Genomic DNA, 42,420 nt, shown 5'->3' on the forward strand with positions numbered 1-42,420 from the left:
CCGGCCCCGGCTGTCCGCCGTTGCTGTTGCCCGCCTCGTCGATCACTTCCACTTCCAGACGATAGTCGCCGTCTTCCAGCGGCGTGGTTGGCGTCACGCGCCAGTTGCCGTCTTCATCGGCAATGGTTGAGCCGATAAGGTTGCCATCCTGGTCACGCACGATAACCGTCGCGCCCTCTTCCGCCCGGCCTTCCAGCGTTGGCGTCGGGTCATCGGTGGTGCCGCCCGGCGCAATGACGATTGGTGCGTTGTTCTCGTCGTCCCACAGCACCAAATCAGTGGCGTCCGCTGGCGGATCGATGTCGATGGTCACCGGCCAGTCGCCGGTCGCTGCGCCAAAGCCGCCACCCGGCAATGCCGGACGCGCGATGAACACATAGTCGCCGGACGCCAGCGGAGCCGGTGTGATGCTCCAGCGGCCGTTGGTGTCCACGGTGGCGCTGCCCAGCTCACGGGTGCCGTCAAACAGATGCACGATGGTGCCCGGCAGGCCGGTACCGTTCACGGTTGGCGTCGGGTCGTTGGTCAGACCGCCTTTCTCCACCGGACCGATGTTGGCCACCACGTCGTCATGGACGCCGGTGATCGCCACGTCAGGCGTGATGCCGCCGCCGACCAGATTAAGGTCAGCCGGCAGCGAAGGCACGCTGGTGTTGCCCGCCGGATCCTGCGCGGTTGCCGTCAGCTCGTGCGGGCCTGGCGTCAGCGGCAGCGCCGGACGGAAGCTCCAGTTACCGCTGGCGTCGGCCTGGGTTGAACCCAGCACCGTGCCGTCGGTGTCGTGAATGGTGATGATCGCGTTACGCTCTGAGGTACCGGTCAGCGTCGGGCGCGGGTCCTGGGTGTCGCCCGTCACCGGCGTGCCGTTGGCGTCGGTGATCGCGATGATCACCGGTGCCGGCGGTGGCGCGGTGTCGATCTCGAACTCCAGCGGATCGCTTTCTGGGCTTCTCAGACCGGAACGGCCTTCTTCAATGATGGTAATCACATGATCACCATCAGCCATTTCCTCACCCACTTCCGGCGTAAAGTTCCAGTTACCGTCCGCGTCAACAATCGCGGTGCCAATCAGCTCTTTGCTGCCACCGAAGTCGTCCCAGATCTCAACGGTATTGCCCGGCGTCAGGCCGCCACCGGCGAAAGTTGGACGGTTATCATTGGTCAGGTCTTCGATAATACCGATGTGCGACGGTACGTCATCCCACGCGCCTTCAAGGCCTCCACCCGGTCCGGTAATTGGACGCGGCGGTGGACTCTGAATGATCTCAATCTGCCAGGATTCCGCACGCCCAGCTGACGGGTTACCCGCCAGGTCAACAAAGTGTGCGGTAAAGTTATAAATGCCATCCGCCAGCGGGTTCAGTTCTACTTCCCATGTGCCATCGGCACGAACCTGCGTCGAGCCCAGCACCGTGGTGCCGGTCAGACCGTCGTAGATGTACACCCAGCTCAGCGCTTCGCCGCTGCCGCGCACCGTCGGCGTGTTATCGTCCGTCACCTCGCCACGGCCCACCGCGCCGGTGGTGCCGACGTTGTCCCAGATTTCGGTAATGGTGCCGACCGCTGGGGCAACCGTGTCAATGTTCACTACCCACGGGTTGCTCTGCGTCTGGTGCACGCCGTCGTCAAAGGTCGCGGTCAGGGTCTGTTCGCCCTGCGCCAGCGCCGGGGATACCGTAATACTCCAGCTGCGGTCTGCCGCCACCGTGGCGGTGCCCAGCAGGTTGCCCGCCTGGTCATACAGCCGTACTTCCGTGCCCGGCTCGCCTTCACCCCGCACCACCGGCGTGGTGTCGTTGGTCCAGCCGCCGTTGGTGACTGGCAGCAGGTTGGCCGGATCGATATCGTTGTCCACGCCGGTAATGCTGCCTACCGGCGGAACCGTATCAATCGTCAGCTCCCACACCTCGGAGCGCGGGCCTTCGTTGCCCACGTCGTCGGTCAGGCTCACTTCGATGTCGTACGTGCCGTCCGCCTGCGGTGGCAGCGTGTAGCTCCAGCTGCCGTCGCCGCGTACCTGAACGGTCGCAATCAGCACGTTGTCAACGTAGACGTTCACCGTTTCACCGGCGTTGCCGCGGCCTTCCAGCGTCGGCGTCGCATCGTCGGTTTTATCCGGGTTGTTCAGGTTGCCCTGGTCTGCGCCCACGTCGTCAATCACGCGGTCAATCACCGCCTGCGCCGGGCCGGTGGTGTCCACCGTCAGCTCGAACGGGCTGGTGGTCACCACCACGCCCGCTGGCGTCGTCACGCTCGCCGTCATCGCATACGTGCCTTCGCTCAGCGCCAGCGCCAGCTCCCAGTAGCCAAACGCGTTGGTCTGTGCCGAGCCGGCCGCCACGCCGTCAACGTAAATCGTCACGATGCTGTTGGCCGTGGCGCGACCGTGCAGCGTTGGCGTGGTGTCGTCGGTTCTGCCACCGCTCGCCACGTTACCGGTGATGCTGCCTTCGTCGTCCGCGACGTGCGTGATGGAGACCACGCGACCGCTGGTGTCCAGCGTAAACTCCGGCCCCGGCTGTCCGCCGTTGCTGTTGCCCGCCTCGTCGATCACTTCCACTTCCAGACGATAGTCGCCGTCTTCCAGCGGCGTGGTTGGCGTCACGCGCCAGTTGCCGTCTTCATCGGCAATGGTCGAGCCGATAAGGTTGCCATCCTGGTCACGCACGATAACCGTCGCGCCCTCTTCCGCCCGGCCTTCCAGCGTTGGCGTCGGGTCATCGGTGGTGCCGCCCGGCGCAACGATGATCGGTGCGTTGTTCTCGTCGTCCCACAACACCAAATCAGTAGCGTCTGACGGTGGATCGATGTCGATGGTCACCGGCCAGTCGCCGGTCGCCGCGCCAAAGCCGCCACCCGGCAATGCCGGACGCGCGATGAACACATAGTCGCCGGACGCCAGCGGAGCCGGTGTGATGCTCCAGCGGCCGTTGGTATCCACGGTGGCGCTGCCCAGCTCACGGGTGCCGTCAAACAGGTGCACGATGGTGCCCGGCAGGCCGGTACCGTTCACGGTTGGCGTCGGGTCATTGGTCAGACCGCCTTTCTCCACCGGACCGATGTTGGCCACCACGTCGTCATGGACGCCGGTGATCGCCACGTCTGGCGTGATGCCGCCGCCGACCAGATTGAGGTCAGCCGGCAGCGAAGGCACGCTGGTGTTGCCCGCCGGATCCTGCGCGGTTGCCGTCAGCTCGTGAGGGCCTGGCGTCAGCGGCAGCGCCGGACGGAAGCTCCAGTTACCGCTGGCGTCGGCCTGGGTTGACCCCAGCACCGTGCCGTCGGTGTCGTGAATGGTGATGATCGCGTTACGCTCTGAGGTACCGGTCAGCGTCGGACGCGCGTCTTCGGTATCGCCCGTCACCGGCGTGCCGTCGGCTTCGGTGATCGCGGTGATCACCGGAGCTGGCGGTGGCGCGGTGTCGATCTCGAACTCCAGCGGATCGCTTTCCGGGCTACGTTGGCCCGTTGGTTCTACAATGACGATCGTGACAATGTGGTCACCATCGGCCATCTCATTTCCTGCTTCCGGCGTAAAGTTCCAGTTACCGTCCGCATCAACGATAGCGGTGCCAATAACTTCTTTGGTGCTACCGGTTTCGTCCCAGATCTCAACGGTATCGCCTGGCGTCAGGCCGCCACCGGCGAAGGTTGGACGGTTATCGTTGGTCAGATCGTCGATCAGGCCAATGTGCGAAGGCACGTCATCCCATGCGCCTTCCAGCGCGCCGCCCGGTCCCGTTACAGGACGGGTCGGTGCCACGGTATCAATATCAATCACCCACGGTTCAGAACGATCGGATACCCAGCCCGCTTTATCTTGTACGGCAACGCTGAACTGCCAGCAGCCATCGTTTAGGCCCGGATTCGGTGTCCAGCGCCAGTTGCCATCGGCATCTGCCTGCACGCTGCCAATACGGTTGTTGCCTTCATAGATGATGACCAGTGCGTGAGCTTCTACTCCGCTACCGACCAGAGTTGGCGTGCTGTCATCGGTAATACCTGGATTGTTCAGTGGGCCTTGTATTGCGCCCACGTCATCGAGGATGGCATCAATCACCGGTCGTGCTGGCGGCGTCAGGTCAACGATAAGAACAAATTCACCTGTCGGCACACTTTCCCCGCCCGCCGCCGTGGTGACAGTGGCAGTCAGACGATGCTCGCCTTCTGGCAGGTTAACCGTCAGACTCCACTCGCCACGGCCATTGGCCATTACCGAGCCGATAGCGCCGCCGTCACGATAGATAGTGACCAGTGAATTCGCCGTAGCTTGACCATGTAAAGTTGGCGTGGCGTCATCGGTTACTGAGCCATTGCTCAACGGTCCCTGGATGGCACCCACATTGTCCACCGCGCCATCAATCGAAATAAGAACAGCACTGGTATCTACCGTGAAATCAATCGCTGGAGATGGTGCGCTCTGATTACCGGCTTCGTCTTCCACGATCACGTCAAAGCTGTAATCACCGTCCGCCAGTGGCGGCGCGGTCCAGCTCCAGCTGCCATCGCTGCTTTCAACGCGCACACTACCAATTGGCGTGCCGTTGTCGCGGATAATGACCGTGCTGCCCACTTCAGCAGTGCCGTTGAAAGTTGGCGTGCGATCGTCGGTGGTATCACCGGAAACAATTTCACCGACAATCAGCGGAACATCATCAATCAGTTCAAGGTCTTCGGCCGCGTTCGGCGCATCAACGTCAACGATAATGGCGTATTCGCCGGATGGTGGGGTTGAGCCGTCAGTGGCTTCAGCCACAATGACATGGCGGCCGCTGGCGAGGTCGCGGTCGGAGACAATGCTCCAGCGGCCATTCGCGTCTGCTGTTACAGTGCCAATTGAAATACCGTCAATTTTAACGTCAACAACCGTGCCCGCAGGCGCGGTTCCCTGAACTTCCGGGCGCGGATCGTTAGTCAGCCCTTCAGGAGCAATATTACCCACGATGCCACCGGCAACGTTATCAATCACACCAGTGATGGCGGGTGAATCCGCTGCGCCACCGGCGATGATGGTGAAATCAAACGGCAGCGAAACGGCGCCACGGTTGCCCGCCGCGTCGCTCGCTTGCGCAGTAACACGGTGTGAACCATTGCTCAGTTGACGGTCTGGCGTAAAGGTCCAGTTGCCTGAATCATCTGCGGTGGTGGTGCCTTCCAGCACGCCATCAATGTAAACCCATACCTTACTGTTGGCTTCTGCGGTACCGCGGATTTCTGGCTGTGCATCATCGGTTGGCACTGCGCCATTAATCGGGCCGACAACGGCGCCTTGGTCATCCCACAGTTCGGTGATCACCACCTGGCCCGGAGGGGTAAGATCGACGGTAAAATCAAGACGATCGCTTGGCTCACTGACGCGGCCAACTTCATCTTCGATAACAATCTCAAAGCTGTAATCGCCGTTACTTAACGGACGATCAACTGCCGGTGTCCAGCTCCAGTTGCCATCAGCATCAACGACGGTTGAACCCATTTCGCCAAAGAATTCTTCACGAATATGGACAATATGTCCCGGCGTGAGCCCGGTACCTTTGAATTCTGGGCGGCTGTCATCGGTGGTGGTTTCATGACCAATCTGGCCAGTGATTTCACCCACGTCATCCCAGGCACCTTCAAACTGGTCGCCAGTAGGTTTAGGCGGCGGAGTGGTGTCTACGGTGAAGTCAAAAGAGGGGCTTGGCGCGCTGGCATTGCCGGCGGCGTCAACAACGATAATTGAAATGCTGTGGTCGCCTTCGCTCAGATCAACATCCGGGGTAAAGCTCCAGCTGCCGTCAGGACGAACGGTGGTGCTGCCGACCAGTTCTCCTGTCGCCGCATCATGAAGTTCCACCGTATCACCCGGCTCCAGTCCGCCACCGTTAAAGGTTGGACGGGCATCATCAGTGATATCGCCGCTGTCAATCTTGCCGGTTTTCATGCCGACATCATCAATGACATTTTCCAGATCAAACGCACCCGGCACCATTACTGGTGGGGTGGTATCCACTTCAAAATTAAACGGTGGCGTTGGCAGACTCGGATTACCTGCCGGATCGACGACAATCAGCTCTACGCTGTGATTGCCTTCTGGCAGAGGCGCGCCCGGTGTCCAGGACCAGTTGCCGTCGGCATCCACTGGCACTTCAGCTACTTTCTCGCCGTTGAGAATAATTTCAACGGTGGCGCCCGCTTCCGCGGAACCCCGGAATTCTGGCTGCTGATCGTTAGTACTGCCGTTGTTTTCAATGGCGCCCGTGCGTGGTGCCACATCATCCCAAACTTCTCTCAACTGCGCGCGATTTGGCGCTTCCAGATCCACATTCAGTTCAAAGCCCGGCGAAGGTTCACCTGTTTTACCCGATGGGTCGCGTTCAACCACCACAATAGTGTGTTGGCCATGTTCAAGCTCAGGCGTCAAACTCCAGTTGCCATCCGCATCGACCTGGGTTTCACCCACTTTCTTGCCGTTATCCCACATTTCAATGGTGCTGCCCGGTTTGCCGGTGCCGTGGAACGTTGGCGTGCTGTCATCAGTGACATCACCACTGACCAGCGGGCCAGTGCGAGAACCAAAATCATCGGTTGCACCGTTGATCGCAGGCAGGTCTAAACCACCGCCTTCACCACTGCCACTTTTTGAATTGTTGCCGTCATTGTCGTTTTTATTGCGGCCAATCAGATAACCAAGTCCGGTTGCCGCAGCCAAGGCGGCCAGCGCGCCGAGAGCCAACAACGCAGGAGAAAGTGCGAAACCTGCCACTGTCAGGCCATCCAGACCAGTAATGCTCGCGGCACCCAACGCCACGCCACTGGTGTCGCCATCCATCAGGAAAGCGGCATCATCGCGCTCTTCGCCACTGGTGGCGATGTACTCATGCCATTGCCCGTCTTCACCTTTGCCGACCAACTGGCCTGGATGGGTGTAGAAATCAGTAATGATTAATTCTGGATGTTCGAGGTCAGAGCCTTCGAGAATAACGTGCAGGTTTTTACCCACGCGCTTAAGCGTAATATTTTCTGGCGCAACGCCATGCTCGCCTTCAGACAGAATGTATTTCCCGCCCGGGATGGCTTTAATTTTTACCGCTTTGCCGGTAGTCAGGACTTCAGCTTTAACAATCGTATTTTTATCGACGACTGCCGCATTAACTGGAACTGCACTCATGGAGAATTCCCTTAAGTGAACGTTGTTGATTACGCCAACCTTCCAGGTGACGCAGAATGAGCCTGAGAGATATTTCGATTTTTAAAGAATCCCCAGATATGGAAAGCTTACCAACAACAAGAATTGTCTGAATCAAGCCCGGTCTTGGAATGGTCACGAAAATTTTCATACTATTTCAAAATTAAATATTATTTAAATTCATAGTGATATTGATAATATCACCCCAAAACTCAGCTCCACTGATAATAGGATCATATGAAAATAGCTGAGTCTGCTTTTGAAGCGAGAGGGTACGTAACTGCTTTTAAAACAGGCGTATTACCAATAATGCATCTGAAATTATGGATTCTCTGGTGGGATATTCATTGCTGGTTGCACTTAGGATTCGACAATCTGATGGCGGTACTCACACTGCGCTAAATTCCATGCAGGAGGTCTTTTCATTTCACGCCTGAATAAATCCCTTTTCCTCATCATCTTTTTTTGTCAGTTATTTAATGATTGAGTCAAATCTGACACTTAAGAAATTTCGCCCATGTTTTGCTTTTTTCTCCTCCCGAACGGCCACTTTCCTACAAAAACTAAATTCCCTTTCCTGCCAACTGCTTTGCCATTACTGGCGTGTTGTGGCTTGATCGATCGGGTCGATCGCTATTACTGTATATAAATACAGTATCATTTTGAGGCGATAGCCATGCAGTTTTATCAGCCCGCGGAAATCCGCGCCATTTTAGAATTACCTTTATTTATCAGCCGCGTGCCGTGCGGTTTCCCGTCGCCGGCGCAGGATTACGTTGAGCAACGGCTCGATCTCAACGAGTTGTTGGTGGATCACCCCAGTTCAACCTACTTCATTAAAGTCAGCGGCGATTCGATGATCGAAGGCGGTATCACCGAAGGCGACATGCTGATCGTCGACAGCTCGCCGAAACCGCAACATGGCGACATGGTCGTGGCCTCGCTTGAGGGGGAATTCACCGTGAAATTGCTGATGCTGCGCCCTTATTTGCATCTCAAACCGATGAATGCCGCACACGCAATTATCCCGGTTGAAGATGTCGATCAGTTTGAGATCTTCGGCGTGGTGAAACATGTAATCAAAACCATCGGCTGATCATGTATGCCTTAGTGGATGTGAACTCGTTCTACGCCAGTTGCGAAACCGTGTTTCGCCCGGACCTGCGCAACAAGCCGATTGTGGTGCTGTCGAACAACGACGGCTGCATTATTTCACTGAATAAGGCCGCCAAAAAACTCGGCATCAAGATGGGCGCGCCCTACTTCAAGCAGCGCGAAGAGATGCTGCGCCACAAGGTGGTGGTGTTCTCCTCCAACTATGCGCTGTATGGCGATATGTCGCGGCGCGTGATGGAGACGCTGGAGCAGATCTCCACGCGCGTGGATATCTATTCGATTGATGAAGCATTTGTTGATGTCACCGGCATCAGCGCCTGCATGTCGCTGGACCAGTTGGGGCGCGATATTCGCGATCGCATTTATCAGGACACCCATTTGCGCGTCGGCGTGGGCATCGCCCCGACCAAAACCCTGGCGAAACTGGCGAACTGGGCGGCGAAGCGCTGGACCAAAGCCGAGAATGTGATGGACCTGTCCGCGCCGCTGCGCCAGCGGGAACTGATGAAATTGGTGCCGGTCGCTGAGGTGTGGGGCGTGGGCCGACGCTTAACCGCCAAGCTCAATTTGATGGGGATTAACACCGCCTTTGAGTTATCGGAAACGCCCATCCCGCTGATGCGTAAACATTTTGGTGTGGTACTGGAGCGCACGATTCGGGAGCTGCGCGGCGAAGCCTGCCTGGCGTTTGACGAGGTGATTCCCAATCGACAAAACATTTTGTGTTCGCGTTCCTTTGGCGATCGTATTACCGACTACAAAGACATGCGCGAAGCGATAGCCAATTACGCAGCGCGTGCGGGCGAGAAGTTACGCAGTGAACGGCAATATTGTCGCCACATCAGCACTTTTATTCGCACCAGTCCGCACGATCCGCATCATCCTTATTATGCCAATGCGGCCAGTCAAACTTTGATAACACCGACGGCTGATAGCCGCGATATTATCCAGGCGACGCTGAATTGTTTGGATCGTATCTGGATCCCCGGCAAACGTTATATGAAAGGCGGCGTCATGTTGGGCGATTTCTTTAGCGATGGTGTGGCTCAGTTTGATCTGTTTGCCGAATATCAACCGCGCCGCAATAGTGATCAGCTAATGGCGCTGATGGATCAGATCAATGCCCACCAGCGCGGGGCGTTATGGTTTGCCGGGCAAGGCATTCAAAAACCGTGGTCGATGAAGCGTGAAATGCTTTCGCCCGCCTACACCACGCGTTTTTCCGATTTACCCGTTGCGAAATAATGTTCTTTTACAACTGTGATTTCCTTGCGATATTCTGCTTATATTACACTTCTCAAAACCGCAAAAACTGATTAACACCCGGAGGTTATATGTCGAGTGAAGACCGCGTAAAAGAGCTGGAAGAGGATGTTAGCAACCTGAAGATTGAGGTCGCCGCTTTGCGTGAATTGATGATTAAACAAGTTGCGGTAAATAACATCACCTTTAAAGGGAAATACGACGAGGTGATTATTCAGCTGGCGAAAGAATATGAAGAACGCGGTTTAGAGGATGAGGAGAACAGCCGGATGCATGAAGCGCTGCGTCAATATATTAAGTATCAGCTTCCGGCGGTGGAATAAGTCGATTCAAGGCAATACCGATTGTCCAAAAGCGCACGTATCGTAGCGGCGCAATTCATTGCGTTGTGTTGACCTTTTAACATCAACGGAACGCGATAAATCGCGCCGCTACGGAATGTGCGGAAATTGAATGCCGGCATTACGCCATCAATGGCGACCTGACGATCACACTTCAACGCCCTTCACACCGTCACGCCCGGCACGTTTTGCCTGATATAACGCATGATCGGCGAGCTCCAGCAGGTTTACCACCGAGGTGGTCGCTGGCGAGGTGACCGTGGCACAACCCGCGCTTAACGTTAGATGGCCTTGCGCCGACGCAATATGCGGCAGATTCATCGCTCTCACCGCCTCCACCACGCGATTGGCGATCGCCATGCCAGCGGTGAATGACGTATCCGGCAAAATCAGCGCAAACTCCTCGCCACCATAACGCGCCGCCATATCTACGCGGCGCATCGCCAATGACGCCAGCGCCTTGCCCACCACTTGCAGGCAATTATCGCCGGCAATGTGCCCGTAGTTGTCGTTGTAATGCTTGAAATAATCAACATCAATCATGATAAGCGTGAGCGGTTTACCGCTGGCTGCGGCGCTGTCGAGCGTATCTTGCAAATAGCGATCAAACTCGCGTCGATTGGCTAATCCGGTCAACCCATCAAGGTGCGCCAGTTTATTTAAGGCAAGGTTGGCATGATGTAGTTCGTCGCGGAGCTCGGTGAGTTCCTGTTGATAGCGCAATACGCGCCGCGCCTGCCGCAGCTGAAACGTCCCCAGCAATAAGATGATGAGCAGCAACAGCAGCGTGAGAATAATGTCCTGCGCGCGGCCATTGACCCACACATGGAACAGATCGCTGCTGTTGTAGCCCGCCGCGACAATCAGCGGATAACGGTCGGATCGTGCAAAACCAAAGATGCGTGTTTGACCATCCAGCAGCGATTGCCACTCGCCGCCACCGCGATCCATTTTCGCCAACATCTCCTGAAACAGCGGGCTGGCGGAGAGATTTTTACCAATAAAACTGTCGGGCATCGGCCGCGCGTAAAGCACCGTGCTGTCGGCGAGCATTAGCACCAATACATCGCGCGCGCCGAGTTCGTAATAACTGTAGAAGCGGCGGAAATAATCCACTTTGATGGTCGCCAGCAGCACACCTTTAAAATTGCCAACCGCATCGCTGACGCGCAATGAAACCGGAATCACCAAATCACCGGTGCTGCGGCTTTCGATCACCGGGCTGATGTGCACGCTGTTGCGTCGGTTGCTGCGCTGAAAGGTGAAATACTCGCGGTCCGAGTTATTAATGTTGGTGGGGACGCGATCGGCAGAGGTCGCAATCCACTTGCCGTCGGCATCGTAATAAAACAAACCGTGCAGCTGCGGCAGGCGATGCTGCAATTCGCGCATGGTGTTGCTCAAATCAGCGCCTTGAATGTGGGTCGCCAGTTGTATTTGTAAATCGCGCTGCACCTGGCGAAGTGACAGCTCGGTTTGCAGGAAGGTGTCTTCCGCCTGGCGCGATTGCGACAACGCCAGGTTCATCGCGCTTTCCTGCGTTTGATGTACCGTCGCCAGCCAATCTTCACGAAGCGTCCAGGCGCTCATGCCCACCACCACGACAATCAAAAACACGCCCGACAGCACGATGCTTCTCAGCAAACCTGAATCGGATGTCGCCAGCGAATCCATTTTCCTTTTTAGCTGCATTCTGTCCTCTGTTTTCGGCCCAGCACAGAGTTAAGCATGTAAATGTGGCGATGACGGACGATTGCGGTTAAGTCAGCCATTTAGGGTTAATTATCAGAGTAGTCTGTTCTAAGAAAGGCGGTGAATCGAGTTTGGGTATTAAGCACAGCGGTCACCATAAATGGCGACCCTACGAAGGTATGGCGCGAAAGATTCTATGATTGACCATCGCGAACTCCTATGACCAGTAACCAAATATTACTGTAGAATAAATCGGCCACGACCTGTGGCAGCAAACACAGCACGCGTTCACTACGAGATCATTCGGTAGCTTCTCTACCAAGCCCGCTTCACGCGGGCTTCTTTTCGTCTAACGCTATGCTGCAACGGTTAACGCTTTCTGACTGCGCGACCACACGCGATGAGCGGCCATCACCGCCAGGAAGTCGGGCATAAAGTCCCCCTCGGCGTTGTCACCTTCAATCAATCCAGCTTCAGATTGATCATCCTGCACGCTGAACTGCGCTTTGAAGCGGCGCGCATCGCCACTCAAGCCAATCGCTTTCAGATGCTTGTACGCCTCCAGCAAGAAATAGCGCGCATCGCCGCTCAGTAGTAATGCATCAATGTTGCCATCCGGCACAATCACCGCATCAAAGGTCAGGGAAGGCAAGCCGCTAAAAGTGGCGTCAATCGGCAGCACGGAGCCATCATCGGCCAGTATTTGCCCCATATGCGCCGCGAGAATTTTGGCGTGCACGCCCTGCGCTTGCAGCGCCTGCAAAATGGCCAAAACATCAGCGGATTTCGCGCCATCGCTGAGTAATAGCGCCACCTGGCGGCCTTTGATATCACCGCTCGGTTGCGCATAAAGACTCAAACTCTGATCCTTCTTCAAGCCATTGACATCCTGCGGCGGTGCAGTTTTAAGCTGTGCCGCGCTGAGTTTGAGACCCAGATTTTCCGCCACGCCTTGTGCCAGCGTGACATCAATGTGCAGCAGATGATCAACCACCCGCTCACGAATGTACGGACGCGCCACCTTGCTCAGTTCGAATGAGTAAGCGCCGATAATATGCTGCTGCTCTTCCGGCGTCTGGCTGAGCCAAAATAACCGCGGCTGGGAATAGTATTCGCCAAACGACGCGCTGCGCTCGCGCACTTTACTGCCTTCAATGCGCTCCTGATAACTTTCAAATCCGCCCTGTTTCGCCGCAGGCGGTACTTCACGCGGCCAGTTATTGTTGATCGAGTTCGGTTGATAATTGGCGGGATTGGTATCGATTTCCGTACGATGCATGCCTTGACGCTGGAAATTATGGTAAGGGCAAACCGGACGATTAATCGGAATTTCGTGGAAATTAGGACCACCCAATCGGCTGATTTGCGTATCGGTGTAAGAGAATAAGCGCCCTTGTAGCAGCGGATCGTTGCTGAAATCCAGGCCCGGCACGATATGGCCCGGATGGAATGCCACCTGCTCGGTTTCGGCAAAGAAGTTATCTGGGTTGCGGTTGAGCACCATTTTGCCGACCAACTCAACCGGCACCAGCTCTTCAGGGATCAGTTTGGTCGCATCAAGAATATCGAAATCAAATTTGAACTCATCTTCTTCCGGGATCAGCTGCAGACCCAGCTCATATTCCGGGTAATCGCCCGCTTCAATCGCTTCCCACAAATCGCGACGATGGAAATCTGGATCGCGACCGGTAAGTTTTTGCGCTTCGTCCCATAGCAGCGATGCTTTGCCCGCAACGGGTTTCCAGTGGAAACGCACAAAAGTGGCTTTGCCGTCTGCATTGATCAGGCGGAACGTGTGGATGCCAAAGCCTTCCATGGTGCGATAGCTGCGCGGAATGCCGCGATCGGACATCGCCCAGATCACGTTGTGCAGCGTTTCGGGTTGCAACGACACATAATCCCAGAAGGTGTCATGCGCGCTTTGTCCTTGCGGAATTTCATTATGCGGTTCGGGTTTCACCGCATGCACAAAGTCCGGGAATTTATGCGCATCCTGAATAAAAAATACTGGCGTGTTATTGCCGACTAAATCAAAAACGCCCTCATCGGTGTAAAACTTGGTGGCAAAACCTCGGATATCGCGCACGGTATCCGCCGATCCTGCGCCTCCTTGCACCGTGGAAAAACGCACAAAGACGGGTGTGATTTGGTCGGGATCGCTGAGGAAGCCGGCTTTGGTCAGCGCTTCTAACGAGCGATAAGGTTGGAAATAGCCGTGCGCCGCCGAACCGCGCGCGTGAACAATACGTTCGGGGATACGTTCATGGTCAAAATGCGTGATCTTTTCACGCATGATGAAGTCTTCTAATAAGGTTGGCCCGCGCGAACTGGCACGTAACGAGTTCTGATCATTGGCAATGCGCGTGCCTTGATTCGTGGTTAAGTCAGCGTTTTCACCGTTTTTACGCAACGCATCCAATTGATCAAGTTTGGCATTATGGGTTTCAGGTGCCTTGAGGCTGCCGGGCGCGGTGGGCTGTTTACCCGGTGGTGTCGGTTCGGCTGGTGGTTGATGTCCGCCACCTTTCGGCGCTAAATCACCCAATCCCGGCTGCGCGGTTTCTGGCCCTTTGTGCGGCGCTTGATGCGTGTGTTTTTGCTCTTTTTTATCTTTCGACATGTCACAGGCTCCTTTAATTAAGACCCTATTAACTGTAGAGCAAAAAATAGCGATGACCTGCCGCAGCATTTATAAATGATGTGTAGAAGAGTGAATGGCGTTTTTTACGCGAGCAATAATAAGCGAGGCGTTAAATTATTTTTTTACCTTTTAAATACGGAAAATAAATAACCCGCGTGCAGAATAAGCGGGGTATTTAAATATCCATAACGGTCAATTTTAAGCCTGGCGGCCCGCCATCACGCCGCCATCAATATCCCAAATAGCGCCGGTCACCCAACTCGTCTGGTCAGACAGCAGGAAAGTGATGGTTTCGGCGATGTCTGCCGAGGTGCCGACACGGCCAATCGGATGGAAGCTATCGAAGCTGGTCATCACTTCATTCACATCATCTTTCGGAATAAAACCTTCATAAATTGGCGTATGCACCACGGCAGGCGAAACAGCATTCACGCGAATGCCTTTACTGCCCAGTTCGATGGCTAAATTTTTGGTTAACGCATGCAAACCGGCTTTTGCCATTGAGTAAGCCGAAGACGGCGTTGCGCCAATCGCCTGCCGCGCCCACATTGAACCGATGTTGACGATAGCGCCTTTCAACTCCGCCGCCAGCATATTTCGCACCACTTCACGCGTGATAAAGAACGTTGCCCGATTGATGTTCATATACATGTCGTAGTCGGAGACTTCATGTTCGACAAAGGTTTTCGGGAAGAACACGCCGGCCGCATTCACCAGCAGGCTAATGTCTTGGTGTTCCGCGTTGATGCGCGCAATCACATGCTGCATACCCGCTTCTGTCATCAGGTCGGCGACGATGAGTGACACCTCGCCTTCCGCCGCCAGCGCCTGGCGCGCTTGCTCGGCTTTATCCTGACGATTACCGACCAGCACCACGCTGCCGCCCTGCTGCAATACCTGTTTTGCCGTTGCCAAACCCATGCCGCTGGTTCCGCCAACGACCAACAATTTTTTACCGGAGAAAGATGCGTTCATCGCTAACCTCTGTAGATCAATCAGTGTTCTTGAGAAGAGCAGCGCCGTGCTCTTGGTGTGCAAGCAGAATGCCATCAGTACGACGGGCAAACGAATCAGAAGAAATTGCCTGACGAGAAAGAAAAACTTTCGCGCAAGCGTATACTGATGGGCTGTAATGACCGGGAGACAGATATGCGATCGCTTAATCGATTGAAATGGCTACACGCTTTTGAAGCCAGCGCGCGGCACGGAAGTTTTACCGGCGCTGCGCAGGAACTGGGCGTGACATCGGCTGCCGTCGGGCAGTTAGTGCGATCGCTGGAAGAGTGGGTAGGACATCCGCTGCTCAACCGCACCCGCAGCGGCAAGGAACGACTGACACTGGTCGACGAAGCCCGCGAAGCGCTGCAAGACATCAGCCAAGGGCTGGATAAACTGGAAGTGGGCCTAAATAAACTGCGCGGTCGTAAAGCGCGCTCGGTGGTGGTGATCACCGCCTCACAAGTGCTAGTGATGAACTGGCTGATGGAGCGGCTTAACCGTTTTTCCGCTGTGCATGACAATATCGATTTGCGCCTGAACGTAACGGAAAAGTTGATGGACGTGCCACACGGTGAAGCGGATATCGGCATCCGTTGTGGTCAAGGTGATTGGCCGAGCGTGAATAAAACCTGGCTGATGGATGAAGAGGCGATTCTGGTGTGCAGTCCGCGCCTTAATCCTCCCGACAAAAACGCTGATGCGGTATGGCTTGCCGCACAGAAGTTGATTCATGATGATACGCCGCATCCCGGCGCAAACTTTCCATCGTGGAGCACCGTCTTAGCTGACGTAAATGCCCCGCCCGCCAGCGAACGGGGTTTGCATATCAACTCCACCTCGGCAGTGATTTTGTCGGCGCTGAGCGGCCAGGGCGTGGCTATCGTGCGACACGCGCTGGTGAAACAATTGATCGAAACCGGGCAATTGGTGCAGCTTCATCCGCAATATCGCTGGACGCTGACATGGTCCTATTACCTCGTTACGCCGCAGCAGTCAGCCATGCGCAACGAAGTAAAACTGTTTCACGATTGGCTGGTGGAAAACGCGGTGTAGCGTTATGCCGCCTGCCACTCCGCCACCAGCGTTTTTATCAATTCGGCGGCGGGCATTTCTCGCGCCAGCGCGGCGCCCTGTCCTGCCCACTGCGCGCCAAAGCCGTGTGCACCTTTTGCGGCAGCGGCGGCGGCCATCGCTTTGCCCAGCGCATAGGTGAGCGGATAGGCGGGAATGGCCTCGCGCGCGACATCGCGCGTGAGGTGGCAAAAATCATTGGTGATGCATCGGGCGAGCCGACCGGAAATCGCCGCCGTCATCATTGTACTCTCGGCACTTTTCAGCGCCTGGCGATAGGCGTCGTTAGCGGCGGATTCCGGACACAGCACAAACGCCGTTCCCATCTGCACACCCGCGACACCAAGCTTGAGCATCGCCGCGATGCCTGCACCATCCATAATGCCGCCTGCGGCAATCATCGGCAGACGCGAGGTTTTGCGTAGCGCTTGTACCAACGTGAAGGTCGAGTGCTGCTCATCGGCGGCGAGTGGATCGAAGATGCCGCGATGTCCGCCTGCTTCAATGCCCTGCGCCACGACAAAATCAATGCCCGCCGCTTCAATCGCTTGTGCTTCCATCACGCTGGTGGCGCTCGCCAGCGTGACAATGCCGCGCTGTTTTAAACGTTGCACGAAGGCGGCTGACGGCAGACCGAAATGGAAACTCACCGCCGCCGGTGCCGTTTCGAGCAACACATCGAGCATCGCTGTATTTTCATGGAAGGTTTGATAAATCTCCGCGAGCTCAGCCAGTGCCGTCGCTTCATAATGATCAAACTGCGGCTGAAAACGCGCAATCCACGCCTGTTCTACTGCGGGATCACGCTGCACCGGCGCATGGCAAAACACGTTAACGTTAAACGGTGCGGCGGTGAGCGCATGGGTTTTGCGGATCATCACTTCCGCCTGCTCTGGCGTGGAAGCGCCAACGCTGATCGAACCCAGCGCCCCGCTGTTACTGACCGCCGCCGCTAACTCTGGCGTCGACACGCCCGCCATCGGTGCCTGAATAATCGGATAAGCGAGAGTAAAACGCTGACACAAAGTGTTATTCATGAGCTATTCCTGCCTGATTAACCATGTGTGACGATGTTGAAACCTTCATCGTGGTGAGGTGCCACAAAGTAGCTGCTGATCAGCGCGAACTGCGCGTCGGTGGCGGCGAAATCATGTTGTCCTGCGGCATTACGCGCGTGCAGGCGCGCTTTGCACTCTTCATCGGGCACATCAAGAAAATGCAGTTGGTGTTCGCAGGCTGCACTTTGTATCACCGCCTTCATCCACTGTCGCTGACCGACGGTATTCGCCGGGAAATCCAGTACCACGGATACGCCGCACTGCAACAGCGAGATCAGATGTGGCGTCATCGCATTGCGCAACTTTCCGGCACAGCGCACATAATCCGCGACCTCATGCATCTCTTCGGCGAACAGATGGCCCAACCACGCATCTTCACTGATGATCACCGCGCCGATTTGCTGCGACAGTTGATGGGCTAAGGTGGATTTTCCGGCGGCGATTTTACCGCACAGCAAATGCAAGGTAGGACGAGATGTGGATGGGCACACAGATTCCATGAAAGCGCTCCAGATAAGATGAGGCACTAACATGCCGTGATTTTTCAGCCGCGTAAAGCGGGCATCTACACTTAAGTGTGTCTCTACCAATCACAGGAGAAAGGTGATGTTTCGACGCATGCATAAAATCGACTTTCCGGTCAGCAAGGCGCGGAAATATCTGGAGCCGGGTCCGGTGGTGCTGGTGAGCTCGCAGTTTGAGGATCAGCGCGACATCATGACGCTGGGCTGGCACACCATTCTGGAGTTCTCTCCGTCGCTGGTGGGTTGCATGATCGCTGGCGGCAATTACAGCCATGAACTGATTCGCCAAAGCGGCCAATGCGTGATCAACGTGCCTTCAAGCAACTTGATCGACAGCGTGGTGAAGATTGGCAACAGCCACGGCAATCGATTGGATAAATTTGATGCCTGCAAACTGACGCCGGAACCGGCAAGCGTGGTCAACGCGCCACTGATTGATGAGTGCTTTGCCAGCTTTGAGTGCCAGCTGTATGACGATTCGATGGTGGGCAACTACAATTTCTTTATCTTTGAAATCGTCAAAGCGCACGTCGCCGAATCGCCGGAATTTCCGCCGACGCTGCACTACACCGGCGAAGGTCGCTTTAGCGTGATGAGTAATCTGCTGCTCAATAAGCGCCGCGACTTTAAGCCAGAAATGTTAATTTAACTGCTTGAATTGTTATGGGCTTGCCCTCACTTTAATGCTTTCGTCCTGACAGGAGTAATACAATGGCAACCGAATATGCGGTGATCGCCGGTGGCTGTTTCTGGTGTACCGAAGCAGTGTTTAAAGATGTGATTGGCGTGGAGTCAGTCGAAAGTGGTTACACCGGCGGCGAACGTCCAAATCCGACCTATGAGCAAGTGTGCAGCGGTGCCACCGGCCATGCGGAAGCGATTCGTGTTGGATTCGATCCTGAGCAAGTGAAGTATGGCGATCTGCTGGATATCAGCTTCGCGACCCACGATCCGACCACGCTAAACCGCCAGGGCAATGATGTCGGCACGCAATATCGTTCTGCGATTTTCCCGGCCAATCCGGAACAAGAAGCCGAAGCGATTGCCGCGATTGCCCGCGCGCAGGAAGGCCTGAGCGATCCGGTGGTCACCACCATCGAGCCGCTGAAAGAGTGGTATCCGGCGGAAGGTTATCATCAGGATTATTGGGAAGGTGCGGGTCAGCGCAACGGCTATTGCATGGCAGTGATCCCACCGAAATTGCAGAAGCTGCGTAAGAGTTTTGCTAACCGAGTGAAACAAGGCTAAACAGCCAGCACTTCTTTCGTAGCGGCGCGATTCATCGCGCAATAAATTGCGCCGCTACAGTATCTGCGCTCTGGAATATCCGCGCGTTACGCCATTCCTGGCGACCTTGCTGCATTTATCCGTCATAATAAACGCCCTCTTCTTTTCAGAGCGCGATCATGTCTTCTCCACAGCAAGGAATCACGGCGCGTAAGCAGCCGATGAAGCTTAATACCTTGGTCACCTTGATGCTCAGCGCGGTTATCGTGCTGGTGTTGCTCAGCGTGCATATGTTCTATTTCTTCCAGATTGGTGCCTCGACGCGTGGGCAACTGGAGGATAAAGCCATGGCGGTGGCGCGCACGCTGGCGGACTCGCCGGAAATTCAGCGTGCGCTGGCTTACCCGCCGGATGGCACGCGCATTCAGCCGATCGCAAAAGCGGTGGAAGAGACCAATAATCTGTTGTTCATCACTGTGACCAACATGGATGGCATTCGTTACTCGCATCGCAATCCTGAATTGATCGGCAAACACTTTATCGGCGACGACATTGAGCCTGCGTTGCGCGGCCATGAAAATGTCTCGGTGAATAAAGGCTCGCTGGCAAAAGCGTTACGTGTTTTCACACCGATCTTTAACGCGCAACATCAACAGATTGGTGTGGTAGCGATTGGCATTTCGCTGGAAGCAGTCAGCGTGCAAATCAACGAAAGCCGCTGGAGTATTTTGTGGACCATTTTTATTGGTACGCTGGCGGGCGCCATCGGTACCTTGATCCTGGTGCGCGTGCTGAAACGCATCCTGTTTGGCCTTGAACCTTACGAAATTTCCACCCTGTTTGAGCAGCGCCAGGCGATTCTTAACTCGCTAAAGGAAGGCGTGATCGCCATGGACGATCAGGCGCAAGTGACGCTGGTAAATCAGGCTGCACGTTCGCTGCTTAATGATTCGATGGGCACCATCACCGCCGATCACGTATATGATGCCTCGGTGATCGACAAGCATCTGCATGATGTATTGCAAACCGGACGCGCGCGCCGCGATGAAGAGTTGAATGTCAATGGTCGCGTGTTGCTGAGTAATACCGTGCCGGTGCGCAGCCACGGGCGGATTATCGGCGCGGTTTGTACCTTCAGGGATAAAACTGAAATCAGTCAGCTAATGCAGCGTTTGACCGGCATGGTAAGCTATGTCGATGCGCTGCGAGAACGTTCACACGAGTTTATGAACAAGCTGCATGTGATTCTCGGTCTGCTGCACATGAAAAATTACCCGCAGGTTGAAGCTTACATTCTCAAAACCGCCAATAATTACCAGACGGAAATTGGTTTCTTGCTCGACAAAATCAAGTCGCCGGTGATTGCCGGTTTCTTGCTGAGCAAGATCAATCGCGCCTCGGATTGCGGCCATCGCTTGACCATCAGCGATGCCAGTTTCTTGCCGGATAGCGGCAACGAAGAGCAAATGGCGGCGCTGATTACCGTGGTAGGCAATCTGGTGGAGAATGCGCTGGATGCCATGCATGAGCAGGTTGAAGGCGAAATTCACGTAATGCTGCACTACCAAAACGGTTGGCTGACGTGCGAAGTGAGCGATGATGGTCCGGGCATTGAAGCCGACCGTCTCGCCACAATTTTTGACAAAGGCTTCTCAACCAAAGGTGAGAATCGCGGCGTTGGGCTATTTCTGCTCAAGCAGCAAACCGAAAGTATTGGCGGCAGCGTCAGCGTCGAGTCAGAACCCGGCGTGTTTACTCAATTTTTAGTTCAACTTCCCTGGGATGGAGGAAACCAATCCGCATGATCAATGTGTTAGTGGTCGATGATGACGCCATGGTTGCCGAGCTTAATCGCGCGTATATCGGTCAGGTGCAGGGCTTTACCTGCTGCGGCACCGCGTCAACGCTCAAGCAGGCGAAAGAGATCCTGTTCAACAGTGAGATTACGGTCGATCTGGTGCTGCTGGATATCTATATGCAGCAAGAGAATGGCCTCGATCTGTTGCCGGAATTGCGTACCGCGCAAAGCCCGGTGGAAGTGATCATCATTTCATCAGCGGCCGATGCGGAGAACATTAAAACCTCGCTGCATTACGGCGTGGTGGATTATCTGATCAAACCGTTCCAGTTCCCGCGTTTTGAAGAGGCGCTGACCGGCTGGCGGCAGAAGAAGTCGCTGATGGATAATCAGCATTACTATCAACAATCGGATGTTGATTTGCTGATTCACGGCAGCCCGGCAACGCAGCACGATAACAAGCGTTTGCCAAAAGGCTTAACGCCGCAAACGCTGCGCACGCTGTGTCAGTGGATTGATGCGCATCCCGGCCACGAATTCTCTACCGATGAACTGGCGGCGGAAGTGAATATTTCACGCGTATCGTGCCGTAAATACCTGATTTGGCTGGCGCAGATTAATATTCTGTTCACCAGCATTCATTACGGTGCCACCGGACGTCCGGTGTACCGTTATCGCTTACAGCCGGAATACCATTCGCTGCTGCAACAATATTGTCAGTAACGCAGCTGCCACGCAGGATCGATTTGCTGGAAGTGGAAATAGCGCGGCGCGGAGCAGATGATTTGCCGATCGCGGGTGACAAATACCGCGTCGATATCGGGCTGGTCGGCAAGATACGCCAGCCCGTTTTCCATCCCCATGCCGTATAACAGCGTGGTGTAAATATCGCCATCAATTGAGCGGTCGGAAATCACCGTCACGCTCAGCAGTTCGTTATCCAGCGGATATCCGGTTTTGGGATCAAAGATGTGATGCCAGCAATGTCCGTCCAGCTCGAAATAGCGCTCATAAATCCCCGACGTCACCACCGATTTTCCCTGCACACGCAGCACGCCGAGTAACTCATCATCGCCACCAAACGGCTTTTTCAGGCCAATACCCCAACCTTCTGCTTCATGCGGTGGACAACCCAGCGTTTGCACATTGCCGCCGAGATTAATTAATGCCTGCTGCACGCCTTGCTGATGCAAAAATGCCTGCACGCGATCGGCGATGTAACCCTTGGCGATGGCGCCGAGATCGATTTCCATGCCCTGCTGTTGGAGAAACACCGAACGATCAGCGGGATTGAGTATTACCTGATGCGGATCGGTGCGTGGCAGTAAGGCGGCGATATCCGTTTTCGCGGGTACTTCTCGGCCCTGAAAGCCGATTTTCCAACGCTTCACAATCGGTCCGATGGTGAAGTTGAAAGCGCTGTTGGGGAGTAAGCTGACCGCGTGCGCCACGCTGATTAACGCGAAGACCGCATCGCTCACCACCACCGGATGAAGACCGGCAGCCTGATTAATTGACATCACTTCGGATGCAGCGCGATTGACGGTGAAGAGATTTTCTTGCTGCTTGATCAGTTGGAAAACCTGGCGCGCTAAGGTGGGGTTATCGTCGAACAGTTTGAGCAGAATGGGCGAACCCATCAGTACTGCGGAGTAGGCATAAACGCCATCATTAGTCATTGTTGCCTCGTTAAAAAAATGCCCGCACGCAGCGGGCATTTTTATCGGTGCTAATTAATTGCCTCGCGCCAGTTTAGCGGCATTACGACCGGCTTTGATACCAAAGATGATGATATCGGCCACTGCGTTACCACCGATGCGGTTGGCGCCGTGAATGCCGCCGACCACTTCACCAGCCGCCCACGCGCCTGGAATCACTTGTTTCTGCGCATCCAGCACCGCGGTATCGGTATTGATGGTCACGCCGCCCATGGTGTGGTGCACGCCCGGGGCGATACGAATGGCGAAGTACGGACCTTTGTTCAGTGGATGACGCAACGCGGTTTTACGACCAAAGTCTTCATCATCCTGCTTGGCCACGAACTCGTTGTAGCGACCGAGTGTGGTTTGCAGCGCTTCCTGATCCATGTTGAGTTTCATCGCCAGTTCATGCGGCGTTGGTGCGCTAATCACAAAGCCTTTGGCGATGTATTCATCGGCCGCTTTGTTGTTGGCGCGCACCTGCTCATCAAACACGATCCATGCACTTTTCTCTGGCAGCGCGATGATCTCAGCGGACACTTTGTCGCGAGTTTCCATTTCGTTATAGAAACGCTTGCCCGCTTGGCTGACCAGAATCGCCCCGCCGCCGCGCATCGCTTCAGAAATCAGATACGACGTGGTTTGCTCAACCGTTGGGTGAATCTGGATTTCGCCCATATCGACGGTATCTGCGCCAATACTTTGCAACATGGCGATACCGCTGCCGGTGGCACCTTTGTGGTTAGTGGTGACGAAACCATCCAGCTCAGGACGGTATTTCACCACCATTTCGCGGTTAGCACTGAAGCCGCCGGTTGCCACAATCACGCTTTTGGCGTTGATGATGCGGCTGTCGTTGTACTCATCCACCACTTTCACGCCGGTTACCGCGCCATTTTCCACCAAAATTTCTGCCACCGAGGTTTCCAGCAGCACTTCGATTTCACGCTTGTTGACGTTTTTCACCAGGCCGCTGATCAGGAAGCCGCCGACCGCTGAGCGATCTTCCGGGCGGTGGGTACGATCAATGCTCATACCGCCGGTGATGGTGATATCGCACAGCTCAATCTCTTTCGCCGCCAGCCACTCAATTGCTTCTGGCGCTTGCTCAACAAACTCACGCAACAACACCGGATTGTTTTTGAACTTGCCGCCTTTCAGCGTCTCTTCGTAGAACAGCTCTTTGCTGTCTTCGATGCCTTTCAGTTTCTGATAACGGGTTTCCGCCGCGTTCATCCCAACCGAGGCTTTGATGGTGTTGCCGCCGATGGTTGGCATCTTCTCGATGATCACCACGCGCGCGCCATCGTCATGCGCCTGAATCGCCGCCGCCAGACCAGCACCGCCGGTTCCTACCACGACAACATCGTAATTGACCGGCGCATTCGGGTTGCCGCCCTCTTCAATCACATACTCTTTGCTCGACGTGGTCATGGCACGTGATACCGCTTTCTTCAGCGCTTCACTCTGGGTGGTTGCGCCAGTGATCGCATCAACGTGTGGACTGTTGGCGACCAGAATGCGTTCACGCAGGCTTTCGAAGGTGCTGGTAAAATCGACATCCAGACTGGGATCCGGCACCAGTGAAATATCGGTAATACGGTCAGTATCCAGCGTGACGTTGATTTTCAGTTTCAGCGCTTCGGCTTCGACTTTGGCTTGATACACGCCAGCTTTGTATTTGCGATGGCCATCGCTGACGTCGCGGATCATTGCATCCACCAGCGAGAAGCGCCACAGCGGTTCTGGAATGGTCAGTTCCTCGCGCTTGGTGCTATCGATAGACAGCTCCATGTGCTCGTTACGCAACGCGCGATCGGTCCAATCCGGGTAAGCAATGCAGGCTTTACCGATCGCCACCAAATCGAACCCGTGCTCCAGCGCGTTCTCAGCGTCTTCTTTATTAACGATGCCGCCGACACCAATCACCGGTACTTTTGCCAGCTTCGGTGAGCGTTGTGCGAGATATTTAGTAATTAACGGCGTGGGATCCTGGGTATCGACAATCGATGGACGCAGCAACTGGCCGACAGAGAAGTGCACATAATCCAGACCGCGTTCCGCCAGTTTTTCCAGCAGGTACATCGTATCGTCCCAGCGAATGCCGGGCACTTCTAGCTCTTCAGGCGAGAAGCGATAACCAATCACGAAATCCGCCGCAGCGAAGCGGTCGGCCATTTTGTGAGTGATTTCCAGCACTTCCATTGGGAAACGGGCGCGATTATCGCGGCTGCCGCCCCATTTGTCGTCGCGCTGGTTGGAGTTTGGTGAGTAGAACTGCTGAATCAGATAGGTGTTCGCGCCGTGGATTTCTACGCCATCGAATCCGGCTTTGATCGCACGATTAACGGCATCACCAAACTTGGTGATCATTACATCTACTTCTTCAGCGGTTAAGGCTTGTGGCGTGGTGGCACCTTCACGCGGTGCGGCGATAGCACTTGGCGCGACCGGGGTTTTACCACCGATCAGTGCCGGTTCCACCATGCGGCCGCCGTGATAGATCTGCAAAATCGCTTTGGAACCTTGCGATTTGATGGCGTGGGCGATTTTCGCCAAGCCCGGGATTTTGTTGTCGCTGTCGATGCCGAGCGCACCCGGGAAGGCTGGACCACGGTTATCAATAAAGCAGCATTCAACGATGACGGTACCGATGCTGCCGGCGCGGACACGATAATATTCGACAAGGTCACTGGTAACACCGCCATCAAAGTAGCCGGTACAGGTGGTCATCGGTGCCATAACCAAGCGGTTTTTTAGCACCGCACCTTTCGGCAGCGTAAGCGGATTAAGGATCGGGGTGAGCTTATTCATGATGAGCAACTCCAAATTAAGAAATTCGTATTCAATTCTTTGGCGGTTCGGATGAGATTATATTTATTTTAGTGGTCCGATTTCATGGCGTAAATATACCATTTTATTTACTTACATAACCTCATTCGTTAGTTATATAAGTTTTACCCATGTAATTAATATTCGGAGCGTAATGCTTAAAGCTGCGCTTCGCTAAGTTTTGACCAAGTCTTGACAAAAATCAAATTTTTCCTTACTTTTAAAACAAAACCAGCCTTATCAGAAAGATAAAAATTCCCCACAACCTGTTTTTTGCTTGATTTGTTGCGTTTCGATGACCAAACACAGTTAATTTTCACCTATTGGTTCGTATATTAACGCGTGCATGTTTAAAGCAAAAAAACCACCAATAAATTTTATTGATCTGGATCAAAATAGATATTTTAATTAATCGCATCATGTTCACATTCAATTGATAATTCGCGTATCAAAATTTCCAAACGGCGATTTAATTAAAACTCAGTTTTAAATGTCACGACTAATCTGTTAAAAGGGTTTTGTAACTAAATAAACAGCTTAGTTCGGGGCGTATAACCGCATTCTCCATAACTTGCAGACCAAAACTATGAACACACAAACAACCCAGAGTGAATCCCTAAAAGCGCCCCCCGCGGCGCCCGGGAAAAAGAACCGCCTGATTATGTTGTGCCTGCCAATTATTGTGGCTGTGCTGTTGCTGCTGGTCCCAACTCCTGCGGGATTGGAACCTTATGCCTGGCACTTCTTCGCCATTTTTGTCGGGGTAATTGTGGGACTGATTTTCGAGCCATTGCCGGGTGCGGTCATCGGTTTAACTGGTGTGGTGGTGATTGCGCTATTCAGCCAATGGGTGCTGTTTAGCCCGGCGGAACTGGCAGATCCCAAGTTCAAAACCGCGGCGCAGTCGTTCAAATGGGCGGTCAGCGGCTTCGGCAACTCCACCGTTTGGCTGATCTTCGGTGCCTTTATGTTTGCCGCTGGCTACGATAAAACCCAGTTTGGTCGCCGCCTGGCGCTGATTCTGGTGAAATATCTTGGTCGCCGCAGCTTAACGCTGGGTTACGCCATTACCTTCGCTGACCTGTTGCTGGCACCGTTTACCCCATCCAACACCGCGCGCAGTGGCGGTACCATCTATCCAATCATCGCCAACCTGCCACCGCTGTACGGTTCAAAACCGAATGACCCAAGCGCGCGTAAGATTGGTTCTTACTTAATGTGGGTTGCGATCACCGCCGCCTGTATCACCAGTTCGATGTTCCTTTCTGCTCTGGCGCCGAACCTGTTAGCGCTGGCGCTGGTGAAAAGCGTGGTCGGCTTTGATATCTCATGGGGCATGTGGTTCCTCGCCTTCCTGCCGCTGGGCGTGCTGTTGATTCTGACCATGCCGCTGCTGGCTTACTGGCTGTATCCGCCAGAAGTCAAAATCAACGATGAAGTGCCACGTTGGGCCACCGCTGAACTGGCGAAACTCGGCAAATTGTCACGCAATGAAATTCTGCTGCTGGGCTTCGTGGTTGCGGCGCTGATGATGTGGATCTTCGCCACCGCGTGGATTGAACCGGCGATGGCGGCACTGTTAGTCATCGTGCTGATGCTGTGGACCGGTGTACTAAACTGGAATGACATCACCAGCAACAAAGCGGCCTGGAATACCTTTGCGTGGTTCGCCACCCTGGTTGCACTGGCGGATGGTCTGGCCCGCGTTGGCTTTATCGCCTGGTTAGGTAAAGAAGGCGCAATGCTGTTGCACGGTTACGATCCACAGGTTTCTGCGGTGGTTCTGCTGATTGCCTTCTACCTGCTGCACTACTTGTTCGCCAGTACCACTGCGCACACCACCGCGCTGCTGCCAGCCATGTTGACCATTGCCGCGTCAATCCCAGGCATCAACATGCCGGTATTCTGCTTGATGATGTGTGTTTCCTTGGGTGTGATGGGCATTATCACCCCATACGGCACCGGCCCAAGCCCGATTTACTACGGCAGCGGCTATCTGCCAACTAAAGATTACTGGCGCCTCGGCACCATCTTTGGTGGCTTGTTCCTGGTTCTGCTGATGGTTGTCGCCTATCCATGGATGGTGATGATGTTCTGATGATGTTGCTTCGATGTTAAAAAACGGAGCCGCGCAGTACCGTGAAAGTGTTATGATGCTCGCCAGTCAGCCCTTGCGGAGGGCTGGCGAGAGAAAATCGAATAACAGATGCCTAATTTGTCGCCCCTCGTGCTGATGGGCAACACGAAGCTAAGTGAGCCAACATGTCGAACAAACCCTTCTATTATCAGAATCCCTTTCCTCTCGCCAAAGATGATACCGAATACTATCTGCTGAGCAGCGATTACGTCTCGGTAGCCAATTTCGATGGCGAAGAAGTGCTGAAAGTCGATCCCCAAGCGCTGACGCTGCTGGCGAAGCAGGCATTCCACGATGCTTCGTTCATGCTGCGCGCCTCGCATCAGGCGCAGGTCGCCGCGATTTTGGCCGATGACGAAGCCAGCAAGAATGACAAATACGTGGCGCTGCAATTCCTGCGTAACTCGGAAATCGCGGCGAAAGGTGTATTGCCAACCTGCCAGGATACCGGCACCGCGATCATCATGGGTAAAAAAGGCCAGCGCGTCTGGACCGGCGGTGGCGATGAAGCCGCACTGTCGCAAGGCGTTTACAACACCTTTATCGAAGATAACCTGCGCTATTCCCAGAATGCCGCGCTGGATATGTATAAAGAGGTGAACACCGGCACTAACCTGCCGGCGCAAATCGACCTGTACAGCGTTGATGGCGACGAATACAAATTCCTGTGCATCGCCAAAGGTGGCGGTTCGGCCAACAAAACCTATCTGTATCAGGAAACTAAAGCGCTGATTACCCCAGCCAAGCTGAAAAACTACCTGGTCGATAAGATGATGTCGCTGGGCACCGCCGCGTGCCCGCCGTATCACATCGCCTTTGTGATTGGCGGTACGTCAGCGGAAGCGACGCTTAAAACCGTCAAACTGGCGTCAACGCACTATTACGATTCGCTACCAACCGAAGGTAACGAGCATGGTCAGGCGTTCCGCGATGTGCAGCTGGAAGAAGAACTGCTGAAAGCCTCGCAGGAACTTGGCCTTGGCGCGCAGTTTGGTGGCAAATACTTCGCCCACGATATTCGCGTGGTTCGCCTGCCGCGTCACGGCGCATCTTGCCCAGTTGGCATGGGCGTATCTTGCTCTGCCGACCGTAACATCAAAGCCAAGATCAACCGCGAAGGTATCTGGATCGAGAAACTGGAACACAACCCAGGTCGCTACATTCCAGAAGAGCTGCGTCAGCAAGGCGAAGGCGAAGTGGTTAACGTCGATCTGAACCAGCCAATGAGCGAAATCCTCAAGCTGCTGTCGTCTTATCCGGTATCGACCCGCTTGTCGCTGAACGGCACCATCATCGTGGCGCGCGATATTGCGCACGCTAAGTTGAAAGAGCGCATCGATAACGGCGAAGGGTTGCCGCAGTACATCAAAGATCATCCGGTGTATTACGCGGGCCCGGCCAAGACGCCTGAAGGTTACGCTTCCGGTTCACTCGGCCCAACTACTGCTGGTCGTATGGATTCCTATGTCGATCTGTTGCAAGCCAACGGCGGCAGCATGGTGATGTTGGCGAAAGGCAACCGCAGCCAGCAAGTGACCGATGCGTGTCACAAACATGGTGGTTTCTACCTCGGCAGCATCGGCGGCCCGGCAGCAGTGTTGGCGCAGCAGAGCATTAAGAGTCTGGAATGCGTGGAATATGCCGAACTCGGTATGGAAGCGATCTGGAAAATTGAAGTGGAAAACTTCCCGGCTTTCATCCTGGTGGATGATAAAGGCAACGACTTCTTCCAGCAGATTCACAACAACTGTGCGGCTTGCGTGAAGTAATTTTTTAATTTCACACTGTACTGTTCTTTAAGGTCGCCTTTCATGGCGACCTTTTTATTTATCACGCCAATCCACCTCCGTTTTGGTGCAATCTGCACTACAAAACAGCAGCTTAACCTCAGTGCCAGCGCCCTTCTCCGCTAACTCATTCTTAATTAACTGATTAATTTTCGCTCTGCTTGTGGCATAAAATTTGCTCAATTTAATTATCTGATTAATTAAACTCGTGGCAAATGCCACATTCACAACCACACCAGGAGAACGTTATGACGGTCGATGAAGCGATAGCGCTGTTTGACGCGCAGCGCGAGAAGATCTGGTTTGAGCAGCCCGCAGAAATTGCGGCGCTGGGCAGAGGTGAAGTGCCACGCGGCACCGGCTCACGCGGCCAATACCTCAGCACCATTATTTTCGCCGAAGGGGAAACCCGTACGCTGGCGGATGAAATGTTGTGGGGATTGATTCGCGTCGGTGAAGACCATCCGCAAGCCGATCTGAAAACGCTGCAACTGCTGATCAAAGAGATCATGGGCTACAAAGCCAATTTCTTTGATTTTGTCAGCTTGCCGCAAGCGGCGGAGATGCTGCACCTCTACGTCAAGGTGGCGGGTGAATGTGAAACGCTTGAAGAGTTAGTGCGCCTGTCGCACAGCGCGCTGTCGTGGGCCAACCGCCTGCATATGTGGGTTGATTTCATTCTTCCCTGGGGTCTCGGGGACGGTTTTCGTCGCGTCAAAGCCTGATTGGGAGAACAACAACAATGAAACTTGCAATGCATGTGGCCGATCACCAGATCTGCGTCATCGAAGTATGGGAAGACAAAGTGCCTAATCTGGCGAAAACGCTGCGCGAAAAGTTGCCGTTAAAAAGCGTGCTGCAACACGGCAAGCTGATTGGCGATATGGTGTTTTTCACCTTGCCGATCGTTGCGCCGTGGGAGAATAAATATCTGACCCAGGATGTTGGCAAACTGCGGCGTGAGCAGCACGGCGAAGTGACCGGCGCGGTGTGTTATTACAGCCCACGCCAGCAAATGTGCGTGGTGTACGGTGATGATACCGCCGATGAACCGTTGCAGATCTCCTACATCGGCGAAGTGATCGAAGGCAAACTGGAGTTGCGCGTTACCGGGCTGGAAACCTGGTTCGATCAGGGCCGCGTGGTGGAATTAAGTATTATCGAGTAAGCAGCAGCGCCTGCATGGCGCTGTCAATTTGTGCCGATTCCTCAGCAAAACGCGCCGGTGCGCCGGCGCAGTGTCCATAAGGCGAATGCAGCACGCGCAATTCGCCTTGCTTCAGTGCCGCCACTTCCAACTCCGCTTCTTCCAGAGTGAAATAACGATCGCTGTCGCACGGCATCACGATGCAGCGCGCACCAATGTTCCCTAGCGCGGCACGCCAGTCGCTGTCGGCCAGTTGTCCCACATCGGCGTGATACCAACTGTATAACGCGCACAGCAAATCGTTAGCATCCAGCGCTTGATGATCCTGCTCCCAATCCACCAGCAACGCTTCCAGCGAGGCGAAGCCCAGATCGCGCCAGCGCTCCTCGCGAAAAAACGCCGCCGAATAAGCCCATCCTGCATACACACGCCCAAACGCCGCCAGGCCGCGCAATGGCGGTTGCTGATAATAGCCACCGGCAAATTGCGCATCGCAACACAGTGCCGCGCGCACGCCGGCAAGGAACACCTGATTATTCGGCCAGCAGCGCGCCGATCCACATACCGCCAGCAGATTTTGCACCTGAGAAGGATGCGCCACCGCCAGATGCCACGCCTGCATCGCCCCCATCGACCAACCGTACGCCAGCGCGATACGTTCAATGCCAAGATGATTAAACAGCAGTTGCTGCTGCGCATGCAGATTGTCCACCAAGGTGATCGCCGGGAACGCCGCGCCAGCTTGCAATAATGAGTTGGACGGCGAAGAAGAAACGCCGTTGCCCAATTTGTTCACCAGCACAATAAACCAGCGCGCCGGATCAAGCGTTTTCCCCGCACCGATTAACGGCAAATAACGCTGATGCGTGCCGCTGTAATAGCTGAAAATCACCACCGCGTTGTCGCGCGTCGCATTGAGCTGGCCCAAAGTTTGATACGCCACTTGCGCATCCAACAGCGTTTCGCCGCTGACCAATGGCAGGTTACCCACCTGATAAAAATCCATGCCGTTCTCCTGAGGCGATATGGTAGAGTTAATTAATCAATTAACTTAAAATTTCGTCACTGTAGGGATGTCGTCTATGAAGGAAAAGCCCACTGCAAAACCCGTTACCGGCGACAAAAAACCGCGCAAAACCCAGCGCGATGTGGCGGAATTACTGCAATCCTCAGCCTTCGATCTGTTTGCCACTCACAACTATTCAGCGGTACGCATCAAAGATATCGCCACCGCCACCGGCCTCAATTCGGCGCTGATTTACTACTACTTCGGCTCGAAAGAAGACCTGTTCATCAAAGTGATCGAATCAGCAGTCGAACGCGCTTTTGTGCAGTTTGATGCAATTAAAGCCAGCGCCAACGGCCCGCGCGATCTGATCTTTCTGTGGATTGAAATTCACATCCTGCAATTTCATCTGCTGCAAAAACTGGCGAAAATTAGCCTCGATTACTCCAGCACCAACGGGCGCAATCCGAGCATTGATAAAGCGATTAAAAAGTTCTACGAGAAAGAGTCGCTGATCCTGAAAAACACCATTAAAGAAGGCATCGCCAGCGGCCTGTTTCGCGAGGTCAATCCGGCGGATATGGCGATGTTGATCTCGACCTATCTGGATGGCGTGCTGTTCCGCAATGTGATGTTCCCCAATTTCAAATACAAACAAGCGATCAATGTGATGCGTGATTTTGTGTTTGAGAAACTCGACGCCAAAGCGTGACGAAAACGGGCGACATCGCCGCCCGCTTTAACCATCAAAAAATGCTGCTGTAGCGATCGGTTTCCCACTGGCTGACGTGCAAGTGATAGCTGTTCCACTCCTGCAACTTGTAATGAATAAACTCTTTCTTTAGCGCCTCACCGAGCGTGGCGGCGACGAACGGATCAGCATCAAAGGCTTCTACCGCTTCCAGCAAATTCTGCGGCAGGAAATCGATACCGCGCTCGCGTCGCTCGGCTTCGCTAATCGCGTACAAGTTATCTTCATTCGGCTGGCGCGGATCGATCTTCTCGCGAATCCCTTCCAGTCCCGCCGCCAACGCCAGCGTGGCCGCCAGATACGGATTCACCGCGCCATCGGCATTACGTGATTCACAGCGTCCACCGCCCGCCGGAACGCGAACCGCATTGGTGCGATTATTGGATCCCCACGAATTAAATACCGGCGCCCACGAGAAGTAGCTCATTGCGCCCTGCCGCACCAGCCGTTTGTAGCTGTTGACCGTTGGGGCAAATGCCGCGCACAGCGCGCGTCCATGTTTCAGCAAGCCGCCGATAAAGTAATAGCCGGTATCGCTCAAACCTAATCCCCACGGATCGTCGGCGCTGCTGGCATCGCGTTTGAACACGTTGGCGCCACTTTGCAGATCGGACAGCGACATATTGAAGTGCGCGCCGGTGCCGGTTTTATCGGCGAACGGTTTCGGCATCATGGTGGCGATCATCCCGCGTTGCTTAGCGTAATGCTTGGCCATAAAGCGGAAAAAGATAAAGCGATCGCAGGTAGTTAGCGCGTCGGCATAGTTAAAGTCGAATTCGTACTGCGAGTTGCCATCCTCATGATCGAGCGAATAGAGATCCCAACCGAGGTTATTGATGGTGGAAGAGACTTCATCCAGCCAGCCAAACTGATCGACGAATCCCTGCAAGTCATAGCATGGCTTGTTGAGTTTATTGTCGCGCTCCGGCACCGAAAGCAACCCTTGTTCATCGCGCTTCAGCAGATAGATTTCGCACTCAATGCCGAGATTAAAACCAAAGCCCATTTCATTGGCCTGCTTGATGACGTTTTGCAGCGCCACGCGCGTGCTGAGCGCGTAGGGTTCACCCTGAAAATGGTTGTCGGCGGGCATCCAGGCGATTTTCGGTTCCCACGGCAGTTGGATGATGTGATCGAGATCCGGCACCGACGTCAGTTCATCTTCGTGCGGCGACTGACCAAGACCATCCAGCGCGTAGCCGGTATAACGCTCTGAACCTTGCGCCATATGATCCAGATGCGCAATCGGCACCACTTTCCCCTTCGGCACGCCGTGAATATCCACGTAAGCGCCCATGCAATATTCAACACCTTTCGCCAGCAAATCCTGTTTAATCTCGGCGATCTGTTCGGGAGTTTTCATCAATGCCCTGCCTTAATCGTGTTCAACAATGGAATGGGGAATGTAAGGAGCCTCAAGCGCATGGATCTCTTCGGCGCTGAGCTGGAAATCGAGCGCAGCCACCGCATCGGTCAGATGTGACTCGCGCGTGGCACCGATCACCGCAGCCACCACCGCGGGTCGTGTATACAGCCAGGCCAGCGCCACTTGCGCCATCGGCACGCCGCGCGTTTCGGCGATGACCTCAACCGCACGGATCACCGCGCTGTCGGCCTCGGCGGTGGCGGCATAGAGGAAATCGGTGTAGCTGTCATCCGCGCCGCGCACGCTGGCTTTGGCCGCATCAACGGGACGCGCCAACCGCCCGCGCGCCAGTGGGCTCCACGGCGTCACCGCCACGCCTTCCGCCGCACACAGCGCCAGCATCTCGCGCTCTTCTTCGCGATAGATCAGGTTGAGATGGTTTTGCATCACGATAAAACGGCTCCAGCGCTCATACTTCTGGATTTGCAGCGCTTTGCTGAACTGCCAGGCAAACATTGACGAGGCACCGAGATAGCGCACTTTGCCCATCTTCACCAAATCGTGCAGCGCTTCGAGCGTCTCCTCGATCGGGGTTTCATCGTCCCAGCGGTGGATTTCATACAGATCGATGTAATCCATGCTCAGCCGCTGCAAGCTGTGATCGCACTCCTGCATGATCGCCTTGCGCGACAAGCCTTTGCTGTTCGGTCCGCTGCGCATCGGGTTATACAGTTTGCTGGTGATCACCACTTCATCGCGCAGCGCAAAATCGCGTATCGCGCGGCCAACGATCTCTTCGCTGGCACCTTTGGCGTAGATGTTGGCGGTATCAATAAAGTTGATGCCCTGCTCCAGCGCCGCACGGATCAGGCTGCGGCTGGCCTCTTCATCCAGCGTCCAACTGCGGCCGCTGCGCGCGGGTGGCGCGTAGGTCACCGTTCCGAGGCAAAGCGCCGACACCTCCAGCCCGGAGTGTCCCAGCTTGTGATAACGCATTGTGTGCTCCTTACTCCGCCATGCGAGTTTTCAGGTAGTTGGCGAGATGCCAGACGGTGGTTTCCAGATGGCTCAAGCGGCCAGGTCGTGCGAGGCGTGAACGGCTGCCGCGCTGCTGTTCGGCGTTGATCCACTGATCTTCATCGATGATGGTTAAGCTGCCTTGTTTCATGCGCTCGGCGGTCTGGGCGAAGTCGTCGCGTGCCGCTGATTCTGCCGACACCAGCACCACGCGATGCCACTGGGTGCGGGTGGTGCTTTGCGGCAGAATCGCACTGATCGAGATGCGATCCGGATTAAGCGAGATCAGGCAGTTGGGATAGAGCAGCATCAAATCGCTAAAGCGCATTTCTTCGTCAGTTAATCCGCTAAACGGCGTCAACCCTTCGGTGAGAATCTCACTCAGTTCACCATTTTTGCGCAGCGGCTGATGGCAGAGAGTCCATCCGGGCCCATCTTCACCAATCGAACTGAGGCGACCGGGGAAACTGTCTTCCAGCGTGCTGCGATGCACCGCTGCGTGGTGATAGCACTCCATAAAGGTCTCAATCGCCATCTTCCAGTTGTACGGACAGTCGTAATCCAGCGTGTAAGCGGTGACCAAATCGGCCAGATGATAGCGCGCAAAGCGCGCTTGCAGCGGCGCCAGGCGCGTGGCCAGCGACGGCGCATCCGCGTTGAAGGTGACGAAGATCATGCCGAACACCTCTTCATGGCGGATCTTCGGCAGTTGGCAGTGCTGGCGCTCGAAGTCCTGCGCCTGATTCATTGATGGCGCGCCGCTCAGTTTGCCGTGCGTGTTGTAGGTCCAGTTGTGGAACGGACAAATAAACGACCGGCTGTTGCCACTGCCTTGCGCAATGGGTGCCCAGCGATGCAAGCAGACGTTGGAGAACACCGCAATGCCTTCATCGTTACGCACTATCAACAGCGGTTCGCCGACCACATCCAGCGTGAAGAAATCATTGAGCTGTGGCACCTGCGAAACGTGGCCGACAAACAGCCAATCCTGCCGAAACACTTTCTCCTCTTCGAGCCGGAAAAAACTGTCGCTGTTATAGGCTTCTGGCGGCAAGGTTTCGGCGCGGCTGGCATCGCTCTGCTGCTGTTGCAGCATGCGTTGCAAAATGCTGTCGCCATCATCAAACACCACATCAATTTTCTCGCGATACATCTCAGCCTCCTCTAACGATAGTGATGCTCAACTCGCGCCTGAATCACACTGAGCACCGTGGTGGCGGCCAGATACCAGATACAGGCAACGATCAATAACGGGATGTTTTCATAGGTGCGGGAGTAAATGGCCTGCGCCGAATAGAGCAGATCCGACAGTGAAATCACGCTCACCAGCGAGGTGGTTTTCAGCATGCCAATTACCTGATTGCCGGTGGGCGGGATGATGAAGGGAATCGCCTGCGGCAAAATAATCCGCTGCAAATATTGGCCGCGCGTCATGCCGAGCGCGCGCGCGGCTTCCTGCTGACCGTTCTCCACCGACGAAATACCCGCGCGGATGATCTCCGCCATATACGCCGATTCGTTCAAGCCGAGGCCGAGAATGGCGGCGGCCAGCGGCGTGATCAGATCGTTGGTGCTGCCGCTCCACAGCGTGATCACGCCCGGCACGCCCAAGGTGAATTGCGGATAGAGCGCCGCGAGGTTGTACCAAAAGATCAGTTGCACCAGCACCGGCGTACCGCGAAAGAACCAGATCCAACCGCGGCTGAATCCCACCAGCAGAGGATTACTGGAAAGCCGCATCACCGCCAGCATCACGCTGAGCACAATCGCCAGCAGCATGATCACCAGCGTCAGCCAGAAGGTGGTCCATAAGCCGGTCAGAATGGTCGGTGAAAACAGATATTTCCCCACCGTAGACCAATCAAAATTGGGATTGGTGATCATCGAATGCGCCACCAAACCGGTTAACGCCGCCATCACCAGCGCTGAGATCCAGCGACCGGGATAACGTTGTGCCACCACTTCGCGCGCACTGTGAGTGGGATTACGCGGCGTTGTCAGCGTTTTGTCTGTCATCAGCGTTCTCTTCATGGTTGCGGATTGATCACGCGGCATGCACGCGGGCGAGAAAATCACGCGTGCGCGCATGGCGCGGAGCGGCAAAAAACTGTTTGGCTTCCGCCACTTCGATAATTGCGCCGTTATCCATAAAGGCCACGCGATTCGCCACATCGCGCGCAAAGCCCATTTCGTGCGTCACGATCACCATGGTCATGCCATCGCGTGCCAGATCGCGCATCACCTCCAGCACTTCGCCCACCAGCTCCGGATCCAGTGCGCTGGTCGGTTCATCGAACAGCATCAACGACGGCTTCATCGCCATGGCACGCGCAATCGCCACGCGCTGCTGCTGTCCGCCGGATAACGCCGCCGGACGCGCATCGTAGCGATGGCTGAGGCCAACGCGATCCAGCAATGCTTTGGCTTCGCTCAGCGCCTGCGCGCGCGGCACTTTTTTCACCGTGATTGGCGCTTCCATCACGTTTTCCAACGCCGTCATGTGGCCGAACAAATTGAAGCGCTGAAACACCATGCCGATGTGAATGCGATTGCGCGCCACCTCGCCCTCTTTCAGCTCATACAACTTGTCGCCGTGCAGCCGATAGCCAACCATGCCGCCATTGACCCACAATTCACCGCCATCAATTTTTTCCAGATGATTGATGCAGCGCAGAAAGGTCGATTTGCCCGATCCCGACGGGCCAATCAGGCACACCACTTCGCCCTGCTGCACCGCCAGATCGACGCCTTTGAGGATTTCGACGCCGTTAAACGACTTGGTGACCTGCTGCGCATCCACCATTAACGAGGCTTTGCTCATCTCTCCTCCTGTTGCGTCATGTACCAGGTATTCAGCCCGCCGCTGTCGAGCACCAGCATTTGTCCGGTAAAAGCCGCCGCCGCCGGCGATGCGAGAAACGCCACGCTCTGCGCCACTTCATCGCTGCTCACTGGACGTTGCAGCGGCAAGCGCGCCACTTCCTTTGCCAGCAGCGGTTCGTGTAGCTGCCAATTGCTGTCCGCATCACGAATCGGCCCCGGACTGATGCCGCACACGCGAATGCCACGCGACGCCCATTCGATTGACATCTGTGCGGTGAGATTCACCACGCCCGCTTTGGAGGGGCCAAACGCGCCCGCATCGGGATAACAGCGGTGCGCCGATGCGCCAGCGATATTGATGATCACGCCGCCCGGCTTCATGTGTATCACCGTTTCCACGCAGGCGAGAAACGTGCCGGTTAACTGGGTATCGAGCACCAATTGCCACTGCGCATCGGTTAGCTCCAGTAGCGGGGCGGCGGCCGAGGCACCGGCGTTATTCACCAGTAACTGCGGCGCACCAAAGTCAGCGACGATGGCGGACATTGCCGCACGCAGCGCGGCGCGATCGGTGATATCGACCTGCCAGAACGCCGCGCGCACGCCGAGATTTTGCAATTGTGCGATCGCACGCTGCGCCACCTCACGTTGACGGCGCACCAGCAGCACAATGTCGTAGCCTTGCGCCGCCAGTACCGAAGCAATGCGCAATCCCACGCCTTGTGAGCCGCCGGTGACGATGGCGGTTTTGCCTATTACGCGCTGCATTTCATCCCCTCCGCTTGCGCTGCGAGTAATGCCGATCCGCAGATAAAGCCCCACGTCAGATTTGGCCCCAGCGTGGTGCCCGCACTGACCGCACGCGTGCCAATCGGATTGGCCATCGCTGCGCCAGCGCAATACAACCCAGTGATCGCTTGCCCATCGCGATGCAATACGTTGCCGTGCGCATTGGTGCGCGGCCCGCCTTTGGTGCCAAGAAAAGTGCGATTGAACGGTATCGCCAGATAAGGCGGGTGCTGGATCGCCGCCATGCCGCCCTGAAAGCGTCGATCGGTTTTGCCGCGAACCACGCTGAGATGGCGATCAAAATCCTCATCAACGCCGGAAACACAGAATTGGTTAAAGCGCGCCACGCTGCGTGGCAACGAACCGGCTGGCAGTGCTAGTTGTCTTTCCAGATCCTCTAACGTGGCAGCGGAACGCATCCAACCCGGCGTACGCCAGCGGTAGTAAAGCAGCAGCGGCGCACGGCGTAGTAAGCGTGCATCCGCGATCAGCCACGCCGGAAGATGGCGCGGTTGGCCGCTGGCATCGCGGCTATCCAGCGCTTCGCCGAGATTGAATGCCATTTCATTGGTAAAACGCTGGCCATAACGATTGACCAACATGGCGTTGGCTTCCGCATGGAAGAAAATCGATAAACCACTCCACGGCTGGCCGGATGCCGCCGGAATACCGCCGCCGATATTGGCTTGATCCATGTGCGCCAACTGCGCGCCAATAGCCTGTGCCATGCGTTGTCCATCACCGCTGTTGTCACGCGGGCTGGCGATGAAATCGTGCGGGCCGGGAAAATGTCGCGCACGTAAGTTGTCATCCCACTCAAATCCGCCGCTGGCAATCACCACGCCACGCTGCGCGTTGATCTCAACACTTTCGCCCTGCCAGCGGCAGCGCACGCCGCTGACCTGATGCGAACCACTGGTGAGCAGTTGCTCAGCGCGCGCTTCGGTTAGCAGCTGGCAACCGGCGGCCTGACAGGCATCGAGTAATCCGGCGATCAGTGCCGCACCTTTGGTCAGTTCACCACGCCACATACGTCGCACGAGGCGCGGCAAACAGCGCAACCCCGCGCGCAGCGGATGATGCCAAATATCCTGCTGTAGCAGTTCGTGATAGCTAAACCCGCGCGGCAGCGGCGTTGGACGCAAACGCCAGCGCCGCTGCGGTTTGAGTGGCGACGGCGCCAGCATGCGACCAACGGTTTTGGCACCCGCCAGCGGCCACAGCGGGTCGCCTTCCGCGGTGAGCGCAAAACGCAGCGCGCTGTGCTGTTCCAGAAACACCAGCATCGGCGCGGCTTGCTGTGCCAGCGCGTGCCACAATGCATCTTCACTGGCTTGCCAGCCGGCAGGCGCTGCCGCGCGCAAGTAAGCCAGCGCCTGCTGTGGCGAATCGTCATAACCGGCAGCAAGCGCATGATGATTGGCGGGCACCCACATCGCGCCGCCCGACATCGCCGTGGTACCGCCGAGCCAGGCGCTTTTCTCGACGATCAGCACCGAAAGTCCGCCGACAGCGGCACGTAACGCCGCCATCAATGCCGCGCCGCCGGAACCGATCACCAGCACATCGCAGTGACGCTCACTCATAACGGCTGGGTGCTGGTCAGGTTGATGCCCGGTTTATCCAGCTTCATAGCACCCAGATCCCACTTATCCATGATCTTGTCGTAGGTGCCGGTTTCATGAACTACCTGCAACGCTTTCAGCAGCACATTGGCGAGTTCGGTGTTCTCTTTCGCCACCACAATGCCGAGATAATATTTCGGCATCAGCGGCATCTGCACGGTGCGGATCGGATGCGGCGCTTTCTTCTTGATGTCATCCACTGAGGCGGCATCATTCAGCACGAAATCAACGCGCCCGGAATACAGCCCGAGTAGCACCGCATCGGCTGATGGCAACGTCACCTGCTGAATTGCCGCTTTGCCCTGCTTGGTGCAGTTTGGCGTGTAGATTTCACTGATGGCTTTTTCGAAATCGGTGCCGGTTTGTACGCCGACTTTCAAACCGCACAGCGTCAGCGGATCGTTGGTGATGCTTTTCTCGGTTTCCAGCGTGTACACCTCGCTGGTGGCGTAGGCATAGTTGACGAACGAGACCTGCTTCTCGCGCTCTGGACTATCCGAAATACACTCCATCGCCACATCGTAGCGGCCACTTTTAACGCCTGGGATCAGCCCGGCGAAATCAATCGAGACCGGCTTCACTGTTATGCCCAGCACCTGCCCTAAGGCGTCCCACAAATCCGGCTCAAACCCGACCATGGTTTTGTTGTCTTCAGCAAAGGATTCACACGGCGGATAGTGCGCATCGGTCACCAGATTGAGGGTTTTACTGCTGCGAATTTTCTCCGGCAGTTGTGCATGCAAGTCGGCATGCATCGCCAGCGGCGCATCGGCGGCTTTAAGAGTGAGTGGAGCAAGTGACGTGGCAAGCAACGATAAGGCAACAACCAGACTTTTCATTCTCATGCTTTTAACTCCAGTAGAAAGGCAAAATGCCTGAAGACCCTGATGACTTAAAAAAGCAAAAAACGAAGATGGTGCGCAGGAAGAATTGCAAGCGTTATGCCAGTTTTTAAATAACTGATTAATTAATCATGAGACGAGAGTGGATAAGGGATGGCGCGGCAGGCCTTGGTACAACGGGCATGAAAGGCTGGTGAGAGATTCACCAACAGAGTGCAAAAAGTGAGCTAATGGTGCAAAGAGAGGAAAGACGTCAGCGCGGAGTAAATCATCTGCTCAAGGCAAAACTGCCTCACACCGCGACAGACTTAAAAACGGTATTGGCTCTCTAACTGGCGCAAAGTTTCCACGCGCTGTGCCGAGGCGATTTCGCGCGCTTTCACTTCCAGCAACAAGTCAGCATCATTCTGACCAATCACATACACCGCCTGACGACCAGGCAGATTCACGGTAATAATATTTTGCTCTACGGCATCCAGCATATCGTCATGCTGTTCCAGGTAGTTGTACAACGTGTTCATAACTTCTCCTTAAAATGGATGCGCATTCTGCCTAATCACCCGCTTTAAATTCCACAAGACCAGGCTTAATTCTGTGACTGCATCAGAAACTTCTGCTGATTGGCTTATCCTGCTAATAGAAGATGACGAATAGATGAAAATCCCCACATCTGGCCAGGTAAAAAAATGAAATCATATCGTTGCGAATAGAGTAATGACTCTTAACAGAAGATGATGTTAGCGCTTCCTTTTTAACCCAACAATAAAGGGCAAATGAACTTGAATTTCATTCATTTATCTCGAAAAGGTTAAAAAGATTAAAGACGATTCGCATAAAGGCATAAAAAAAACGTCTGCAGACTGCTTGAACACTTTACATGGTGTGAAGTGAAAACGGATTAACAAAGGAAATAAAATGCCTAGATGGGAAGCTCCAGAAAATAGTAAGGGCACACCGCCTGTTCATATTGAGCAAAGGTTTACAAACAATCTTGGTTACGATGTGGCATTTATGTCGGGCAGCGAAATTGTCGATCCTACCCCACGCTTTGTCGGCTCTACTGGTCCCAATTTTATTGTTTATGCATGGGATAATGGAACAATCATTGGTTCAACACGCTCTGCAGCTGATGGTTCATGGTCATTCTCGCCACAATTATTAGATGGTCAGCACTCATTGACGTTTGGTTTACATAAAGATGTTGTCAGCCTACCTATTGAATTCAGCATAAATTCAGCTGCTGCTATTCCAGTGATTGTCAGTCAGCGCTATACCGACGATCTGGGTTATGATGTTGGCATTTGGCCAGGACAAGAGATTGTTGACAGCACCCCTCGCTTTATCGGGACCGCCGCACCAGAATCAATTATCTATGCGTGGGACGCAGGTAAATTGTTGGGTTCAACCGTTTCAGATGAGGACGGCAATTGGTCATTTGAAACGAATCTGGAAGACGGCAAACATGCTCTAACTTTTGGTGTTGAAAAAGACTCCGCCACTCCCTCTTTCGAATTCAGCATAAATTCAGCTGCTGCTATTCCAGTGATTGTCAGTCAGCGCTATACCGACGATCTGGGTTATGATGTTGGCATTTGGCCAGGACAAGAGATTGTTGACAGCACTCCTCGCTTTATCGGAACCGCCGCACCAGAATCAATTATCTATGCGTGGGACGCAGGTAAATTGTTGGGTTCAACCGTTTC

Annotated in this window: 32 protein-coding genes; 14 read left to right on the forward strand and 18 right to left on the reverse strand. The window is 54.9% G+C overall.

What is annotated here, in order from left to right:
- A partial coding sequence (locus ABDW13_RS17180) for an Ig-like domain-containing protein (RefSeq protein WP_343553781.1) occupies nt 1-7,147 on the reverse strand: 7,147 nt, incomplete at its 3' end.
- A 694-nt stretch (nt 7,148-7,841) separates the two neighbouring features.
- Here ABDW13_RS17180 and umuD point away from each other — a divergent pair.
- From umuD to ABDW13_RS17195, 3 genes are all read left to right on the forward strand, one after another.
- Nucleotides 7,842-8,261: a translesion error-prone DNA polymerase V autoproteolytic subunit gene (gene umuD, locus ABDW13_RS17185; protein WP_343553782.1), complete on the forward strand. Its 420-nt coding sequence runs from the start codon at nt 7,842-7,844 to the stop codon at nt 8,259-8,261.
- Nucleotides 8,262-8,263: 2 nt separating this feature from the next.
- Complete coding sequence (umuC, locus tag ABDW13_RS17190; RefSeq protein ID WP_343553783.1) at nt 8,264-9,526, forward strand: translesion error-prone DNA polymerase V subunit UmuC; 1,263 nt, start codon at nt 8,264-8,266, stop codon at nt 9,524-9,526.
- Between the two features lie 89 nt (nt 9,527-9,615).
- The gene (locus ABDW13_RS17195; protein WP_343553784.1) at nt 9,616-9,867 is read left to right on the forward strand and encodes a hypothetical protein; all 252 of its coding nucleotides are present in this window, start codon (nt 9,616-9,618) and stop codon (nt 9,865-9,867) included.
- Between the two features lie 165 nt (nt 9,868-10,032).
- On the opposite strand, the gene ABDW13_RS17200 is transcribed toward ABDW13_RS17195, so the two are convergent.
- The 3 genes from ABDW13_RS17200 to ABDW13_RS17210 form a co-directional block, all read right to left on the reverse strand.
- Nucleotides 10,033-11,577: a sensor domain-containing diguanylate cyclase gene (locus ABDW13_RS17200; RefSeq protein ID WP_343553785.1), complete on the reverse strand. Its 1,545-nt coding sequence runs from the start codon at nt 11,575-11,577 to the stop codon at nt 10,033-10,035.
- 355 nt (nt 11,578-11,932) lie between these two features.
- Entirely contained in the window at nt 11,933-14,197 is a 2,265-nt protein-coding gene (gene katE / locus ABDW13_RS17205; RefSeq protein WP_343553786.1) for a catalase HPII, read from the reverse strand.
- A 219-nt stretch (nt 14,198-14,416) separates the two neighbouring features.
- The gene (locus ABDW13_RS17210; protein WP_343553787.1) at nt 14,417-15,193 is read right to left on the reverse strand and encodes an SDR family oxidoreductase; all 777 of its coding nucleotides are present in this window, start codon (nt 15,191-15,193) and stop codon (nt 14,417-14,419) included.
- A gap of 174 nt (nt 15,194-15,367) precedes the next feature.
- Between ABDW13_RS17210 and ABDW13_RS17215 the strand changes: the two genes are divergently transcribed.
- On the forward strand, nt 15,368-16,270 hold the full coding sequence (locus ABDW13_RS17215) for a LysR substrate-binding domain-containing protein (protein WP_343553788.1): 903 nt from the start codon (nt 15,368-15,370) through the stop codon (nt 16,268-16,270).
- 2 nt (nt 16,271-16,272) lie between these two features.
- Here the strand turns inward: ABDW13_RS17215 and ABDW13_RS17220 are convergent, their stop codons facing one another.
- Both ABDW13_RS17220 and ABDW13_RS17225 read right to left on the reverse strand, forming a co-directional pair.
- The gene (locus ABDW13_RS17220) at nt 16,273-17,325 is read right to left on the reverse strand and encodes a nitronate monooxygenase (protein ID WP_343553789.1); all 1,053 of its coding nucleotides are present in this window, start codon (nt 17,323-17,325) and stop codon (nt 16,273-16,275) included.
- Nucleotides 17,326-17,342: 17 nt separating this feature from the next.
- A complete protein-coding gene (locus tag ABDW13_RS17225; protein ID WP_343553790.1) occupies nt 17,343-17,846 on the reverse strand; it encodes an ATP-binding protein in 504 nt (167 codons plus the stop codon).
- Nucleotides 17,847-17,952: 106 nt separating this feature from the next.
- Between ABDW13_RS17225 and ABDW13_RS17230 the strand changes: the two genes are divergently transcribed.
- From ABDW13_RS17230 to dcuR, 4 genes are all read left to right on the forward strand, one after another.
- Nucleotides 17,953-18,519, forward strand: a complete 567-nt coding sequence (locus ABDW13_RS17230) for a flavin reductase family protein (protein ID WP_343553791.1) — start codon at nt 17,953-17,955, stop codon at nt 18,517-18,519.
- A 62-nt stretch (nt 18,520-18,581) separates the two neighbouring features.
- The gene (gene msrA, locus ABDW13_RS17235) at nt 18,582-19,118 is read left to right on the forward strand and encodes a peptide-methionine (S)-S-oxide reductase MsrA (RefSeq protein ID WP_343553792.1); all 537 of its coding nucleotides are present in this window, start codon (nt 18,582-18,584) and stop codon (nt 19,116-19,118) included.
- Between the two features lie 158 nt (nt 19,119-19,276).
- Entirely contained in the window at nt 19,277-20,902 is a 1,626-nt protein-coding gene (locus ABDW13_RS17240) for a sensor histidine kinase (protein ID WP_343553793.1), read from the forward strand.
- Nucleotides 20,899-21,618, forward strand: coding sequence for a two-component system response regulator DcuR (gene dcuR, locus ABDW13_RS17245; RefSeq protein ID WP_343553794.1), 720 nt, complete (start codon nt 20,899-20,901; stop codon nt 21,616-21,618). The genes ABDW13_RS17240 and dcuR overlap by 4 nt, the downstream gene beginning before the upstream one ends.
- Here dcuR and ABDW13_RS17250 read toward each other — a convergent pair.
- Nucleotides 21,612-22,574 carry an FAD:protein FMN transferase gene (locus ABDW13_RS17250; RefSeq protein ID WP_343553795.1) on the reverse strand — a complete coding sequence of 321 codons (963 nt, stop codon included), beginning with the start codon at nt 22,572-22,574 and terminating at the stop codon, nt 21,612-21,614. The two genes, dcuR and ABDW13_RS17250, sit on opposite strands and share 7 nt — an antisense overlap.
- Before the next feature lie 54 nt (nt 22,575-22,628).
- Nucleotides 22,629-25,409, reverse strand: a complete 2,781-nt coding sequence (locus tag ABDW13_RS17255; protein ID WP_343553796.1) for a flavocytochrome c — start codon at nt 25,407-25,409, stop codon at nt 22,629-22,631.
- Nucleotides 25,410-26,013: 604 nt separating this feature from the next.
- On the opposite strand from ABDW13_RS17255, the gene ABDW13_RS17260 reads away from it, so the two are divergent.
- The 4 genes from ABDW13_RS17260 (at nt 26,014) to ABDW13_RS17275 (ending at nt 30,519) form a co-directional block, all read left to right on the forward strand.
- On the forward strand, nt 26,014-27,525 hold the full coding sequence (locus ABDW13_RS17260; RefSeq protein WP_343553797.1) for an anion permease: 1,512 nt from the start codon (nt 26,014-26,016) through the stop codon (nt 27,523-27,525).
- Between the two features lie 164 nt (nt 27,526-27,689).
- Nucleotides 27,690-29,333, forward strand: coding sequence for a class I fumarate hydratase FumA (gene fumA / locus ABDW13_RS17265; RefSeq protein WP_343553798.1), 1,644 nt, complete (start codon nt 27,690-27,692; stop codon nt 29,331-29,333).
- A gap of 266 nt (nt 29,334-29,599) precedes the next feature.
- The gene (locus ABDW13_RS17270) at nt 29,600-30,076 is read left to right on the forward strand and encodes a hypothetical protein (protein ID WP_343553799.1); all 477 of its coding nucleotides are present in this window, start codon (nt 29,600-29,602) and stop codon (nt 30,074-30,076) included.
- Between the two features lie 17 nt (nt 30,077-30,093).
- Nucleotides 30,094-30,519 carry a hypothetical protein gene (locus ABDW13_RS17275; protein WP_343553800.1) on the forward strand — a complete coding sequence of 142 codons (426 nt, stop codon included), beginning with the start codon at nt 30,094-30,096 and terminating at the stop codon, nt 30,517-30,519.
- Here ABDW13_RS17275 and ABDW13_RS17280 read toward each other — a convergent pair.
- Nucleotides 30,509-31,504 (reverse strand): alpha/beta fold hydrolase, encoded by a 996-nt coding sequence (locus ABDW13_RS17280; RefSeq protein WP_343553801.1) that lies wholly within the window; start codon nt 31,502-31,504, stop codon nt 30,509-30,511. The two genes, ABDW13_RS17275 and ABDW13_RS17280, sit on opposite strands and share 11 nt — an antisense overlap.
- A 76-nt stretch (nt 31,505-31,580) precedes the next feature.
- Between ABDW13_RS17280 and ABDW13_RS17285 the strand changes: the two genes are divergently transcribed.
- The gene (locus ABDW13_RS17285) at nt 31,581-32,216 is read left to right on the forward strand and encodes a TetR/AcrR family transcriptional regulator (protein ID WP_343553802.1); all 636 of its coding nucleotides are present in this window, start codon (nt 31,581-31,583) and stop codon (nt 32,214-32,216) included.
- A gap of 34 nt (nt 32,217-32,250) precedes the next feature.
- On the opposite strand, the gene glnT is transcribed toward ABDW13_RS17285, so the two are convergent.
- The 9 genes from glnT to ABDW13_RS17330 all read right to left on the reverse strand — a co-directional run bounded on the left by glnT (nt 32,251) and on the right by ABDW13_RS17330 (nt 41,238).
- Entirely contained in the window at nt 32,251-33,618 is a 1,368-nt protein-coding gene (gene glnT, locus ABDW13_RS17290) for a type III glutamate--ammonia ligase (protein ID WP_343553803.1), read from the reverse strand.
- Nucleotides 33,619-33,630: 12 nt separating this feature from the next.
- Nucleotides 33,631-34,617 carry an aldo/keto reductase gene (locus ABDW13_RS17295; protein WP_343553804.1) on the reverse strand — a complete coding sequence of 329 codons (987 nt, stop codon included), beginning with the start codon at nt 34,615-34,617 and terminating at the stop codon, nt 33,631-33,633.
- Between the two features lie 10 nt (nt 34,618-34,627).
- Nucleotides 34,628-35,791, reverse strand: coding sequence for an aromatic ring-hydroxylating dioxygenase subunit alpha (locus tag ABDW13_RS17300; RefSeq protein ID WP_343553805.1), 1,164 nt, complete (start codon nt 35,789-35,791; stop codon nt 34,628-34,630).
- Between the two features lie 11 nt (nt 35,792-35,802).
- Complete coding sequence (locus ABDW13_RS17305) at nt 35,803-36,654, reverse strand: amino acid ABC transporter permease (protein WP_343553806.1); 852 nt, start codon at nt 36,652-36,654, stop codon at nt 35,803-35,805.
- 28 nt (nt 36,655-36,682) lie between these two features.
- Nucleotides 36,683-37,459, reverse strand: coding sequence for an amino acid ABC transporter ATP-binding protein (locus ABDW13_RS17310; RefSeq protein WP_343553807.1), 777 nt, complete (start codon nt 37,457-37,459; stop codon nt 36,683-36,685).
- The gene (locus tag ABDW13_RS17315; protein ID WP_343553808.1) at nt 37,456-38,229 is read right to left on the reverse strand and encodes an SDR family NAD(P)-dependent oxidoreductase; all 774 of its coding nucleotides are present in this window, start codon (nt 38,227-38,229) and stop codon (nt 37,456-37,458) included. Before ABDW13_RS17315 ends, ABDW13_RS17310 begins: the two co-directional genes overlap by 4 nt.
- Nucleotides 38,217-39,836: an FAD-dependent oxidoreductase gene (locus tag ABDW13_RS17320; RefSeq protein WP_343553809.1), complete on the reverse strand. Its 1,620-nt coding sequence runs from the start codon at nt 39,834-39,836 to the stop codon at nt 38,217-38,219. Before ABDW13_RS17320 ends, ABDW13_RS17315 begins: the two co-directional genes overlap by 13 nt.
- Nucleotides 39,833-40,720, reverse strand: coding sequence for an ABC transporter substrate-binding protein (locus tag ABDW13_RS17325; protein ID WP_343553810.1), 888 nt, complete (start codon nt 40,718-40,720; stop codon nt 39,833-39,835). Before ABDW13_RS17325 ends, ABDW13_RS17320 begins: the two co-directional genes overlap by 4 nt.
- A gap of 305 nt (nt 40,721-41,025) precedes the next feature.
- Nucleotides 41,026-41,238, reverse strand: a complete 213-nt coding sequence (locus ABDW13_RS17330; RefSeq protein ID WP_343553811.1) for a hypothetical protein — start codon at nt 41,236-41,238, stop codon at nt 41,026-41,028.
- 394 nt (nt 41,239-41,632) lie between these two features.
- Between ABDW13_RS17330 and ABDW13_RS17335 the strand changes: the two genes are divergently transcribed.
- The coding region (locus ABDW13_RS17335) for an Ig-like domain-containing protein (protein ID WP_343553812.1) at nt 41,633-42,420 on the forward strand (788 nt) is incomplete at its 3' end.

Source organism: Pantoea sp., from assembly GCF_039594315.1.
In the GTDB taxonomy this organism is placed as follows: Bacteria; Pseudomonadota; Gammaproteobacteria; order Enterobacterales; family Enterobacteriaceae; genus Pantoea.

What these genes read in the sequence shown, in the direction of transcription:
- umuD (WP_343553782.1), top strand. Translation starts at nt 7,842, where the DNA reads ATGCAGTTTTATCAGCCCGCGGAAATCCGCGCCATTTTAGAATTACCT.
- umuC (WP_343553783.1), top strand. Translation starts at nt 8,264, where the DNA reads ATGTATGCCTTAGTGGATGTGAACTCGTTCTACGCCAGTTGCGAAACC.
- ABDW13_RS17195 (WP_343553784.1), top strand. Translation starts at nt 9,616, where the DNA reads ATGTCGAGTGAAGACCGCGTAAAAGAGCTGGAAGAGGATGTTAGCAAC.
- ABDW13_RS17200 (WP_343553785.1), bottom strand. Translation starts at nt 11,577, where the DNA reads ATGCAGCTAAAAAGGAAAATGGATTCGCTGGCGACATCCGATTCAGGT.
- katE (WP_343553786.1), bottom strand. Translation starts at nt 14,197, where the DNA reads ATGTCGAAAGATAAAAAAGAGCAAAAACACACGCATCAAGCGCCGCAC.
- ABDW13_RS17210 (WP_343553787.1), bottom strand. Translation starts at nt 15,193, where the DNA reads ATGAACGCATCTTTCTCCGGTAAAAAATTGTTGGTCGTTGGCGGAACC.
- ABDW13_RS17215 (WP_343553788.1), top strand. Translation starts at nt 15,368, where the DNA reads ATGCGATCGCTTAATCGATTGAAATGGCTACACGCTTTTGAAGCCAGC.
- ABDW13_RS17220 (WP_343553789.1), bottom strand. Translation starts at nt 17,325, where the DNA reads ATGAATAACACTTTGTGTCAGCGTTTTACTCTCGCTTATCCGATTATT.
- ABDW13_RS17225 (WP_343553790.1), bottom strand. Translation starts at nt 17,846, where the DNA reads ATGGAATCTGTGTGCCCATCCACATCTCGTCCTACCTTGCATTTGCTG.
- ABDW13_RS17230 (WP_343553791.1), top strand. Translation starts at nt 17,953, where the DNA reads ATGTTTCGACGCATGCATAAAATCGACTTTCCGGTCAGCAAGGCGCGG.
- msrA (WP_343553792.1), top strand. Translation starts at nt 18,582, where the DNA reads ATGGCAACCGAATATGCGGTGATCGCCGGTGGCTGTTTCTGGTGTACC.
- ABDW13_RS17240 (WP_343553793.1), top strand. Translation starts at nt 19,277, where the DNA reads ATGTCTTCTCCACAGCAAGGAATCACGGCGCGTAAGCAGCCGATGAAG.
- dcuR (WP_343553794.1), top strand. Translation starts at nt 20,899, where the DNA reads ATGATCAATGTGTTAGTGGTCGATGATGACGCCATGGTTGCCGAGCTT.
- ABDW13_RS17250 (WP_343553795.1), bottom strand. Translation starts at nt 22,574, where the DNA reads ATGACTAATGATGGCGTTTATGCCTACTCCGCAGTACTGATGGGTTCG.
- ABDW13_RS17255 (WP_343553796.1), bottom strand. Translation starts at nt 25,409, where the DNA reads ATGAATAAGCTCACCCCGATCCTTAATCCGCTTACGCTGCCGAAAGGT.
- ABDW13_RS17260 (WP_343553797.1), top strand. Translation starts at nt 26,014, where the DNA reads ATGAACACACAAACAACCCAGAGTGAATCCCTAAAAGCGCCCCCCGCG.
- fumA (WP_343553798.1), top strand. Translation starts at nt 27,690, where the DNA reads ATGTCGAACAAACCCTTCTATTATCAGAATCCCTTTCCTCTCGCCAAA.
- ABDW13_RS17270 (WP_343553799.1), top strand. Translation starts at nt 29,600, where the DNA reads ATGACGGTCGATGAAGCGATAGCGCTGTTTGACGCGCAGCGCGAGAAG.
- ABDW13_RS17275 (WP_343553800.1), top strand. Translation starts at nt 30,094, where the DNA reads ATGAAACTTGCAATGCATGTGGCCGATCACCAGATCTGCGTCATCGAA.
- ABDW13_RS17280 (WP_343553801.1), bottom strand. Translation starts at nt 31,504, where the DNA reads ATGGATTTTTATCAGGTGGGTAACCTGCCATTGGTCAGCGGCGAAACG.
- ABDW13_RS17285 (WP_343553802.1), top strand. Translation starts at nt 31,581, where the DNA reads ATGAAGGAAAAGCCCACTGCAAAACCCGTTACCGGCGACAAAAAACCG.
- glnT (WP_343553803.1), bottom strand. Translation starts at nt 33,618, where the DNA reads ATGAAAACTCCCGAACAGATCGCCGAGATTAAACAGGATTTGCTGGCG.
- ABDW13_RS17295 (WP_343553804.1), bottom strand. Translation starts at nt 34,617, where the DNA reads ATGCGTTATCACAAGCTGGGACACTCCGGGCTGGAGGTGTCGGCGCTT.
- ABDW13_RS17300 (WP_343553805.1), bottom strand. Translation starts at nt 35,791, where the DNA reads ATGTATCGCGAGAAAATTGATGTGGTGTTTGATGATGGCGACAGCATT.
- ABDW13_RS17305 (WP_343553806.1), bottom strand. Translation starts at nt 36,654, where the DNA reads ATGACAGACAAAACGCTGACAACGCCGCGTAATCCCACTCACAGTGCG.
- ABDW13_RS17310 (WP_343553807.1), bottom strand. Translation starts at nt 37,459, where the DNA reads ATGAGCAAAGCCTCGTTAATGGTGGATGCGCAGCAGGTCACCAAGTCG.
- ABDW13_RS17315 (WP_343553808.1), bottom strand. Translation starts at nt 38,229, where the DNA reads ATGCAGCGCGTAATAGGCAAAACCGCCATCGTCACCGGCGGCTCACAA.
- ABDW13_RS17320 (WP_343553809.1), bottom strand. Translation starts at nt 39,836, where the DNA reads ATGAGTGAGCGTCACTGCGATGTGCTGGTGATCGGTTCCGGCGGCGCG.
- ABDW13_RS17325 (WP_343553810.1), bottom strand. Translation starts at nt 40,720, where the DNA reads ATGAGAATGAAAAGTCTGGTTGTTGCCTTATCGTTGCTTGCCACGTCA.
- ABDW13_RS17330 (WP_343553811.1), bottom strand. Translation starts at nt 41,238, where the DNA reads ATGAACACGTTGTACAACTACCTGGAACAGCATGACGATATGCTGGAT.